A 42,321-nucleotide genomic window follows, 5' to 3' on the forward strand; every position below is an offset into this window, starting at 1 on the left:
CTAGTTCTCGTCGATCTGCCGGGGGCGGGTCGGGTCTTCGAGCGCGATCTCGACGCCGGTCTTGAGCCCCTCGAGGATCTGGGCCTTCTCCAGGCTCACGAGGCCGACCTTCACCTCGCGCTCCTCGAAGAAGCGCTGCCATCCCTCGGAGACGTCGAGTTTCCCGGACTTGGTCTTCCGGAGCTTCTTCTCGCCTTCCTTCGGCTCGTCGAAGGTCCCCTTGACCACGTAGACGAGCTCGCGATCGTTCTTCTTGAAGATCGCCTCGACCGGCACCGCCAGCGCGTCGGCGGCCTTCTCGCCCCGGACCTCGATGTTGGCGGTCATGCCGGCGCGGAAGTCGGGGACCTGGTCCTTGAGCGTGATCTCGATGTCGAAGACCTTGATCTTGTCCTTCTGCCGGGCCGCCGGCGAGATGTGGGTGACCGTTCCGTCGAAGTGCTTGTAGGGGAACGCGTCGACGGAGATGGCGACGGGCTGGCTCAATCGCACGCGGCCGATGTCGACCTCGTTGATGGACGCCTTGATGAGCATCGACTGCAAGTCCGCGACGGTGTAGATGATCGTCCCCTCGTTGAACGACGACACTCCCGAGGTCACCGTCTGGCCGACTTCGACGTTCCTCTTGATGACGAAGCCGTCCATGGGGGAGATGAGATTCACTCGTTGCGACGTGGAGATCTCGCCCGACAGCGGCACGCCGCTCTCCTCGACGATCCGGTTCTTGGTCTTCGCCGACTCGAGGTCTTCCATCGCGGTGTCGAACTTGAGCTTGAAGTCCTTGAGGGCCTCGTCCGAGAGGTACCCCTCCTCGTGGAGGCGCGTGTTGGTCTCGAGGACGCGCTTCGCGTCGTTCGCGCGAATCTCGGCCATGTTGAACTCCGAGCGGACGGCCGAGAGGGTCTGGGCCTGGTTCACGTCGGGCTCGACGCGGGCGAGGACCTGTCCCTTCTTCACCCGGTCCCCCTCGCGGACGATGAGATCCGTGACCTTGCCGGAGAGCGTCGACTTCACATCGACCTTCACGAGCGGCTCGATCGTCCCGACCTCGTTGACCGCCACCTGGATGTCCGAGATCGATGCCTTCCCCACCCGGAGATCGAGATCGTCCACCCCGATGCCGCTCTTGCCTCGCGCGGTGCTTCCGTTCGCGTAGTATCCGACCGCGAGGCCGATGACGACGACGCACGTCAGCGTCGCCCACAGCCAGCGGCGGCGACGTCGACGGGGGGGGGGAATCATGGGTGCCATGGGGTACGCCTCCGTGCGGTTCGGTTGAGATCCGGTTCCGGTGGGTTCGATCCGAGTCAGTCCGGGCCCCGATCTTGCTTCGTGACGGACCCTCATACGATGACGACCGTGCCGGGGTTCCGATCTCCAAGAATTCCTTGACACCTCCTCCGGCGGGCGTAGAGTTAGCGGCTCTCTCGAAGGGGAGGAGGGGACCGAGGCGATGGCGACAGGGGCCCGCGGGCCGCGGGACGACTTCTACTGCTGGAAGTTCGAGGTCTGGTACCCGTCCGAGGACTGCAACTACCGGCACGCCAACCAGACGCACCCCGACTGCGCCAACTGTTTCCAGGGGCGCATGAACCTGAGGTACGCCACGCGAGGGCTTCCCCCTCCGATCGTCCTGACCGAGGAGGCCGAGGCCGAGTCGGCCTGAGCCCGCCGCCGGGGCGTCTCAGGGATGGCGGGCGAGAAAATCGGCCAGCGCCTTCGCAGGGGCGGCGTGCCCCGGGACAGCCGCCACTCCGGCCCGGAAGGCCTCACCGGCTTCGGCGATCCGACCCCCCCCTTCGAGCGCCTCGCCGAGCCGCATCCACCCGAGAGCGTTCTCGGGCTCGATTCTCAGATACGCGCGGAACCAGCGAACCGGGTCGTCCCACCCCCCGCCCCCCGAGTGAGCCGTCCCGAGGGCCAGCCAGCCGAGGTTGTACAGCGCGTTGGCATCGTAGGGGTCGAGGGTGAGCGCCGCGTCGAAGGACGCGCGCGCCGACGCGTGGTCGCCCAGGTCGAGGAGGACCGCCCCTCGCCCGTCGGCCCCGACGGGGCTCCCGGGGTAGAGCGACCGGATGCGATCGAAGAGCGACAGGGCCTCCGCGCTCCGTCCGGCCCCGCGGGCGAGCTGCGCGTCGATGAAGAGCACGCGTTGATCCTCGGGGCTCTCGGCGCGAATCGTCTCCATCAGCCGACCGCTCTCGTCGCCGAGGCCGGCCGCGGCCAGCGCGGAGGCGACGGCCAGGCGCGACTCGATCGACCGCGACGGCAGGGCGGCCGCGGCGCGCGCCGCCTCCTTCGCCCGATCCGCGCGGCCGAGCCGCGCCTCGGCCTGGGCCAGATCGGCCCGGGCGTCGACGTAGGCCGGGGCGATCGCCACCGCGCGCGCGTACGACTCGGCGGCCTCCCGCGGAAGCCCCCGATCCATCAGCGCGGCGCCGTACAGGAAGTGGCCGCGCGCGCTCTCGCCGCAGACCTCGGTGTTGTTGCGGAAGAGCGCGGCCGCGTCGAGGAAGACGCGCGCGCGCGCGATCGTCGACGCGCCCCCCGCCGCCACGATCAGCACGCCCATCGAGAGGAGCGGCGTCCGGCCGCGAGGGAGCCGCGCCGAAGCCTCCTCGAAGAGGAGGGCGGCGAGGAGGCACACCGCGAGAGATGGCAGATACAGGTTGCGCTCGGCGAGGATCGAGACCGAGGGGATGAGGAGGTTCGACACGGGGATCCACGCGGCGGCGAAGATCACGAGCGCGAGGGCCACGACGCGCGCGCCGGCGCCGGAGTCGGCGCGACGGGCCGCCAGGACGACCCACACGGCGGCGGCCGCCACCGCCGCGATCGCCAGCGCGACGTCGAGGTGCGCGAGGCCCGTCGCGAGAGGGATCTGGCGGTACCCGTAGTCGATGCAGCCGCCCGCGGGGTGGACGAGAAGCTCGAGGGCGAACGCGAGCGCGCGGAGCGACGTGAACGGCGCCGCGGGCCACCACGGCTCCCCCTCGAGCGGGTTCAGGAAGTGCGCCCCCTCCTCGGGGCGGCGGCCGAGCTGGCCGAGTACCAGGTAGCGCGCAGCGATCCAGGCAAGGACCAGGAGGGCGTACCCCGCGTGGAGCCGCAGCGTACGCCCCCGGGGGAAGGCCGGGCCGCCCGCCTCGGGCCCCCCTTCCGCCCGCGGCGGGGGGAAGAAGTAATCGGCCGCGAAGAAGATCGGGAGCCAGGCGACCGCGGTCTCCTTCGATCCGAGCGACAGCGCGAGGAAGACCAGCGCGAGGATCGCCCCGCCCCGGCTCCCCTCCCGGGCGCGCAGGTGCCACAGCCACGCGGCGGCGCCGGCGCTCGCGAAGAGGAGCTCGGAGCGCCCGGAGATCCAGGCCACCGCCTCGGTGTGGATCGGATGGAGCGCGAAGAGAAGGCCCGTCGCCATCGCCGTCACGCGCCGGCCCGTCAGCCGGAAGATCGCGGCGGCGAGGAAGCACGTCGTCAGAGCGTGGAGGAGGAGGTTGGCGGCGTGGAAGGGCCAGGGGCTTCCGTCGCCGGCGGAGAAGAGGACGGGGATCGTCGCCGCGGTCACCGGCCTGTAAAGGATCCCCTTCCCCCGCTCCCCGTACCAGAACTCGGTCGTCAGGAGCGACGGGATCTCGTCGAGCCGGTGGGCCCTCGAGTTGGTCTGGATCTCGGTGACGTCGTCATAGACGTACGGCCCGCCGAGCGACGGGATGTAGCACACCGCCGCGAGGAGGGCGAGAAGGACGAAGTGCCGGAGCTTCAGGAATCGGACTCGCGGCCGCCGTTCTCCTCATCCGCTTTGTACATGTAGCGCACGTAGCGCTTCATCACGAGAAGGTTCGGCTCCCCTTCGCGGTTGACCTTCAGGCAGTCGCGGTCGTACCACTCGATCCACCCGCGCACCTCCTCGCCGTCGACGAGGCGCAGGACCATGCGCGTGCGGTTCTGCATCTGCTTGCGGTAGTAGAACTCCTCCGCGAACGTCTTCTCGACGGGCGCCGACTTCCGCGCGCCCGCCGCCGGCGCCGGGTGGTGCAGGCGCATCTTCCTCTGCTCGGGCTCGTGCCGGGTCAGTGTGAACGGCCTGTCCATCGCTCCTCCTACCAGTCGAGATCACCCCGAGGATCTTCCACGCCGAGATCGGCGAGCTCCTGGAGCAGACGCTTCGCGCGCGCGTCGCTCTTCGGCGGCACGATCGCCGCCACCGCAATGAGATCGCCCCGCGGATGGGCGTCCCGCGCGGGCGCCCCCTTGCCGCGCAGCCGGAATCTCTGGCCGCTCCGGGTTCCCGCGGGAATCGTCAGCGAAGCGCGGCCATCGAGCGTCGGGACCTCGACCTTCGCGCCGAGCGCCGCCTCGCTGAACGACAGCGGGAGATCGAGGAGGACGTCGGCCCCCTCCCGCCGGAAATACCGGTGAGGCTTGACGCGGAGGATGATGTAGAGATCGCCGGCGGGCCCGCCGCGCCGGCCTCCCTCACCGCTCCCCGCGACGCGCACGCGCGACCCGTCGTCGGCCCCGGCCGGGATGCCGACGGTGATCGTCTCGCTCGACCTCACGAGGCCTTTGCCGCCGCACCTGCGGCACGACGCCCCGCGATCGCGGGCGGATGCACCCGGAGCCCGCCCCGTCCCCCGGCACACGGGGCACGTGACGTTGCGGGCGAGCGGCACGGTGAGCTTCGTCCCGCGGATGGCCTCCTCGAAATCGATCGACGCCTCGTACTCGAGATCTTCTCCGCGCCGGGGGGCCTGGCCGGCGCTGCCGGCGCGCCCGAACAGATCCGAGAAGAGCCCGCCGAGATCTCCCCCGAACTCTGCGCCGGCGAAGTCGAAGCCGCGGAAATCCCCGCGCATCGGGCCGTTGGGCGAGGAGAAGTGGCCGCCCGAGCGCAGCGCGTCGTAGCGCTCGCGCTTCTCCGGATCGATGAGCACCTGGTACGCCTCGGAGAGCTCCTTGAACGTCTCCTCGGCCTTCTTGCTCCCCGCGTTCGCGTCGGGATGCCATTTCTTCGCGAGCTTCCGGTAGGCGTTGCGGATCTCGCCCTCCGAGGCCCCCGCCTTCACTCCGAGCACTTCGTAAAAGTCTCGCGTCATCCGGCGGTCCATCCCGCCCGAAGGGTCGGCGGCGACGTGGTTCGCGAATCGATCCGGCAGGGGCGCGGGGGGTTGACCCCGCCTGGGGTGATCCAGAATTGGGCGCATCATACGACCGGCGCCCCCGCGCGATCAAGACGCGCGGAAGTGCAATGATAGAATGCACGGACGTCAGCCACTCCGGGAGATCGCGGGACGATGAAAGATCGCCGGGCAGCCCTCACCTTCGCCGTTCTGCTCGTCTGCGTGGGGGCGCCCTCTCCTTCCCCGGCCGCCTCCCCGGGCGACCCCTCGATCGCGCCGGACGCGTCGCCCGAAGCCCAGAACGCCGACCTCGCGGCCCTTCTCGAGAAGCTCGCGGCGAGGGCGGATCAATACAGGAAGAGGGCGCTGGGCTTCACCTGCGAGGAGTCGCTCGTGAAGAGCTCGTACGACGCCGAGCGGGGGACGTTCAAGAACCGCCGGCGCGAGCTGTACGACTACCTGTTCGAGCGCAGCGAGGTCTCGGGGCGCCTCGGGGAGGTGCGCGACATCATCGAGGAGAACGGGAAGCCGGTGCGGCGGTCCACGCGCGATCTCGAGCTGGAGATACCGCCGTCGTACGCCTGGTCCCAGATCTTCGCCGCCGAGAACCACGGGAAGTTCCATTTCAGGATCGCCGGGAAAATCCTGAAGGGGTACCGGCTGCTGCTGCAGCTCGAGTTCACGGGATGGGCGGCTCTGCCCGGAACGTCGGACATCGGCGGGTGGAGCGGGCTGGCGAGCGTGGACAGCAGCACGCTCAACCTCGTGTCGATCTCGGCCGAGCCGTCCGGGCAGGCGGGGCGCGTTGCGGCCGAGAAGCTGAAGTACCAGCGCTCGTTCCAGATCATGGGCGTCCCTCTCGCCGGGCGCCCGAAGAGCCGCACCCTCGAGGTCGCGTTCGGGTTCGAGAGCGAGGATCTCTCCTACCCCACCGAGACGGTGATCGAGAAGAGCGTCTACACGCGCTCGGGAGAGATGGGGCTCGAGGAGAGCCTCATGCTGCGGTACCGCTCGTACCGCTTCTTCAACGTCGGCACCGAGGCCGAGAGCGCCCGCTCCCACTCGGCGCGCCCGGCCGCCGATCCCAACGCGCCGGCGACGGGGACGGCACCCCCGCCCGCCGGGCCCGCAGCGGTCGACCCGAACCACCCCCGGCGCTGAGCCGGGCGGCGGCGCGGGTCAGTCCAGGAGATCCTTCCGGAGGAGCTTTCCGGTCGGCGAGCGCGGGAGCCGATCGACGAACTGGAAGAGGCGCGGGACCTTGTACGGCGCGAGGCGCTCCCGGCAGAAGTCCCGGAGCGCCCGCTCGTCGACGGGAGCGCGCCTCACAATCACCGCCTTCACGAGCTCGACGGCGTGCGGGCCGGAGACGCCGACGACCGCGGCCTCGGAGACGGCAGGGTGCTCCCCCAGCACCCTCTCGACCTCGAGCGGGTCGACCTTGTTCCCAGCCGCGTTGATCATGAGCTTGAGGCGGCCCGTGATCCGGAGATTCCCGTCCGCGTCGAGGCTTCCGAGATCTCCCGAGTGGAACCAGCCGCCGCGAAACGTCTCCGACGAGAGCGCGGGGAGATCCTCGTAGCGCGCCGCCACGGCGGGGCCGAACACCGCGACCTCACCGGATTCGCCTTCGGGGGCTCCGCTCCCGTCCTCGCGCACGATCCGGACCGAGACACCGGGGAGCGCCCGCCCCGAGGATTCGATCAGCGCCTCGTGATCCCCCTCGAGGTTCATCGTGGCGGACGAGCACTCCGTCGCGCCGTACATCTGGTGGACCGGGACGCCGAAGCGCGCGCGGAACCTCCGCTCGACCGCCTCGGGAAGGCCCAGCCCGCAGGAGAAGCAGAGCCGCAGCGAGGAGAGGTCGGTGCCGGGGCGCGGCGTCATCTCGGCGAGGAGGCTGAAGTGAAAGGCGGAGCCGGGATAGATCGTGCACCGCCGGTCGGTGATCTCGCGGAGGAGATCCCCGCCGTCGAACTCCGGGAAGAGAACGGCCGACGCGCCGCTCGCCAGCACCGACGAGAAGACGCACGAGAGGCCGTACGAGTGGAAGAGCGGCGCCACCCCGGCGATGACGTCTCCGGGGCCGAGGTCCGCCACCGCCTGGTACGCGCCGGCGTCGGCCGCGAGCATGGCGTGGGTTCGGCTGACGCGCTTCGGATACCCCGTCGACCCCGTCGAGAAGAGGTCGAACGCCGGCCGTCCCGGAACGAGCGGCGGGTCGGCGGCCCCCGGCATCGAGCCGATGGCCGCGCCGGGAGGGGGCAGGAGCCGGCGAACGCCGATTCCGACCGACTCCAGGGCGGCCGTGGCCGCGGGCGCCAGATCGCTCTCCGCGATCGCCGCTTTCGGCGACGAGGCCACGAGGCACCGCGCGATCTCCGGCCCCATGAGGATCGGGCTCAGGGGGACGGCGACCGCGCCGCGCGCGAGGATGCCGGCGAGGGCGCGCGCCAGGCTCACGCCGTTTCTCAGCACGACGGCGACGCGATCTCCCGGCTCCACGCCGCGGGCGCCGAGACTCCGCGCGACCGACGCCGCGTCCTCGACGAGCCGCGAGAAGGTCACCTCCTCGCGCGCGTCGCGGAAGGCCACGAGGCTCGCGTGAGCGGCTGCGGTCGCCTTCAGCATTCTCCAGAGCACGTTGTCGACTCCTCGGGGGGGCCCCGACGCGCTCCCGGCGCGACGCCTACCGGTGGGGAGCGCGCAGGAATGCCGCCAGGAGCTCCACCGACGCGGACCGTGCGTAGCCGGCGGGTCTCGTGAACATCACCATGATGACAGCGAGGGCGCTGGTCGTCACCGCGGCGGCGACCAGGGTTCGCGCGAAGGACATGCGGCGCGGCAGCGCGGGCGCGAGACCCGCGGCGCGACGCCTCCGCGCGCTCCACGCCTCCTTGAGCATCCAGGCCGTGACGACGATGCCGTACGCGATCGACGCCGACATGTCGCCGAGGGTACCCCGGAGGGACGCACGCTGCGGCCGCCACACCAGCTCGCGAAAGACGTGCGCGAAGCCCATCAGGAGGAACGTCGCCTGCCCGCCGATCGCGATCGCGAGGAACGGCCTCGCCTTCAGGGACATCACGATCGGGTAGTAGGCCAGCGTCGTCAGGAACTCGCGGTAGTACGTGTTCCACCGCCTCCAGAACTCGAGGATGTTCTTCGCGAGGTACGGCCGGTCGCTCCCGGGGGCCAGGTCGAACCCCAGGACGCGCAGCATCCCGATCACGAGGTGCACGTTTCCCGTCACGTCGAGGAACAGCCGCAGGAGCACGAGATGGCAGGCCGCGAGGGCCGTGACGGCATTGAGATCCCGGCGCGCCGCGTAGATGTCGGCCTCGTCGGGGAACCAGCCGTGCTCGACCGCGATGTTTCTCACGAGCAGGTACGCGAAGCCGAGCGCGATCTGACGGGTCCCCTTCCTGATCAGCACGGGATCGAGCTCGAGCCGGAACCCCCGGCGGAGCGCCGTCCAGCCGATCGGGATCATCGAGAGAGCCGAAAGCGGCCCGACCGCGACGTAGAGCAGGCTCTCGAGAAAACCCATCCCTTCGAGCTGGCGGCTCTTGCGGGTGGATTCGTACGCGATGAGGACGCCGCGCAGGACGAGCCCCGGGATGGCGTGGCTCAGAAGGACGATCTGGATGAGGTCGCCGGAATAGCCGAACGGCACGACGCACGCCGGGGCGGAGGCGACGGCGAGGATCGCCGGTAGCCGGAGCCAGTTCGACGCGCGCCACCTCACCACCGCCACGAAGAGAACCCAGATCGCGACGGCCCCCGCCGCGGTGAGGGCGCCGTGGAGCGCGACGATCTGCCCCAGCGTCATCGCGAGGAGGATTGCGAGCCGTCGCTCGGGGAAGGCCGTGGCGGCGCACGCCCCCGCGAAGAAGAAGCCGAAGATGATGGCGAAGTCGGACCCCTCGACGCGGGAGAGCGCGAGCCACCCCAGGGTGTGGAGCGCCAGCCCGGCGGCGAGGACGGGCAGGAGCGCGACGAAGAGCAGCGTGAAGGCGCGGCGCTTCATCCCCTGCTCGTCTTCGCGGCGACGAAGCGGGAGATTGCCCCCAGCGTCCCGAAGTTGTCGGGGTCGATCTCGTGGCCGTCGATGGTGATGCCGTAGGCCGACTCGAGGCGGGCGGCCAGAGTGAGAAGCGCGATCGAGTCGAGGAGGCCGCCGAGAAGCGTCTCGTCGTCACGGACACCTGCCGGGGCGAGGCCGACGCTGTCGGCGACGTGGGCGCGGATCTCCTCGAACATCGGGGGCGAGGCCATGTCAGCGGGGCGGTCTCAAGTTCCGGATCTCGCCCACTCGAGAATCGACTGGCGCGCGAACGCGAGGGGGATCGCTCCGGCGCCGAGCACCTTCTCGTGGAACGCCCGGAGGTTCCACCTGTCCCCCTGGATGCGGCGGACCTCCTCGCGCAGGTCGACGATCTCCTGCTTCCCGATACGGTAGGTGATCGCCTGCGTGGGCCACTTCGAGTAGCGGAACATCGCGCGCGTCGCCGTCTCGCAGGAAGCCCGGCTCTCCGGATCGCCCTTCCCGCACGCCCCCGCGAAGAAGTCGACGTTCGTCGTGTAGTAGTCGACCGCCTCGTCGAAGGTCATGCGCCCGGTGTGGATGCCGATGTCCACCCGCACGCGCGCGTCGCGCAGGAGCAGACCCTGGAGCTGGTAAATCCGCTCCTCCGGCGAGTAGACGCCCTCGGGTGCTCCCTCCTGCGGCTCCGCCATCAGCGCCTCGCCGTACAGCGCCCACCCTTCGGTCCGCATGCTGTCGAACCACATCGACGAGGAGTCCTCGACGGCCCCCGGCGTGAGCCAGCGGACGTTGCCGATGGCGCCCATCCTCGTGCGGAGGAACTGCGCGTCCCAGTCGTGGCCGGGGAACCCCTCGTGCGCGCACAGATCGGCGAGAGACGACCTGTTGTTCTCCCGGAGGTGCGCGGCGTCGTTGCCGGTGGGCGACACGTAGAATCTGCCGACGCCGCTCTTCTTGAACGGGGGGGCCGGGTAGTACGCCGCGCCGTCGATCGTCGCGAGCAGCACCTCGGGGGTCTCGAAGACGTCGAGCTTGTAGTCGGCCGGGATGTCGAAGAGCCTGTGCTTGCGCCCGTACTCCACGAGATCGAACGACTTCGCCCGGTACCACGCGATCATCTCGGCGTCGTCCTTCGGCGCGTCGTCGCCGAGCTTCGACATCACCGCGCGCGTCGACGCGGCGTCCGAGGCGGCGTCCCCCCACGTGAGGGGCCACCCCTTCGCCGTCGCCACGCTCTTCGCCACGGCGATGAGCTCGTCGCGCGTCGCCCGCACGCGCCCGTCCGCCTCGTCGTAGAGCGCGGCGATCGGCTTCGCGACGCGCAGGTTGTCCTTCACCGCGCGCGCGTAAGCCGCCTCGCCGAAGGCGAAGTGATCCTTCCGGAACTCGGGCTTGAGGAGATCGTGCGTGCGGAAGACCCCCGTCCCCGGGATCTCGGCCGCACCGCCGAGCGCCTTCGCCCCTTCCTTCGTATAGTAGATGTCGAGGAGGAATCGCCGGAACTCGCGGTAGCCTTCCGCGGCGGCGAGCCCAGCCTTCCGGAGCGACGGGAGCATCGACGCCGCGAAAGCCTGCCCCCTGGTCCGCTGGCCGAACAGATCGGCGAGCGTCTTCTCGAAGTAGGCGGCGTTGGCCTCCGCCCCCGCCACGCCGTCCTTCTCGATCATCCGCCAGTCGGGGACATTCCCCGCCGCGACGCCGGCCTTCAGGTTGGCGCGGGCTGTCGCGAGGTAGTCGGGAATCCGCTGCACGCGGCGCACGACGCGCTCCCACTCGTCGCGCGTGCCGTAGGCCCCGTCCCCTGCGGGGGTCATCCCCTGGAGCTGCCAGTCCACGCCGCGGAAGGGCTCGACCATGTACGTGTCGATGCAGCGGAGCTGGTGGCGCCGCTCCTGCGACAGCGCGTGCATGAAGCGGATCTGGGACTCCATCACGGCCGCGTCGATCGCCTCGTCGGGGGTCAGCGAGCCGCGGGCGAGCTGGGAGAGCGCCCCGTCGATCTGGGTGTACACCGCGTCCTCGTCGCGCAGCCCCACGGTCGAGAAGTCGCGGAGGCTCGCGCCGAGCTCGGCGAGGTCGGCGCGGTAGGCGTCGCCGCCGATGTACGTGGCGGTGACGGGATTCCGCTTCAGGAACTCGATGAAGTAGCGCTCCTCGAGGGCGCGGAACGGCGACGCGGCCGCTGCCTTCGGCTCGGCTGCCATGGTCACCTCCGTCTGCGCCAGAGGCGCCAGCACGAACAGGATCACGAGAACGCGCGCGCGCGACGACGTCATCATGAGAATCCCCCCGGCGATGTGCAGGAAGAGTTCACTCTACCGGCGCCCGCCTCCGCATTCAAGCGAGTGACGGGACGAGAGGCTGGACTTCGATCGTGAGGCGGAGGCGACGGCCCGATCTGCTGGTCGGGGACGGCTGCGCTCAGGCTCCGCCTGTGCTCGCCTCCCCTCGGCGGCACATTGCGCCGCCTCATCTCGCAGACTGGCGCTCGCCGGCTCGCGCCGCTCGTGGTTCGCTCGCCACCCGCTCGCGGCAAGGCGTTGATTGATATCAGGTGTCGCCGAACGCTCGCGGGTACCCGGTTCGCTCACAGGGCCCCCGCCCAGCAGATCGGGCCATCGCCTCCGCGTCCAGTTCGCTTTGCCGCGGGTCAGGTGGTCGGAACGCGGCGTTCGCGGAGGTAGGCGATGAGGCCGGGGAGGAGGGAGAGGGCGATGACGACGGCGACCACGATGTGGATGTGGCGATCGATGTTCGGGACGGCGCGCGCGAGGAGATAGCCGGTCATCGTCATGCTCACGACCCAGAGGATGGCGCCGACGACGTTGAAGGTGGCGAAGCGTCGGTAGGTCATGCCGCCGACCCCCGCGACGACCGGCGCGAAGGTGCGGACGATGGGCATGAAGCGCGCGATGATGATCGTCTTGCCGCCGTGCTTCTCGTAGAAAGCGCGCGTCCTCACCAGGTGCTCGCGGCGGAAGAAGAACGACTCCTTCCGGTTGTACAGCGCCTGGCCGGATCGCCATCCGATCGCGTAGCCGACGGCGTCGCCGACGATCGCCGCGACGCAGAGCGAGAGGACGAGGAGCGTGATGTCGAGCTCACCCGTCGCGGCGAAGAGCCCCGCGGTCACGAGGAGCGAATCACCCGGGAGGAAGAAGCCCACGAGGAGCCCCGTCTCCGCGAAGACGATCCCGAATAGGCCGACATACCCGCCCCAGCGGATGAGCTCGGGGACGTTGTAGACCGTCGCGAAGATCTGCTGAATCCACTCCAATCGGAACCCCTACCTTATTAATACGCCACGGGGCCGGCCGCCCCGGCCGGGACGAAGGTCACCGAAGCGGGAGATTGTACGTGCGGGCACGAGGGGGCGCCACCCGGGGCGCGATCTACAACGTGCGGAGAAACGCGACGAGGGCCTTTCGATCGTCCACCGAGAGGGCGAGCCCGAACTCGTGCCCCGGGACTCCGGCCCCCTTCTTCCGCCGAGCGGCGGGGATGCCGGGAGCCTGGTAGTCGGGGCGGAGCCGTGCGGGATCGAAGAGCTGCTCGAGCGACGTGAGGGAGCCGTCGTGGAGGAGGAGCTTCAGGAGATCGACGCGCAGGAGGCTCGGGACCTTGTACCCCTTCGGAAAACCGTTCCGGATGCGATCGGGATCGGTGCGGATCGCCTCCCAGTCGATCAGCCGACCGTCGGAGTAAGCCGGGCCTGCGTGGCAGCGATCGCAGCCGGACTTCCGGAAGACCCCCTCCCCTCGCGATTCCAGCTCCCCCCGGACCCTCGGGTTGGGGGGCGCCTTGAGCGAGAGGAGGTACGCCATGAGCGCCTCCATGATCTCCGAGTCGACCGCGTAGTCGCCGTTCAGGTTCCGGTAGCACTGGAGCCAGAGCCCCGACGTGTCGGCGTTCGACCTCAGCCCTCGCTCGTAGGCGTGCAGCGCGAAGAGGTGCGGCACCTTCACCGGAGCCCAGAACGAGTCCATCGAGGGATCGGTGCGCCCCGGCCCCTGGAGCCTCAGCACGTCGAGCCCCGCGTCCCCGAGGAAGATGAGATCGCCGTCCTTCACCTTCTGGCGGAGCGCGTCGTAGTACATCCCGATGTCGAAGTCGTGGTTCGGGAGGCCGTCGACGAGATCCCCCTTCTCGTCCTCCGAGGCGTGGCACAGGACGCACGCGTGGCCGTACGAAAGGTGATCCGTCTCGTCGCGCACGCCCACGAGGCCGACGAAGCGCCCCTCGCGATCGCGCTTCACCCCGAACCGCCGCGAGTACTCCGCCGGGTCGGTGACGCCGGTCGCGTAATCGATCGCGCGGCGGAAATCCCAGAAGCGGTTCGTGCCGAAATGGTACGTGTGGAAGACCTCGCGCCCGGCCGCGACGAGCGCCGGCGACGTCCGATAGGTGAAGCGCCCGACGACGACGTTCGTCGACGGCTGTGCGAGCGCCTTCCGCGCGAGATCGAGGTGGTAGCCGTCGCGGACGATGGTCACCGTCCCGTCGAAGTAGCGCGGCTCCCATCCCGCGCGCTTGAGCGCTTCGACGAGATCCCCCGACCACCAGGTGTGATCGTCCCCCGGGAGGCGATCGCTCGGCGCGAGCGGAGGGGCGCCCCCCTCGGCGCGGGCCGTGGCGACGGGCGCCAGGACGAGCGACGCGACGAGGGCGAGCGCCCCGACGAGCGCGGCTTCAGATAGAGAGGAGGAACGCGACAAGATCCTTCTTCTCCTCTTCCGTCAGGTCGATGCCGTACGCGTGCCCCTTCGCCTTCGAGAGGCGCGACCGCGCGAAAAGATCGCCGAGCGACGCGACGGTTCCGTCGTGAAGGTAGAGCCGCTGCAGGTCGAGCCGCCGCAGCGTCGGCACCCGGTACGCCTTCGGAAACTCCTGCTTCACGCGCGCCGGATCGGTCCCGATGACGTCGATGGCGACGATCTCGCCGTTGGTGTAGTACGGGCCGGAGTGGCACGACGCGCACTCGGCCTTCCTGAAGGCTTCCTCGCCGCGCGTCTCCGCCGCCCCCTTCGGCCGCGGGTTCGGCGGCGGCTCGAGCGTCAGCAGGTACGCGATCAGCGCCTCCATGTACTCCGATGCGGGGTGAACGCCTCCGTTGTGGCGCGCGAGGGCGAACCAGAAGTTCGCGCCGGTCCCGTTCGCGTACAGGCCGCTCCGGATCGCCTTGAGCCCCCAGAGGGGGGGGATCTTCACCGGGTTCTCGACGCGGTCTGCGTTCCGGTCCATCCGCCCGGGACCCTGGGTCATGAGATGCTCGACGGGGACGTCGCGATCGACGTACCCGGCGGTCACGAACGCGGGGTGGGGGATGTGCTCGACGAGCCCCCGGTGCCGGAAGCGGCCGTTGTCGTACGCGTGGTTCGGCGCGCCGGCGACGACGGCGCCGTCGGGGCCGATCGCGGCGTGGCACAGCGCGCACGACCAGCCGTAGTCGACGCGGCCGTCGGGGCTCGGCATGCCGACCAGGCCTATCAGGTGCCCCTGCGGCTCGATCAGGACACCGAACTTCGAGCGGAGGTCCTCGGCCGTCGTCGCGCCGGCGGCGTAGAACATGTAACGCTCGCTCGCGCGCCAGTTGTCGGCGGTGCCGAAGTCGTAGAGGTAGAAGAGCCGGCGTCCCTCCTCGGCGCGCTTCGGCGAAACCTTGTACGAGTACATCCCGACCTCGAGCGTGGTCGCGGGCTCGGCGGCCATCGCGCGGAGGCGGCGGTCCTCCTCGACGGGGTCGAAGACGGTGACGCGGCCCGGGAAATACGGCGGCACCCAGTTCTTCGAGTCGAGATCGCGGACGAGCGCGCCGAAGGACTTCCCCGCCGCGCGCGGATCCACGGCCGGCTCGGAGCTCTCCTGGGCGCTGGGCATGGTGACCGAGACGAGCAGTACACCGGTGACGACGAACGCGGCGAGGCGCGAGAAGCGGTCGGATCGGACGCGGAGTTCGCGAGCGAGAGTCAAGGTTCCCCCCTGACCGGGCATTCTAGGGGGCGCGCCGGGTCTCAGTCGAGGCCGAGATCCGTCAGGAGATGGTCGTAGCAGTCGGACTTGAGAAGCGTCGTCGTGTCGTCATCCTTCCTGAGTTGCTTCAGCTTCGCGCGACGATGCTCCTGGTCCATCGGCGAGAGGAGCTCGCGCGCACTGGAGCAAGCGGCCTCCGGGTTTCCTGCCAGCGAATGAGCGCACACGAGGTTGTAGAGTGCTTCGTCGAGCAGATTCTGACGGGGCGTTGCGTCCGAATCCCCGTCGGTTCCGGAATCAGAGCGGATGGCGGAGATCGCGCGCTCGAGATGTGGAATGGCCTCGATTCCTTTGTGCTCCTCCAGCCACGTGATCGCGATCCCGGCCTCGATGTCGTAGAGTTCGAGAGGAGGGATCGAGGCGCTGCCCAGACGGAGCGCGGCCTCGTAGAATCTTCGCGCGTCCCCGGGCCTGGATGGCTTCGCTCCGTGCAGCCGGATGCCTCCCAGGAGCTCGTGGGATTTCCAACCGACCGGGTCCGGGCCGCCCCCGAGGGCAAGGGCGACGGTCTCAAGCGTTGCGCCGGTGTCGGGACCGATCTTCACGGAGGCGACGATCGGGAGCGCCTCGGCGGTGAACGTCCCCGAGTCACACCCGAGTGACGAGATGTGCACTTCGAAGCACAGATTGTCCCGGGTCCAGTAGCCATAGAGTTGATTCATCGTCAGGCGGGACTCACCGGGGGCCACCTGCTGATCGAATCGCGAGTAGGTCAGCGGCCCGGAAGGTGCGTCAATCAGCGTCACGTCCTTGCGCGCTCGGAGCTTCTCCGGATTCCCGGCGTAGCCTCGGCGGCACTCCTCGGGGGTCACGCCGTCCTTGTCGTTCTCGACGAACATCGAGAGGTTCAACGCGCAGGTTCGCTGGCTCTGCGCGGCAAGGACGTAGTTCGGCCGCCCCTGCATCGGATTCTCCTTCCAGAGCGTGAACTTCGGAATCGTCAACTCGACACCCCAGGTGGGCTGCCGGATGACGTCACCCTCTCTCTGCACGATGGGCACGTAGCGCGCGTGCTCCGGTGACGGCGTGGCCGCCGACGCGTGAGTCGAAACCAAAAAGACAAGCGCCGCGGTAAGGACTTCGATTAATACGGACGCCTGGCGCCTCACTCGAACTCCGCCCGGAGCGTTTCCCACTTCGGCCTCAGCTCCGACATGAAGGCAGTGTACGCGGCATCGCTCCGGATTCGATCGAGGAGCTTGTCGCGCGCGAAGAGTGGGTAGTCCGGCATGCCGGTCTCCGCCGTCCGGCGGAGCCAGGCGGCGGCCTCGGTCCCCTTGCCCTGGAGGGCGTAGATCTGCGCGCAGGCGTACGCGACGTGGTGGAAGGCTCTCCCCGATCCCGCCTTCGCGACGATCGCCGGGAGTCGCGACTCGGCCTCGGCGAACTTTCCGCGCAGGGCCAGGAGGATCGCCCCCTGGCTCTGCACGTACGGGTTCGCGGGATCTCCGGCGAGCTCCTCCTGGAGCGACGCCTCCGCCTCGTCGAGCTTGCCCTGAAAGATGAGGGCCAGCGTCCTCGTCCCGGCGGCGTTGCTCGGGCCTCTCATCGCGACCGCCTCGTCGAGATGGCCGAGGAGTATGAGTCCCTCCCGCAGCCTCACGAACGTGTCCGACCCGCGCGGATCGATCTCCATCGCGCGGCGCAGCTCACGGAGCGCCGGCTCCTCGAGCCCCAGATGGTAGAAAATCGTTCCCGCCTCGGCATGACCGACGCTCGGGTTGAGGCTCTCCGCGGTCCGGAACTCCCGCACCGCGCCGGCGATCTCCCACCCCTTGTAGGCGCTCCAGAGGACATCCCCGCGCACGACGTGGATCTCCGCGAGCGTCGGATCCAGCCGCGCCGCCTCGTCCAGCTCCTTCTCGGCTTTCTCGATCCACCCGACCTGCCTCTCGACGTAAAGCCCCATCCACGCGTACGCGTGCGCCAGCTCCGCGCGGGCGAGGGCGTAGTTCGGATCGACGTCGATGGCGCGCTGGAACGAGGCAATCGCGGAGTCGATGACCGGTTTCTGGCCGACCCAGATGTCGCGCTGCTCGAACGCCTGCTGTCCTCGCAGGTAATGCTCGTAGCCTTCCGTGCTCTCCGTGTACTTCTTGGCGAGGCGCTCCCGCTCCCTGGGACTCAAGCTGACCTCGAGACGAGAGGCCACCTCGCGCGCGACGCGGTCCTGGATCGCGAAGATTTCCGTGAACCCCATCTCGAGGCTCTCGGCCATCAGCGACGCGCCGTCCCCCACGCGGAGGAGATTCACGTTCACCCTCAGCCGATCGCCGGAGCGCTGGACCGATCCGTCGAGGATGGTGTCGACCTGCAGCTCGCGCGCCGCGACGAGAGGGTCCACCTCCCCCGCGGCATACCTGCGGATCGCGCTCGTCGGGCGCACGGTCAGGCTCCCGATCTGGCTGACCTTCGTGATGATCGTGTCGGCGATGCCGAGGCCGAGGAGGTCGTCGGGAGCGCCGCCGCCGATCGACTTGAACGGAAGGACCGCGAGCGTGTGGAGCGCGGTCGCGGACGTCGCGGCGCCGGGACGACGCCAGCCGAGAGGATCGAAAATGCGCACGGCGAGCGCCGCCGCCATCAGAAGGGCGAAGACCGCCACCAGCCTCCGGGCGAGCGCGCCGCCGCGCGGCGCGACGGGGGCGGACGGATGCAGGAGCTTCCCGAGATCCTCGCGAATCTCCGCCGCCGAGGCGTAGCGATCGTCGCGCTCCTTGGCGAGGCACTTCGAGACGATCGCGTCGACGCCGGCGGGAAGCGAAGGAGCGAGCTTCGACGGCGCGGCCGGAGCGTCCCTGAGGATCGAGCTGAGCATGTCCACGGAGGTGTCGCCGTGGAACGGGCGGGCTCCCGTGAGCATCTCGTACAGCACGACACCGAACGAGAACAGATCCGACCGCGCGTCGACCCTCTGCCCCCGCGCCTGCTCGGGGGACATGTACGCGGGGGTGCCGGCGGCTCCGCCCTCGACGAGCGTGACGAGGGGCGTCGTCGCCATCCCGCTCGCGAGCGGGCCGGCGGTCGTCGCGCGCTCGGCCCGGAAGTGCGCGAGGCCGAAGTCGAGGATCTTCGCGGCGCCGTCGGGCCCCACCATCACGTTCTCGGGCTTGAGGTCCCGATGGATCACGTTCGCGCGGTGCGCGCGATCGAGGGCCGCGGCGATCTGGGAGGCGATCGGCAGGGCCTCCGCGAGCGGAAGCGGCTTCCCGGCGAGGAGAGCCCGGAGCGTCGTCCCCTCGACGTACTCCATCGCGATGAAGACGACTCCATCCGCCTCGTCGATCTCGTGGATGGCGGCGATGTTCGGGTGGGCGACCGCGGCCGCGGCCCGCGCCTCCCGGAGAAATCGCGCGCGCCGCTCGGCGTCGCCCGCGAACTCGGGAGGGAGGACCTTGAGGGCGACGGGGCGGTGGAGGTTCTCGTCGATCGCCTTGTAGACGATCCCCATCCCCCCCTCGCCGATCTTCTCGACGACGCGGAAGTGGGAGAGGGTCCTCCCGATCATCAGGCGCCCTTGCGGGCGCGCCGGGAGATGGCTGAGCCCCCCCGCTCCTCGCGGACGAACTGGACGCCCGGGGACTGCAGCAGCGTCTTCGTCGCGGCCTCGTCGGCCGCGTCGCGGACGACCATCGTCATCGGCTCGCCGCGGTAAAGCTTCGTGTTCGACAGCGCGAGGAGGGCGTTGAGCTTCACGTACGTCTTCGCGGTAGGGTTGGTCGCGACGACGGTGAACTCGCCGCGGTGGAAGGTGACGAGCTGCACCTCCTTGAGCATCGACGCCTTCTTCACGAAGCGGCGCACCTCGATCTGCCCCCGGTTCCTCACCTTCCGGAAGAGGACGAGCGCGATGGCGACGGGGAAGATGATCCCCGTCCAGCTCCGAGGTCCGCCTCCGTTCAGGAGCCACATGACGAGCAGCCCGCCGACGACCGCCCCCCCGATGGCGAAGTAAATCGTGCCGCGCGTGGAAAGCCCGCCGAACCACCCGCGCGCCCGCTCGAGGACCGGCATCCCACCGGAGACGCCCGTCTCGATCTCGCGCTTCACCTTCTTCAGATCGACGACCGCCTCGCGGAGATCCTGGTAGCGCTCCTCCGGCTTCTTCTGGAGGCAGCGGTCGATGACCTTCTGGAGCGAGAAGGGGAGATCGGCGCGCAGCGTCGTCACCGGCGCGGGCTGCTCGTAGGCGATGGCGTGCATCGTGTCGAGGGCGCTCGCTCCGTCGAAGGGCAGCTTCCCGGTCGCCATCTCGTAGAGCACGATGCCGTAAGAGAAGATGTCCGATCGCTTGTCGACCTGGAGGCCGCGCGCCTGCTCGGGGCTCATGTAGGCGAGCGTGCCGACGATCATCCCCGCCTGCGTGCGCGCCTTCGTCTCGATCATGCTGGCGGCCCCGGCCCCCGCCTCGGGGGTCGTGTCGAGGAGCTTCGCCAGGCCGAAGTCGAGGATCTTCGGGTGGCCGTCCTTCGTGACCATGATGTTCTCGGGCTTGATGTCGCGGTGGACGATGCCGGCCTCGTGCGCGCGCGCCAGCGCGTCCCCCACCTGGATGCCGACCTCGACGGCCGACGGGAGATCCAGCTCTTTCCTCGAAACGAGAGCGTGGACGGTCGACCCCTCCACCAGCTCCATCACGATGAAGGTGTTGTCGCCGTCCTCTTCAATCTCGTATATCTGGGCGATGGCGGGGTGGGTGACGGCCGAGGCGGCCCTGGCCTCCTGGATGAACCGCCGGCGGCGGTCCTCGTCCTTGACCAGCTCGGGGGGGAGGACCTTGATGGCGACGCGGCGGTTGAGCTTCGTGTCGAGGGCGCGGTAGACGACGCCCATGCCGCCCTTCCCGAGCTGCTCCTCGACCAGGTAGTTCTTGAGGTGCGTCCCGACCATGGGGCAGGATAGAGATACCGCCTCCCGGCGGTCAATCCGCAGGGGCTACGGGAACGACACGGTCGCCTTCTGGCCGGGGCTCACCACGACGGACTTCTGCGCGGGCTGTCCGGTCGGCAGGGCGAGCTTCACGGTGTAGGTGCCGGGCTTCAGGCCCCCCAGGGTGATGGTCGGCACGCCGGGACGCACGGTGAAAACGGGATCGGCGAAGAAGAGGCTTGGCACCACGGGCTTGTCCATTCCGTCGAGCAAGAGGCCCTTCGCCGCGTCATGGAGCGCGAGGCCTGAGACGTTGATCTCGAGCGACTCCCCCTTGACCAGCGTCGCGGTGAGCGGCTCGTGCTTCGTCCACGGAATGGTCACATCGCGGATCGTCTCCGTCCCGACGCCGCCGCCGCCGAGGACGACGTCGTACGTCCCCTCGCGCAGGCTGTCGATGTGGAAGTAGTTGGAGGCGTCCGCCGAAAGAGGATTGTGGAAGAGAGGCGCGGGTGTCACCGCTCCTGGAGCGAGCGGATCGCCCTTCACCGGTGACATCACGATCGCGGAGATGTTCGTCATCAGCTGCCCGGACGCGGAGTCGTTGGCCTGGAAAACCAGTTCCTCGCCGGGCTTGAGCTGAAAGACGATCTCGCCCGGCTCCGCGCCGTCCACGATGACGGCGTTGCGCTGCTGGCTCGCGTAGTGGTCCTTCTCCGCCGTCAGGACGTACGATCGCTCCTCGAGCCCTTCGACCTTGAAGGCGCCCCCCGCGCCGCTGCGCGCGCTCTTGCCCCCCAGGCTCATGTACATGCCACTCCCGGCCCGCGGGCCCGTCTCTCCTGGCTTCCCAGCGGAGATCTCCGCCCCTTCGATCGGCTGGCCCGACACCGCGTCGAGGACGCGGCCCGTGAGGGTGCGAACCGGCATCGGGATGTCGAAGTCCTCGTCGCCGTCGACCTTCAGCTTCGTGTTGTGGCTGAGACCCGTCGAGAACTGCATGACGTTCACCGTGTAGTCCCCGGACTCGAGATCCTCGGCGGAGTAGTGGCCCGCCGAGTCGGTGGTCGCGGTGGTGGAGGCGCTCGTCGCGTCATTCCTGAAGATCACCGAGGCGCCGGCGATCGGATCCGCCCCGTGCGTGACCGTCCCGTTCACGAGGTTGCCGCGCGGGAACTCGATCGTCGCCTCGACGGCGGCCGATCCCTTCGGGATGTCGATCGCCTTCGTCATCGATTTGCCGCCGAAGATCCCGGAGCTGGCGAGAAGGGTCGCCGATCCGGGAGAAAGCCCTTTCATCTCGAACTTCCCCTCGGAGTCCACCGCCGCCGATTTCCCGAAGCCTCCGCTCACGAGGCGCACGGTGAACTGCGGAAGATCCGCTTCCTTCAGCCCGGTGATCGATCCGGTCAGCGTGACCCCGCCGGCGAGCTTCAGCTCGACCGGAGCCGGCGCCCCGCCGGCGTCGACGATGACCTCCTGATCCGCGGGGGTCAGACCCGCCGCCTCCGCGTGCAGCGTGTACCGGCCCGCCGAGACCCCCTCGATCGCGAAGGCACCGTCGGGGCCCGCGGTCACGGATCGCGCGCCGGAAAATCGATCGCTCCCCGCCGCGGTGGCGGTGACGGTGGCGCGATCCACGGGGGATCCGTCGTCCTGGTGCAGCACCGTCCCCGCGATCGAGCCGCCGCGCGAGAGGGACACCTTGAGGTTCTCGACGTCGCGCGACGTGTCCACGTCGACCGTCGACGACTCGTAGTCGTCGTGCGTGACGGAGAGGGTCATCCTCTCGCGGCTCAGACCGTCGAGGACGAAGTTCCCGTCGCCGTCGCTCGTCGCGCCACGCCCCGCCCCTCCCCGGATCATCATCCCGAAGCCGCCGCCGGAGGTCTCCTTCTTGTCGACCGTCGCTCCCGAGACCGGCCGTCCGCGGCCGTCGACGATCGTCCCCGAGACGTGGGCCGCGTGGTCGAGCGTGAGCGTGACGCCGGTCAGATCCTTCCCCTCGCCGACTTCGAGCTCCGCCACCTGGGAGTCGCGGTATCCGGAGGCCTTCGCGGAGACCATGATCTTTCCCGGATCGACGCCGTCGATCGTGAAGGCGCCGCCGTCGTCGTGGAACGCCGCCTCGGGCCCCTGCATCACCTGCGCCATGCGCGCCATGCCACCGCCCATGTTCCGGTTGCGCGAGACAGAGACCGAGAAATCGGGGATCGGCTGGTTCGTCTCCTTGTCGACGACCGTCCCCGAGATCCGCGAGGCCGCGGGGAGCGCGATCGTCAGCGCCTCGGCCGGCGGCGTGAGCCCCGCCTTCTCGACGGAGCCGAAGCCGTCCGCGTCGACGGTCAGCGTCACCGCCTCGCCGGCCTTCAGCGACCGGGTCTGGAACGAGCCGTCGATCTCCGCCGTGAACTGCCCGAGGAGGGAGAACTCCTTCGTCACGCGCCCGCGGGCGAAGGGGATCGGCTCGCCGCTCGTCGTCGTGACGATGCCGGAGAGGACGGCTCCGGGCTCGAGCGTCACGTCCCCGACGTCGGCGCCGCTTCCCTCGACGAGCTTCAGCCCCGCGACGTTCTTCGGCGCGAACCCGTCCGACTCGACGTCGAGGGACCAAACCCCCGCGGTCACGCCGTGGACGCGGAAGGTGCCGTCGTCGGACGTGACGACGGCGGGGAGCGCCTCGCCCGCCATCGGGTTCGCCCGCCGGCGGCCGCCGCCACCGCCGGTATCGATGCGGATCACCATCCCGCCGGGGCCGTCCTCGCGCCGGCGCGACGCGGTGATGGCGGCCCCCGGCACGGGCGTGCCGTCGCCGTGGACGACGCGCCCCGAGATCACCTCGCCGGGATCGAGGATGACCTCCATCCCCTTGCGCCGCTCGCCGGGGCGGAGGTGAATCCCCGCGGTGTCCCACGGCGCGAAGGCGCTCGAGGTGACGCTGAGCTTCAGCTCGGATCGCGCCGGCAGCGGCTCGATGCGGAACCGCCCCTGCGCGTCGGTCGTCACCGGATCGATCCCGATCGGGAAGAAGATCGGGATCGGGAGCTTGAGGCCGCCCGGGGGTGGACCCGAGATGTCCACCGTCGCCCCCGCGATCGGCCTCCCCGACTTGTCGCGGACCGTCCCCTCGATCGACGCGGCGGGTCTGAGCGCGACGCTGATCTCGCGCGTCTGCCCGGCGGCGAGCGCGAAGGGAGAGACGTCCTCGTCGAGATAGCCGTCGGCGTCGGCGCTCATCTCCACGCGTCCGACGGGAACACCCGGGAAGATCACATCCCCCTTTCCCCGCGTCGTCGCGGGGCGCGGAAGCGCCTCTCCCGGCGCGTCGAGCGAGAGGAGCACGCCGGCGATCGGCTCGCGCGTCTCCGCGTCGAGGGCCCGCGTGCGGACGACGCCCCCCTGGCGAAGCTTGAGCACGAGAGGAGGGGTCGCCGCGGGGGAGGGAAGGGTCGCGCGGAAGGGCGAGGAGGGGGCGAAGAAGGACGACGGCGGGAGCGGGGAGCCCGTCGACTCGCCCGCGATCACCGCGGAGGGAAGGGAGGCCGTGATGGAGAGAGGGCCGGCTCTGAGCCGATCGAGCTTGAAGGCGCCGTCGGCGCCGGTCCTCGTCGCGCCGTCCCAGCCGTCGTCGCCCGCGAGGACCCACGCCCCCGCCATCGGCGACTTGCCGTCGGGGGAGATGACGCGCCCTGCGAGCGGCGTTCCCGCCTCCATCCGGATGACGACGCCCGCGGCCGACCGCGTCTCCTCGACGAGCGCGGGGGCCATCCCCGGCGCGAAGGCGCGGATCGAGAGGTTTCGCTCGGGAGCCGCGGGGAAGACGAACGAGCCGTCGATTCCCGTGCGCGTGAACGAGGGGAAGGGTGGGGCGGACGCCGAGGCGAAGGCGCGCGCGAAGCCGCGGAGGCCCCCGGCTCGCCGCGTGCCGGGGTCGACGAAGCCCACGACGGCCGCTCCTGCGATCGGCTTGCCCGCCGCGTCGACGACCTTGCCGCCGACGGCGCGCCCCATGGGAAGATCGAACCGGCCGAGGTCGCGATCCTCGGAGACCGTGACGGGCCGCCCGAGGCGAGACCGCGCGTGACCCTTCGCCTCCGCGACGATCGCCACGGTCGTCCCCGGAGGGACGGCGACGCTGAAGACGCCGGCCCCGTCGGTCGAACCGCCGGCGAGGGGCCGCTCCTCGACGTCCTGCGCGGCGCGGCGCTCGCGGGCCGCCTCGGGATCGCGAAGGGGGAAGACCTCGACGCGCGCCGCGGCGATGGGACGGCCGGTGACCGACGAGCGGATCGTCCCTGAGAGGATGGGCTGGGCCGCGGGCCTGGGCGCCGCGACGTTGGCGGCGGTGGGAGCCTTCGAGGCCGGGGCCTTCGATCCCGTCTTCGCCGAGCCTCCGGCCGCCGCGCCCGCCACGACCACGATCAGGGCCAGACCCATCACGGACGCAGCTTTCCGTCCCCGCATCGCAAGACCCTCCATCGAAGAGCGGACCGCCACCTCGGATGAATACAATCGTGAACTCTACCTCAAGATGCGCACGTGGCGCCGACCGTCGCGCCGCGTGCGCCTCGGGACCCGAATAAACGAAGGGCGCTTCCCCACCGGACCGAACGGCCGGGGGAAAGCGCCCTCGTCGGGTCAGCGGACTTCGTCTCCGGTCAGGCGCCCCGGACCATCTTCGCGTCGAGCGCGCCGTCGATCCGCGACTGCGAGTCGACGAGGTGCGCCTTCGTCGAGGCCCCGAGGCCCCGAGCCTTGAGCGCCGTCGCGAGGCGCCCCTTCAATTCGGTGAGGTCGGTCCTCGAGAGGGCCACCGCCTCGTTCGGGGCGTTCGCGACCGCTCCTGTTGCGAGCCGGATCAGGTGATCGAGGTGCGCCCGCTGGAGACCCCGCCGGAACGAGTCGATCTCGATCTTCGGCGGCGCGGCGCCCGCCGCCGCGCTCGATGCGGGAAGCTCCTTCCAGATGCTGTCCCTGAGGCTCCCGAAGATCTCGGCCATCTCGACGTGATCGTCCCCCTTCGCGACCTTCGTGTCCGCGTCGAGGACGCGGCCGAGGAGGATCGGATGGTAGATCCTGTTCATCGCGACCTCCTGGAGGAGGAGGATGCTGTCGTGCACCGGATAGTCGAGGCGCCCGTTCGGCGGGGGAGGCGCGAACCACGTCAGCGGCCCGAACCGATCGCTCGCGAGCGCGTTCACGAGAGCCGGCGAGAACTGGAAGGCGTCGGGGGCGAAGAGGTACGTGTTGAGGAACGCGAGGGCCCGCCGCTGCTCGGCGGCGGCGACGGGGACGTAGGGAGCGCGGCCGCTCGGGTCGCCGGCGTGATCGCGGTTGTGCATGACGCCGCCGACGTACTTCGTGATCGAGTTCACCGCCGGGAAGTACTCACCGATCCCCTGGTTGAAGGCGCGGCGGACCACCTGGTATCCCTCCCCCTGGGCCGTCACCTTTCCGGGGAGCGAGGCCCACAGCTCGCGGGCGAGGCGCACGCGATCGGTGTAGAACCCGATCGGGTCGCTCCCGATATCCCATTGATGATTGCGCGGGTCCATCCCGACCGGGAGCGCGACGAACCCGGCCGCGTCCTCGTCGGTCGCGTACGCGAGCGCCGGCTCCGCCGAGCGCGACGCGATCTTCCGGAGCTCAGGAAGCTCACTCTCGGGGCTCGACGCCTGGATGGGCTTGTAGGCGTACTCGATCGCCCAGTAGTCGTAGGGGCCGAGGCTCGTCTGCCAGTACTGCCCCTGGCGGCCGCCCGGCGGCGCGAGGTTGACCGGCGTGTACTCCATGACCGATCCGGTGAGCCCGGTGCTGTCCGTCCTTCCGGAATCCTGGAGCTCGTCGAGCGAGTGGAGCAGGCTCGCGCGGAAATTGTGCCTCAGGCCCAGGGTGTGGCCGAACTCGTGAGCCGCGATCGCCATGAGGAACTCGTTGACGTACCGGTCCTCCTCCGGCCCGCCCGGGACCATCATCCCGCGCGCTTCGAGGAGCCCGAGCCCGAATCCCGCCTGCCGGTAGGCCTCCGTGCCGAGGCCGCACGCGAGGAGCGGATTGCGGAACAGCGTCCCCGAAGCCGGCGCGAGCGATGCGGCCTCCGGCGCGCCCGACTCGGACGCGCGGAGCTCGGCGATCATCCCCTGCATCGCCGTGACGGGGTTCACGAGCTCGCGGAACTCCCGGCGGCCGAAGCGGGTCATCGACTCGGAGAAGCCGATGTCGGCGTCGTAGATCTGCCCCGTGTAGGGGTTCGCCTGCGACGGCCCGATGGCGAAGGCGGCGTCGGTCGCGACGAACCAGCGGACGCTCGCGTAGCGCGCGTCGGCGCTGTCCCAGTTGGGGTCCTCGGGGGCCTGCTTCACGACGATGGCGTCCTTGAAGCCGATCTTCTCGAAGGCCCTGTTCCAGAGGAGGATGCCGTCGCCGATCGCCTTGCGGTACTTCTGCGGGATCGTGTTGTCGAGGTAGTACGTGATGGGCTCTTTCGGCGCCGACATCGCGGCCGAGGGGTCCGCCTTCTCGAGCATCCACCGCTGGACGTAGTGGACGGCGGGGTTGGCCCCCGCGTCGCTCGAGTAGTCGAGCGCGGTCGTGGAGAAGTGGCCTATCCGATCGTCGGCGATCCTCGGGCGGTAGTCACCGTCCGGGAGCGCCGTCACCGAGTAGTTGTAGTGGAGGATCATGCTCCGCGAGTCGGCGAGGATCCCGAAGACGGTCGACCGCGGGTTCGCGAAGTTCAGCGCCGCCTCGATCTCGACGTTCTTCGGGAAGGCCTTCACCCTCGCGAAGTAAGAGTTCTCCTTGTCGAGCCCGTACGCGCTCTTGAGCACCAGGTCGGTGAACTGGCCGACGCGCTCGACGTCGCGGATGAAGTACGGCGACATCTCCACGAGGTCGCTCTTGCGGTCGGGGTGAGGCTGGCTCTCGAGCTTCGCCGTCCCGAGGAGCGAGTCGGTGAAGGATCGCGCCACCGCCTCCTTCATCGCGGGATCGGAGTCCGCCCGGAACATCACGTTCCTCGCGATGAGCTGCACCCCCTTCCCGACCTTGTGGAACTGGACGAGGTAGTTGTCGAGCATCTGGTTGCCGAGGAACTCCCCCTCGCCGACCCCGTTGAGCCGCGTGACCGAGACCATGAAGTCCCTGTCGTATTGATCGGGCTTGATCTCGAGGTAGGTCTTGTCGTCCTTGCGGTAGACGTTGAAGAGCCCCTCCTGAACGGCGTAGTCCTTGATCACGTCCGCGAAGGGCTTCTCCTTCGCCTCGTCCTTCTTGTCGGGGGGCTTGGCGGCGTCCGCCCCCCCCTTCGTCTCGTCCTGCTTGTCCCTGTCCTTCTTCCGCTCGATCCCGCCCGTCTCCGCCGCGAGCGCCGGATAGGCGTGCGCACCCGCCAGCGAGAGCACCAGTCCTGCCGCGACCGCGGCCCACGTCGTGCGTTTCATCTTCATCCTCCCGAAGACAGACCTGTGTCTATGGCGACCGACAGGGTCCCTAGACGCACGGGAAGGGAGATTGTTGCAACCGGGGATCCGGGGGCCGGACTCTTACCGGGGCTTCTTCTTCGGGACGGTGACGGTGGCGGTGCAGGAAGCGGCGTTGCCGGCCTGATCGGTCCCCTCCCCGGAGAGAGTGTCCGTCACGCCTACCGTCGCCTGGATCGGGATCATCTTGTGCTTCGGCGGCCAGAGAACCGACGGCGTCACGCTGCACGTCACCGACGGCGGCGTCCGGTCGATGTTGATGCCGTTCACCGATACCTGGGCCGCGTTGCCGGCCACGTCCGTGGCGGCGCCCGTCGCCGACTGGCTCTGACCCTCGTTCGTGATCACCGCCGGCGTGTCGCACGAGGCGAGGCCTGACAGCGCGTCGGCGCAGGTGTAAGTCACCGTGACGTCGGTGTTGTTCCAGCCGCTCGCGTTCGGCGGCGGATCCTGCGATGCGGTGATGGCCGGCGGCGTCCTGTCGATGCGCACCGTGACCGTGTTCGGCATCTCGGGGTTCCCGAAGTTGTCCACGGCGAAGAACTTCACCGCCGTCTCCCCCTCCGTCGAGACGATCGGCGAGACGGCGTCCGCTACGACGGCCTGGGCCGGCTCGCTCTGCGCGCCGCTCAGGACGTAGTCGATTTCGCGGATCCCCGATCCGTTCGGATCGTCGGCGGCGGTGAGATTCACGGCCACGTCGCCGCTGTTCCATCCGGCGCCGTTCGGAGCCGGCGAGACGACGCCCACCGACACCGGGTCGTCGTCGTCGGGCGCCTGCGTCGGCTCGCAGTCGTCGCCGAAGCCGTCGCCGTCGAGATCGTCCTGGCCCGGGTTGTAGACGGCGGGGCAGTTGTCGAAGGCGTTCGCGACGCCGTCACCGTCGAAGTCGAGGCCGGAGGCGGAGGCGACGGCATCCTGCGCGGTCATCTCGGGGCCATCCTGCGGCTGGCGCGGCGTCCCGTCGTCGAAGGTGACGGAGCCCCGCATGTCGTATTGGAGCGTCGCCCAGTCGTCGCGGGCGATCAGAGTCTTGAGCTCGCCGGTGATGTTCGGAATCGATCGATCGCTGAAGCTGTTGAATGGGAAACCGTGGTCGTCCTGGAGCGGGTTCGTGGCGGGCTTCGTGTAGTCCAGCTTGAAGGTGTCGCCGGCCGCCGCAGGCGACGGGAGCGACAGGTAGAGCCTGTCCTTGGTTACGGCAACGGAGGTGGGCGTGATGGTGCTCGTCCCGTTCACATGGATGGTGAAGGCGCCGGGGGCGGGGACGGAGTTCGGATTGAGTGAGCCCGAGGCCTGAACCGTGACGTTCTGCGCGTCCACCGAATCGCCTCTGGAGCAGCCCGCATTCGCGTCCCGCCGTGCGACGTCGCCGATGACTCCCGTCTCGTCCGTCCTCCCGTTCGGATCGGCGTTCCAGTCGATGGGATGGTTCAGCAGGAGGTAGGCGTCCCTCCCGTTCAATCCGAAGACGCTGTTTCTGGCGAGAGGTCCGGTGATCCCCGCCGGCTCGCTCAGGTTCGTCTCGTCCAGGGGGGCGAACGGGTCGTTGGCGAAGCCGGCCGCCACCCCTCCCGAGTAGTCGAGAGGGCGCGTCGAGACGACGTCGCGGAACTGAAATGAGTAGTTCATGAGGCTCAGGTAGTTCGGCTTGCAGTTCGTGTCGTCGCTGCCGCCGTGGTGGAGCCCCAGCGTGTGGCCGAACTCGTGCATGAAGGTCGCCGCGTCCACATGACGCTCGGCGCACTTCTCGGCCCTCTCCCCCGAGAAGCAGGCCCCGGCCCCGCCGCCCGAGTAGGCCGCCGCGCCCGATCCGTACGGTCTCCAGTCCGGCCCACCCACCGTCACGATCAGATCGTTGCCCGGCAGCTCCGCGACGCCGCTGCTCCCGTTGTCGGCGCAGCTGCCGCTTGAATCGACCGTATCCGCCTGCTGGTGCGCGAAGATCGCGTACCGGAAGACGCGCGCCTTCGCTTCCAGGATGTTCTTCGTGTTCGCGTCAGCCCGCTCCGCCGCCGTGCCGAAGTCCGACTTCTTGAGGTCGTTGAAGCTCGTCGCGGGACACGTCGCCGCGATGTCCTCGGGGAAGGCGATCCGGTTCGAGTGCGGGAGAGCCTCGTCGACGAGCTTCCTCGGATCGGGGTTTGCCGCGTCGCTCCCGACGAAGTGGAGCCTCACGCCGCGCAGGCCGTCGGGATTCGTGACGGGCGCGAAGGCGAAGGCGTTCTTCACCATGTTGAGCGCGGCGTTCGTCGGCTTTTCGCGGTGGTTGGGGTCCTGCATGTAGTCGACCTCGACGAAGAGGTCCTTGTGCTCCGGGTCGGCGTTGTAAGGCGGCTTGTTCAGCGGCAGATCGATCGTCCCGTCGCCGTCCACGTCGAGGCCTTCGGTCTCCCAGTTGTCGCAGAGGCCGTCCCCGTCGTCGTCGCTGTTTCCGTTCCCGTTCGTGTCGCGGCAGTCGTGCTCCCTCAGCGTCCACTCGAAGTGCTCGTGCCCGAAGTAGGGAGTCTGCTGGTTGTCGGGCGGAAGGCAGTGAGGAGAATTGCCGACGACGCACGCGTCCCCCTGAAAGGTCCAGTCGGAGGCGCCGTGGACGACGAAGGCCCCGTGCTCGATCCGGATCTGGCTGTCCCCGTCCTCGCAGCAGCCGCTCGCCGGCGGCCACCATCCGGTGTCGAGGAAGCCGACGTTGTCCCCCTCGAAGTGCTGCGTCTGCCCGCAGCTCGAGTACTCCTGCGTCTGGTGATAGGGAGTGCTGTCGAAGTAGACGTTTCCGTAGGCGATTGGCGGGTTCTCGCTGTAGTCGATCTGGACGTCCCCGATCGCGAGCTTGCCGGGGGTTCCGTCGGCGACATACGAGCCTGCCTGCCCCTCGATGGAGACGTCGGTGTATCCCATGAGCGGATCCATGAGCATGAAACCGCACCCGAACGTGCTGTCGGTCGTGTCGTGGACGTGCTCCTTGTACTCCGTCACCTCGACCTTCGTGTCGGGGAGGTACTTCACGACGCACGGGTTCGAGCTCGATCCGAGGCGGCAGTCCGACGGCCCGAGCTTCCCGGCGATCCGCGCCTTGACGTGGTAGCTCTTGCGCGTCTCGTGCAGATGCGACCACTCGGTGGTGAAGGGCGGGGTCCCGAACATGCCGCTTCCCGACGCCGTCCTCTCCTGGTACCCGGTGAACTCGAGATCCCACTCCTTCACGTGCTTGAGCTTCTCGATGTCGTCGGGGGTGAGCGCCGGTGCGGGGATGATCTGGATGTGCTGGACGTCCATCCGGGTCGTCCGTGCGGCCGCGAGCGACGTGGCGAGCGACGCTGCGAGGACGGAGAGCGTCGTGAATCGGACGAATCGCATGGTCACCCCTACCCCCGTCGAATCCGGGTCACCCGGGCGGGCGCTCGCCGGCTTCCAGAGACAGGTCGCGCGAAGGGTGGAATGTCAGCGGCGGGGACGGCTCAGGTCAGGTGCTCCCGCTCGAACTTCAGGACGAGATACATGCCGACCCCAGTTCCGATGCCGCTGAGAACGACGGCGGTCATGAGGCCGATGAAGTCGCCGAGCCACCAGCCAACGGCGCCGCCTACCATCCCTCCGACCATGACCAGGATCTTCGGCATGGGAGCGGCTCCTCAGAGCTTCGGCTTCTTCTTCGGGACGGTGACGGTCGCGTGGCACCAAGTGGCGTTGCCGGCAGCGTCCTCCCCCGTCCAGGTCAGACTGTACACGCGCCCCGGTCCATTCGCGATCCTCTCCGCGCGGATCTGGCCGGTCGTCGATGGCGAACCTACCGCGAACCCCGCGATGTCGCCTGGCTTGTCCTTCCTGTTGACGCTGTCCGGCTCGCTGCTCGTCACCGACGTCAGGACGAACCCGCCCGTACCTGAGAGAGCGTCCGTCACGATTACCGTCGCCGTGATCGGGATCATCCTGTGCTTCGGCGGCCACAGGACGGCCGGACTCACGGTGCACGTCACTGAGGGAGGCGTCCTGTCGATGTTGATACCGCTCACCGAAACCTGGGCGACGTTGCCGGCGACGTCGGTGGCGTTTCCCGTCGCCGATTGGCCCTGGCCCTCGGCGCCGACAATGACTGGAGCATCACACGACGCGAGCCCTGAGAGCGCGTCCGCGCAGGTGTAGCTGATCGTCACGTCCGAGTTGTTCCACCCGTTCGCATTCGGAGCTGGGGCTTGCGCGGCCACGATCATCGGAACGCTCTTGTCGAGGCGCACGGTCGCCGTGCGCGGCGGCTCGGGATTCCCGGAGTTGTCCACGGCGAAAAACGTCACCGCCGTCTCCCCTTCCGTCGATATGACCGTTGACGCGGCGTCGCCCGCGATCGACTGCTGCGGCTCGCTCTGCGCGCCGGTCATGACGTGATCGATCTCCCGAACACCCGAGCCGTTGGGATCGTCGGCCGCCTCGAGCGTCACCGTCACGTCGGCGCTGCTCCACCCCGAGGCGTTCGCAGAGGGAGTCGCGGTCACACGGGTGGTCGGCGCGTCGATGTCGGCGATTCCGGTGCCGGCGCAATCATCCCCGAGGCCGTCGCCGTCGCTGTCGAGCTGACCCGGGTTCGGAGTCGAGGGGCAGTTGTCGAAGGCGTTCGGAATCCCGTCGCCGTCGAAGTCGACCAAGGAAGCCGCTGAGACCAGCTCGTCCCTTGTGGGCTCCGCATCGGGGAGGGCCTCTCGCGTCGCGCCGTCGGAAAAGGCCGGCGCCATCGCCATGTCGTATTGCAGCGTCGCCCAGTCGTCGCGCGCGAAGAGCGTCGTGAGCTCCTTGGTGATGTTCGGCGTGGAGAAACCGTGCTCGGCGGTGACCGGGCTGCCCCCGAGCTCCGTCACGGGATGGACCGCCGGAGGGTTGTAGTCGAGCTTCACCGTGTCGGCGATGCCGAGGGGCGACGGCAGCGTCAGATAGACGCGCGTTCCCTGGACCGCGACGGACGTCGGCGCGACCGGCGCCGCGCCGTTTACCGAGATCGCGTACGCCGAGGGGGCGGGGACAAACGTCGAATCGAGCGTCACCTTGTACCCTATCGTGACCAACTGCACGTCCGCCGTGCTCCCGCGATCGCACCCACTCACGACGTCCAGCCGGGCGATGTGCGCCGCCACCCCGGTCTCGTCGGTGCGCCCGTTCGGGTCGCCGTTCCAGTCAATCGGGTAGTTGAGGAGGATGTAGGCCGGCAGGCCGTTCAGGCCGTAGACGCTTTCCCTCGCAGTCGGCCCGACGATGCCGTCGGATTCGTCGAGGCTTCTCTCGTCCAGGGGCGCGAAGGGATCGTTCGCGGAGGTGCCGGCCACGCCACCGGAGTAGTCGAGGAGGCGTGTGGAGAGCATGTTCCGGAACTGGAAGGCGTAGCTCATCACGCTCACGTAGTTCGGCTTGCAGTTGATGTCGTCGCCCCCTCCATGGTGCAGCCCCAGCGTGTGCCCGAACTCGTGCATGAAAGTCGCCGCGTCGGCCTGCCTCCTGGCACAGGCCGCTCCCTGTTCCCCGGCGTAGCAGTCGGAAGGGACGCCGCCGGCGAAAAATGACAGGTCGGAGAAGTCCCAGCCTCCCATCGTCACGATCAGATCGTTGCCCGGCAGCTCCGCGACACCGCTGCTGAGGTTGTCGACGCAAGAGCCGTGCGGATCGACCTCGTCCGCCTGCTGGTGCGCGAAGATCGCGTAGCGGAAAGCCAGCTTCTTCGCCTCGAGGATGTTCGCCGCGTTGTTCGGGTCCCCTCTCTCGGCCGCCGTGCCGAAGTTTGCGCTCTTAAGGCCGTCGAAGCTCGCCGCCGGGCAGGAGGTCGCGATGTCCTCGTCGAACCCGATCCGGATGCTGTGCGGCAGCGCTTCGTCCACCAGCTTCTTCTCATCCGGGTTCGCGGCGTCGCTCCCGACGAAATGCAGCCGGACCCCGCGAAAGCCGTCCGGATTGTCCACCTTCGCCGCCGCGAAGGCGTTCCTCACCATGATCAGCGACGCGTCCGACGGCTTCTCGACGTCGTTGGGGTCGGCGGGGTTCTTCTGCATGTAGTCGATCTCGACGAAGAGGTCCTTGTGCTTGGGGTTCGCGTTGTACGGCGGATTGTTCAGCGGCAGATCGATCGTGCCGTCGCCGTCCACGTCGATGCCGTCCGTCTCCCAGTTGTCGCACAGGCCGTCCCCATCGTCGTCGTCGTTGCCGTTGCCATCGGTGTCCTGGCAGAGATGCTCCCTCAGGACCCACTCGCCATGGTCATGGACCGTGACGGGCACCATCGGCGCGGTGTTGGGATCGAAGCAGGCGCTGCCATTCCCATTGCAGAACTGGCCGCTGTAGTCCCAATCAGCGACGCCGTGGACGACGAAGGCGCCCCGTTCGACGCGGACCTGCGAGTCGCCTCCCTCGCAGCAGCCTTGCGATTCGGGATACCAGCCCCCCCCAACAATCGGCCTGCCGAAGAAGGCGTCGTACTCCCGATGATCGGGGGGAAAGCAGGTGTGGTCCTGATACAGGTAGTGCAGCGTCACGTTGTCGAAGGCCACGCTGCCGTAGGCGATCGGCGGGTTCTGGGTGTAGTCGATCTCGACGTCTCCCACGGCCGAGTGCTCCGGTGTGCCGTCGGGGACGTAGGAGCCCGACCCCATGAAATCGATCGTCGACCCCTCCGAGCGCGATCCCGGATTCCCCGAGCAGTCCAGGGAAAAAGAGAGTTCGCTCGTTTGCTTGTCGTCGTAGCCCCGGACTTCCACTTTCGAGTCGGGCGAGTACTGGACGATGCAGGGATTGAGGGAGCCGATGTGGCAGTCGGACGGACCGAACTGGCCCGCGATCCTCGCCTTCGTATGGGAGGTCCGGGTCAGATCATGTTGGTAGGTCCACGAGGTGGCGAACGGCAGGGGATAGGAGGAGCCGCCGCCGGCGGTCGAGCTCGAGTAGATCTCCGTGTATTCGAGATCCCATGTCTTCACCTGATGCAGCCTGGTGATCTGGGCCTGAGTCAGCGGCGGCGCAGGCTTGGTCTGGACGTTCGACGTGGCCGTCCCCGCTGCGACGGGTGAGAAGGCCGCCGTCAGAATCACGCAGGCGGCAACGAGCGACGAGCCGTTCTTTTCGCTGACCATCGAGATCATCCCCCTGAGGGTCAGGTCGCGCGAGCGCGGGGCTTGTCAGAGGGAATCGCGATTGTGCTCGGTTTTTCGGCTAGGATTCGGCGGATGCGGCTTTTCGCCCGAGCCCCCCGAGCCCTTCTTCTCACCGCGCTGCTCCTGTCCATCGCGGCCGCCGATTCCGAGTCGCAGAAGACCCTCGACCTGATCGACGCCGGCCGCTACGAAGAGGCGCTCGGCGCCGCCCGGGAGCGGCTGGCGGGTGTCGAGGCCGCCTCCGGACCCGACGCCCCCGAGGTGGCCCGCGCGATCGCCCTCGTGCTGAAGGCCGGATACTGGTCCTCTCGACCGAAAGACCCGGAGCTTCTCGCGCTCGCGCGGCGTGCCGTCGCCATCGACGAGAGGGCGTCGGGCCCGGACGGCTCCGCCGCAGCCGACAGCCTCCTGGGCCTTGCCACCATCCTCATCGCGCGCGGCGACATCGACGAGGCGAAGGGGATCTGCGAACGGGCCCTCGTGATCCGGGAGAGGGAGTTCGGCCCGCAGAGTCTCGAGGCCGCGGCGTCTCGCCGCTGGCTCGGCATTGTCTTCGAGGAGATGGGAGATCTGCATCGGGCCGCCGCGGAGCAGGGGCGCGTGCTGACCGTCCAGGAGACGCTCCTCGCCCCCGATGATCGCGAGATTGCGAGCACGCTCAACTCCCTCGCCAGCGTTCAGCGACAGCTCGGCGACTACCCGCACGCCGTCGAAAGCCGTCAGAGGTGTCTGGCGATCCGTGAGAAGGCGTTCGGGCCGGACCACCCCCAGGTCGCGTGGGCCGCCCATAATCTGGCGAACCTCTACGCCGACCTCGGGGAGTTCGCCAAGGCCAGGGAGCTCTACGCGCGCGCGCTGGCGATCCGCGAGAGAACCGAGCCGCCGGATCATCCCGATCTCGGGTACAGCCACAACAGCCTCGGGGTGATGGCGTACAACCTCGGCGACTACGGGGCGGCCCGTGCCGAGTACGAGCGGGCCCTCGGCATCCGCGAGAAATCGCTCGGCGCGGACCACGCCCTCGTCGCTGCGACCCTCAACAACCTGGGGAACCTCCTCGACGAGATGGGAGAGGTCGAGAAGGCCCGGGACGTTCTCTCGCGCGCGCTCCAGATCAAGACGCGGAAGCTTGGACCCGATCACGTCAGCACCGCGATCACCGCCAACAACCTCGGCAACGTTCTCGCGAAACTGGGGGAGTTCGATCGGGCCGAGGCGCTCACGCGCCGGGCGCTCGCGATCCGTGAGAAGACACTCGGCGCGGACCACGCCGACGTCGGGAGATCCCTCGACGATCTCGGATGGATTCGCCACCTCCGCGACGACGACGCCGGCGGGATCCCCTCGCTCACGCGCGCGCTGGATGTCCGGGAGAAGGCGCTCTCAGCCGATCACCCCGACGTCGCCGAGACGCTCGAGCGCCTCGCCATCGTGACGTCGGGGGCGGGGGAACCCGCCGCGGCGCTGCCTCTGGCGGCTCGCGCCCTCGACATCCAGAGAAGGACTCTCGGCGCCGACCATCCCACCGTGGCGGGCACCCTTGCCCTCATCGGAGAGATTGACCTGAAGCTGGGACGGGCCGGCGACGCGCTGGCTTCGGCCCTCGAGTCGGAGTCGATCGGCCGCGAGCACTTCCGCCTCACCGCCCGGCACCTCGCGCAGCGGGAGGCGCTGCGCTACGAGGAGGTGCGCGCCTCGGGGCTCGACGTCGCACTTCAGGCGCTGACCCGAATGGCGGGAGATCCCGCCGTCGCCGCGCGCGCCGGCGCGGTGCTGGACGACGTCATCCGCTCGCGCGCGCTCGTCCTCGACGCGATCGGATCTAGGAGGCGGCTCGCCGCCGAGGCGCGCACCGACGAAGCGTCGCGACGGATCTCGGCGCTTCGGGACGCTGCGACGGCCTTTGCGCGTCTCGCGCGCCGCGAGCCGGATCCGGATCACCCCGATCGCTACCTGACGCAGCTCCGCGAGGCGAGAGAGAGGAAAGAGCGGACCGAACGGGATCTGATCGAGATCAGCGCCGCGGAGCGCGAGTGGTCCGATGCCGGCCGCGTCGGCCTCGCCGACGTCCGCGCCGCACTCCCAGAGGGCGCCGTCCTCCTCTCGTACGTCAGGTACACGTCGCGCGCGCCCTCCGAGGAGCGTTACGTTGCCTTCGTGACGGCCGGCGTGAAGAATTCGACGACCGCCGCGGTCTCCCTCGGTCCCGCGTCGAGAATCGACGGGCTCGTCGCCCGCTGGAAGACGGAGGCCGGCCGCGGCGCGCAGGCGCCGAGCGTGGCGCTTCGCCGGCTGGAGGGCGACTACCGCGACTCGGCGCGCGCGCTGAGGAAGGCGATCTGGGATCCGGTCGCGGCGAACGTGAGAGACGCGACGCTCCTCTTCGTCGTCCTGGACGGCGCCCTCGACGTCGTGAACCTCGCGGCGTTCCCCGCCGAAGATGACCGGTACCTTGTCGAGACGGGGCCGCTCATCGCCTACCTTTCCGCGGAGCGTGATCTCGTCTCCGCCACGCGCCCGCGCGACGCCGGCTCGGGGATCCTCGTCGTCGGGGCCGTGGACTACGGAGTGGCTCCGGCCAGCACGGCCGGCGGGCCATGCTCGCCCTTCCACGCGCTCCGGTTCGGGCCACTCCCGGGCGCGCGCGACGAGGCGGACTCGATTGCACGGATATTCACGAGCCGGGGCGGGATCGTCACACGGCTCTCGGGCGCGGACGCGACGGCGCGGCGTTTCCTCGCCGCCGCCCCGAGCCACGAGATCCTCCACGTCGCGACGCACGGTTTCTTCCTCGACGACACCTGCGATCGGCGCGGTGCGACGGGATCCCGTAACGATCCGATGCTCCTCTCGGGCCTCGCCTTCGCGGGGGCGAACCAGCGGCGCGACGACAAACCGCAGACCGACGACGGCCTCCTGACCGCGGAGGAGATCGCGTCGCTCGACCTCTCGCGCGTCGCGTGGGCCGTGCTCTCGGCGTGCAACACGGGCCTCGGCGAGATCAGGAACGGCGAAGGAGTGCTCGGCCTCCGGCGCGCGTTTCAGATTGCCGGGGCCGGAACCCTCATCATGAGCCTCTGGACCGTCCGCGACGAGGACGCGTCGGAGTGGATGCGCGGGCTCTACGACGCCCGCCTCGCGAAGCTCGACACGGCTCACGCGATCCGGAACGTGTCGATGCGGATGCTCGAAGCGCGCCGGAAGGAGGGACGCAGCACGCACCCTGCCGCGTGGGGCGCCTTCGTCGCGTTCGGCGCGTGGCGCTGACAGTTCAGCGAGCCGGTGCGATGATCTCGAACGGCGATTCGATCAGCCTCTCGCCGCTCCCCTGCCCGATCCGGCCGAGCGAGAGGGTGTAGGTCCCGGGCGGAAGCGTCGAGACGGGCACAAGGAGCGTGAGGAGCCGATCCTGCGACCCGTGACCGTCGCGGATCGCCCCGGCCGTCGTCTCGCTCGACCAGACGACGTGCCCTCCCCGATCGCGGATCTCGAAGAGAAGCGGCTCGGCGTCCGCGGCCGCGCGCGGCGCGACGGGTTCGAGGAGAAGCGTGACGAAGTGCGCCCTCGGGTTCAGCTGAATCGTCGGCGCCGATCCCTGCCCTCCACGAGTGGCGCCGAGATAGAGCGCGAGGACCACCTCGCCGCGATCGGGAACCACTGTCGCCGGAGCCTCGGTTCGCGCTTCAGTGCGCGGCGCCTGTGGCGTTGGCGCCTGCTGACGCGCGCGCGGAAGCTCGACGACGCCGAGATATGCGGGGTAGCCGAGGACGGCGACGGTCAGCGTGGCGGCGATCGCGGCGGGGATGAACGGGTGAAGACGCTTGGTTTGCGCGCGCGCCGCGGCGATCGACGCGCGGCAGGCCGTCACCTCGCCGGCGCACGCGGTGCACGTCGCGAGATGCGCGTGGCTCCCCTCCTTCGTTGCCAGCTCGACGATTGTGTCGACCGACAGATGTTCGGGGGCGCCGCGAAGCACCTCGATGGTCTCGAGCACCTCCCGGCACTCCTCGCACTCTTCGAGGTGCCCTCTCACGCGCGCTCGCACCGCGGGGGTGAGACGCCCGGGGAGGGCGTCGACGAGGATCGCGGCGGCTTCATCGTGCGTCATGGGTCGTCATCCTCTTCAGGATCTCGCGGGCTTCCTTCAGGCACTGCCACATCTTCGTCCGGAGCGCGTGCTCGCTTCTCCCCTGCTCGTTCGCGATCTCGGTGTAGGCCCTGCCTTCGTCCATCACCTTGCGAATCAATTCGGCGCACGGAGCGCCCATCCTCTGAAGGACGCGCCGCCCCAGCCCTTCGCGCTCCTTTCGGAGCAGCGCTTCGTCGGGGCGCGCGCGCCCGTCGGGGTGACCCGCGTCCAGCGGCTCCGTGCTGCGGTGCCTCCTCATCCAGTCCACGCAGCGCCGGCACGCGATCGTCTCGGTCAGCGAGAAGAGCGACTCTCTGAGCTTCAGATCCTTGCCGGCGACGGCCTGCCAGAGCTGGGTCATCACCTCCTGGACGACTTCGATCCGATCGGTCTCGGGAACGTAGTACCCCTTGAACCGGACGATGCGCGCGGCGTGGCTCTGGACCTCGGCGATCAGGTCAGGGTCGGCCCGAAGGAACCGTGCGGTCTGATCCTCAGGCGTTGCCGCGTCCCGGGTTCGATCCCGCCGCGCCATGACGAAAAGGCTACCACAGGGTCGGCGGCAGTCCCGAACGACGCGACGCACTCAAGCCACAGGTCGCGGGAGCGAGGGACTTGTCACTCGCCTCAAAGGACGGCGAATCGCCCAAGCTCAGGAGATCCAGTTGAGTTGATCCCACCGGACGACCCAGACCCCGGCCGACCGGGCGAGATAATACGTGTGGCCCGAGGCGCCGGTCAGACCGGCGTAGTGGCGGCCTCCTGCCTCCACCGTGTCGTCGCCCGCTCGAGCGATGTAGAAGATTGAAAAGCTGATGCGTCCCCTCCCCGACTCGAAGCGCGAGCCGCGCTGGACGCGAACCGCGCCGTCATCGAACCGATGGAGAAAACCCGGAGTCGGATCCGTCCCGAGAAGATCGAGGTGATACACCGTTCGCCGGTCGGTGAACATCTTCGCGAACTGGATCGCCTCGTACCGCACGATTGCCTCACAGATCTCCTCCTCGTCCGGCGTCGGCCGCCGCACCGCAAGAGGGATGTCGTATCGAAGATCTTGGAGTCGGACCTCCTGAGGTGAATCCGACTCCCGTCGGGGCCTGTCCTCGACTTCGACGAACCCCCAGGGGTCGGCGTGCACGACGGCCTTGTACTCGAACCGCACGGGCAGGTCACGGAAGACGGCCCGGCCGTCGTCGTCGGTTGTCGCCTCCCTGACGATCGCGCGCCGCTTCGACTTCGAAGCGAGCGTCACCCTCAGACCGGGGAACGGATGCTGGTCTCGGTCGACGGCTCGGATGGCGAAGACGCCGCGCGGCGGGACCTCCGGATCCGCGCCGAATCCCTTGAGTCCGGCGCAGGCGGTGACCAGCGAGAGCGCTACCACGACTCCCGCGAGGCACGATTGAACGCGCGTCCACGAGGCGCGGGGTTCTGTCGCGGGGCTCATCTTTGCTCCCTGGCCACAGCGGTTCGGCGAGGATGGCGTGTCGCCCACTTGGACGCCCACGACCGACTCGTGGTTGGCGGACGATGGCAGCGGATGACGGGTGTGCGTTTCCTCGTCGACGCAGACGGTCAGAGAACCGTCTCGAGGCCCTCGGAGCGAAGAGTCAGCGACTTCGGATACTCGGACGGTTCGTCGTCCCTCAGCTCTCCTCGGTCCGGATGAACCGGTACGCCATCGCGCCCAGGAGCGCCCCGACGATGGGCGCGACCCAGAACATCCAGAGCTGGGCCATCGCCCAGCCGCCCACGAAGACAGCGACACCGGTGCTCCGCGCGGGATTCACGGAGGTGTTGGTGACGGGGATGCTGACGAGATGGATCAGCGTGAGCGCGAGGCCGATCGGCAGCGGCGCGAATCCCGCGGGAACGCGCTTCTCGGTGGAACCGAGGATGATGAAGAGGAAGAACATCGTCATGACGATCTCGGTGACGAGCCCGGCCGTCAGCGAGTAGCCGCCGGGGGAATGAGCTCCGTACCCGTTCGCCGCGAACCCGTGGGCGACGTCGAAACCGGGAGCCCCACCCGCGATGACGAGGAGGACCCCCCCGGCCGCCACCGCCCCGAGCACCTGGGCGCCGATGTACGACCCCAGCTTCGCCGACGGAAAGCGCCCCGCGGCCCAGAGGCCAATCGACACGGCCGGGTTGAGATGGCACCCCGAGACGTGGCCGATCGCGTACGCCATCGTCAGCACCGTCAGCCCGAAGGCGCACGAGACGCCGAGAAGCCCGATGCCGACACCCGGAAACGCCGCCGCGAGCATCGCGCTGCCGCAGCCGCCGAGAACCAGCCAGAAGGTCCCGAGGAACTCCGCGCTTGATTGTTTCATCCAATCCTCCCGAGTGCGTCAGCGGACCTGAATTCCGCCCGCAAACTACACCCAACGAAGGAGAGACTCCATCGATCCGCCCGCCTCTGGTATCCTCACCCGCATGATCCTCGCAGGCGACATCGGCGGAACGAAGACCAGCCTCGCGCTCTTCGCGGTGGAGTCGGGGCGCCTGCTTCGCAGCGCCTCGACGACCGTTGCGAGCGCCGACTACCCCGGCCTCGCGGAGGCCGTCGGCGCCTTCCTGATGTCGCCGCGGCCGCCGATCGAGGCTGCGGCCTTCGGCGTCGCCGGACCGGTCGTGAATGGAAGGGTCAAGACCACCAACCTCCCGTGGATCGTCGACCAGCAGGAGATGACGAAGTACCTCGGCGCTCGGGTCGTCCGGCTCCTCAACGATCTCGAGGCGATGGCGTGGGGGATCGAGCAGCTCGACGCCGACGACCTCCTGACCCTCCAGCCCGGCGAGCCGAGCCCGGACGGGAACGCCGCGCTCATCGCGGCGGGGACGGGGCTGGGCGAGGCGATCCTGTTCCGGCACGACGGGAAGCTCATCCCGAGCGCGTCGGAGGGAGGGCACGCCGACTTCGCGCCGATCGACGCCGAGATGGACGCGTTCCTGAAGTGGCTTCGCGATCAGCGAGGCCACGTGTCGGTCGAGCGGGTCGCGTCGGGTCTCGGCCTCGAGACGATCTACCCCTTCTTCCACGACCCGGCCGCCGGCGGGAGCCCGCCGCACGCGCGATCGAGCGGCGAGATCGGAGCCGCCGTGGCCCGCGCCGCGGCGAGCGGCGAGTGCGGAGGGTGCAGCCGGACGTTCGGCCTCTTCCTCAGGGCGCTCGGCGCCGAGGCGGGAAACCTCGCGCTCAAGGCGAAGGCGACGGCCGGCGTCTACATCAGCGGCGGCGTCGCGTACAAGAACCTCGAGGCGATGAAGGACGGACGGTTCCTGCGCGCCTTCCTCGAGAAAGGCCGCTTCGCGGGGTTCATGGAGCGGATCCCGGTCCACGTCATCCTCGACCAGACGACGCCGCTTCTCGGGGCCGCCCTCGCCGCCGCGCGCGCGGCCGGGAAGATGCTCTAGGACGCCTCTGCCGCCTCGACCCCCAGCCTGAAGGCCTGCCGGTTCAGCTCCTCGGTCCCCTTCGGCACGCGCGCGAGGACCGCGGCCAGACGTCACTACA

General features: G+C 69.2%; 27 protein-coding genes. 4 read left to right on the plus strand and 23 right to left on the minus strand.

From position 1 onward, the window contains the following. A complete protein-coding gene (locus HY049_08600; GenBank protein MBI3448957.1) occupies positions 1-1,251 on the minus strand; it encodes an efflux RND transporter periplasmic adaptor subunit in 1,251 nt (416 codons plus the stop codon). Between the two features lie 202 nt (positions 1,252-1,453). Between HY049_08600 and HY049_08605 the strand changes: the two genes are divergently transcribed. Beyond that, positions 1,454-1,666, plus strand: coding sequence for a hypothetical protein (locus HY049_08605; GenBank protein MBI3448958.1), 213 nt, complete (start codon positions 1,454-1,456; stop codon positions 1,664-1,666). Between the two features lie 18 nt (positions 1,667-1,684). Here HY049_08605 and HY049_08610 read toward each other — a convergent pair whose 3' ends face one another. From HY049_08610 to HY049_08620, 3 genes are read right to left on the minus strand one after another with little or no spacing between them, the layout of a single operon-like run. Continuing rightward, positions 1,685-3,721 carry a tetratricopeptide repeat protein gene (locus HY049_08610; GenBank protein ID MBI3448959.1) on the minus strand — a complete coding sequence of 679 codons (2,037 nt, stop codon included), beginning with the start codon at positions 3,719-3,721 and terminating at the stop codon, positions 1,685-1,687. Positions 3,722-3,759: 38 nt separating this feature from the next. After that, on the minus strand, positions 3,760-4,092 hold the full coding sequence (locus HY049_08615) for a hypothetical protein (GenBank protein MBI3448960.1): 333 nt from the start codon (positions 4,090-4,092) through the stop codon (positions 3,760-3,762). An 8-nt stretch (positions 4,093-4,100) separates the two neighbouring features. Further along, positions 4,101-5,096 (minus strand): DnaJ domain-containing protein, encoded by a 996-nt coding sequence (locus tag HY049_08620; protein MBI3448961.1) that lies wholly within the window; start codon positions 5,094-5,096, stop codon positions 4,101-4,103. Between the two features lie 198 nt (positions 5,097-5,294). On the opposite strand from HY049_08620, the gene HY049_08625 reads away from it, so the two are divergent. Then, positions 5,295-6,281, plus strand: coding sequence for a hypothetical protein (locus HY049_08625; protein ID MBI3448962.1), 987 nt, complete (start codon positions 5,295-5,297; stop codon positions 6,279-6,281). A gap of 18 nt (positions 6,282-6,299) precedes the next feature. Here HY049_08625 and HY049_08630 read toward each other — a convergent pair whose 3' ends face one another. From HY049_08630 to HY049_08700, 15 genes are all read right to left on the minus strand, one after another. Then, positions 6,300-7,763: an acyl--CoA ligase gene (locus HY049_08630; GenBank protein ID MBI3448963.1), complete on the minus strand. Its 1,464-nt coding sequence runs from the start codon at positions 7,761-7,763 to the stop codon at positions 6,300-6,302. 46 nt (positions 7,764-7,809) lie between these two features. Further along, on the minus strand, positions 7,810-9,150 hold the full coding sequence (locus tag HY049_08635; protein ID MBI3448964.1) for a hypothetical protein: 1,341 nt from the start codon (positions 9,148-9,150) through the stop codon (positions 7,810-7,812). Further along, positions 9,147-9,398 (minus strand): acyl carrier protein, encoded by a 252-nt coding sequence (locus tag HY049_08640; GenBank protein MBI3448965.1) that lies wholly within the window; start codon positions 9,396-9,398, stop codon positions 9,147-9,149. The genes HY049_08635 and HY049_08640 overlap by 4 nt, the downstream gene beginning before the upstream one ends. A 15-nt stretch (positions 9,399-9,413) precedes the next feature. Further along, positions 9,414-11,444 carry a DUF885 domain-containing protein gene (locus tag HY049_08645; protein ID MBI3448966.1) on the minus strand — a complete coding sequence of 677 codons (2,031 nt, stop codon included), beginning with the start codon at positions 11,442-11,444 and terminating at the stop codon, positions 9,414-9,416. A 374-nt stretch (positions 11,445-11,818) separates the two neighbouring features. Further along, positions 11,819-12,445 (minus strand): VTT domain-containing protein, encoded by a 627-nt coding sequence (locus tag HY049_08650; GenBank protein MBI3448967.1) that lies wholly within the window; start codon positions 12,443-12,445, stop codon positions 11,819-11,821. A 115-nt stretch (positions 12,446-12,560) separates the two neighbouring features. Continuing rightward, positions 12,561-13,883: a hypothetical protein gene (locus HY049_08655; protein MBI3448968.1), complete on the minus strand. Its 1,323-nt coding sequence runs from the start codon at positions 13,881-13,883 to the stop codon at positions 12,561-12,563. Beyond that, on the minus strand, positions 13,858-15,138 hold the full coding sequence (locus HY049_08660) for a c-type cytochrome (protein MBI3448969.1): 1,281 nt from the start codon (positions 15,136-15,138) through the stop codon (positions 13,858-13,860). Before HY049_08660 ends, HY049_08655 begins: the two co-directional genes overlap by 26 nt. 41 nt (positions 15,139-15,179) lie before the next feature. After that, positions 15,180-16,199, minus strand: coding sequence for a hypothetical protein (locus HY049_08665; protein MBI3448970.1), 1,020 nt, complete (start codon positions 16,197-16,199; stop codon positions 15,180-15,182). Between the two features lie 104 nt (positions 16,200-16,303). Continuing rightward, positions 16,304-18,706 (minus strand): protein kinase, encoded by a 2,403-nt coding sequence (locus HY049_08670; GenBank protein ID MBI3448971.1) that lies wholly within the window; start codon positions 18,704-18,706, stop codon positions 16,304-16,306. Then, complete coding sequence (locus HY049_08675; protein ID MBI3448972.1) at positions 18,706-20,088, minus strand: serine/threonine protein kinase; 1,383 nt, start codon at positions 20,086-20,088, stop codon at positions 18,706-18,708. The genes HY049_08670 and HY049_08675 overlap by 1 nt, the downstream gene beginning before the upstream one ends. Before the next feature lie 45 nt (positions 20,089-20,133). Next, entirely contained in the window at positions 20,134-24,531 is a 4,398-nt protein-coding gene (locus HY049_08680; protein MBI3448973.1) for a carboxypeptidase regulatory-like domain-containing protein, read from the minus strand. Between the two features lie 194 nt (positions 24,532-24,725). After that, positions 24,726-27,509 carry a zinc-dependent metalloprotease gene (locus tag HY049_08685; protein MBI3448974.1) on the minus strand — a complete coding sequence of 928 codons (2,784 nt, stop codon included), beginning with the start codon at positions 27,507-27,509 and terminating at the stop codon, positions 24,726-24,728. A 102-nt stretch (positions 27,510-27,611) separates the two neighbouring features. Then, a complete protein-coding gene (locus HY049_08690) occupies positions 27,612-30,905 on the minus strand; it encodes a hypothetical protein (protein MBI3448975.1) in 3,294 nt (1,097 codons plus the stop codon). A gap of 101 nt (positions 30,906-31,006) precedes the next feature. Continuing rightward, positions 31,007-31,168, minus strand: a complete 162-nt coding sequence (locus HY049_08695; protein MBI3448976.1) for a hypothetical protein — start codon at positions 31,166-31,168, stop codon at positions 31,007-31,009. Positions 31,169-31,180: 12 nt separating this feature from the next. After that, the gene (locus HY049_08700; GenBank protein ID MBI3448977.1) at positions 31,181-34,651 is read right to left on the minus strand and encodes a thrombospondin type 3 repeat-containing protein; all 3,471 of its coding nucleotides are present in this window, start codon (positions 34,649-34,651) and stop codon (positions 31,181-31,183) included. Positions 34,652-34,744: 93 nt separating this feature from the next. Between HY049_08700 and HY049_08705 the strand changes: the two genes are divergently transcribed. After that, a complete protein-coding gene (locus HY049_08705) occupies positions 34,745-37,939 on the plus strand; it encodes a CHAT domain-containing protein (protein MBI3448978.1) in 3,195 nt (1,064 codons plus the stop codon). A 4-nt stretch (positions 37,940-37,943) separates the two neighbouring features. On the opposite strand, the gene HY049_08710 is transcribed toward HY049_08705, so the two are convergent. From HY049_08710 to aqpZ, 4 genes are all read right to left on the minus strand, one after another. Continuing rightward, the gene (locus tag HY049_08710) at positions 37,944-38,780 is read right to left on the minus strand and encodes a zf-HC2 domain-containing protein (protein ID MBI3448979.1); all 837 of its coding nucleotides are present in this window, start codon (positions 38,778-38,780) and stop codon (positions 37,944-37,946) included. Continuing rightward, positions 38,767-39,336 (minus strand): sigma-70 family RNA polymerase sigma factor, encoded by a 570-nt coding sequence (locus HY049_08715; GenBank protein MBI3448980.1) that lies wholly within the window; start codon positions 39,334-39,336, stop codon positions 38,767-38,769. The genes HY049_08710 and HY049_08715 overlap by 14 nt, the downstream gene beginning before the upstream one ends. Before the next feature lie 117 nt (positions 39,337-39,453). Continuing rightward, positions 39,454-40,248, minus strand: a complete 795-nt coding sequence (locus HY049_08720) for a hypothetical protein (protein MBI3448981.1) — start codon at positions 40,246-40,248, stop codon at positions 39,454-39,456. A gap of 199 nt (positions 40,249-40,447) precedes the next feature. Beyond that, positions 40,448-41,137 carry an aquaporin Z gene (gene aqpZ / locus HY049_08725; protein MBI3448982.1) on the minus strand — a complete coding sequence of 230 codons (690 nt, stop codon included), beginning with the start codon at positions 41,135-41,137 and terminating at the stop codon, positions 40,448-40,450. A 103-nt stretch (positions 41,138-41,240) separates the two neighbouring features. Between aqpZ and glk the strand changes: the two genes are divergently transcribed. Beyond that, on the plus strand, positions 41,241-42,221 hold the full coding sequence (gene glk, locus HY049_08730; GenBank protein ID MBI3448983.1) for a glucokinase: 981 nt from the start codon (positions 41,241-41,243) through the stop codon (positions 42,219-42,221). The last annotated feature ends 100 nt before the right edge of the window (positions 42,222-42,321 follow it).

It is taken from the genome of Acidobacteriota bacterium (genome assembly GCA_016195325.1).
Classification (GTDB): Bacteria; Acidobacteriota; Polarisedimenticolia; order JACPZX01; family JACPZX01; genus JACPZX01.

Excerpts from the sequence above, each read along its gene's own strand:
- HY049_08600 (MBI3448957.1), bottom strand. The coding sequence starts at position 1,251 with ATGGCACCCATGATTCCCCCCCCCCGTCGACGTCGCCGCCGCTGGCTG.
- HY049_08605 (MBI3448958.1), top strand. The coding sequence starts at position 1,454 with ATGGCGACAGGGGCCCGCGGGCCGCGGGACGACTTCTACTGCTGGAAG.
- HY049_08615 (MBI3448960.1), bottom strand. The coding sequence starts at position 4,092 with ATGGACAGGCCGTTCACACTGACCCGGCACGAGCCCGAGCAGAGGAAG.
- HY049_08620 (MBI3448961.1), bottom strand. The coding sequence starts at position 5,096 with ATGACGCGAGACTTTTACGAAGTGCTCGGAGTGAAGGCGGGGGCCTCG.
- HY049_08625 (MBI3448962.1), top strand. The coding sequence starts at position 5,295 with ATGAAAGATCGCCGGGCAGCCCTCACCTTCGCCGTTCTGCTCGTCTGC.
- HY049_08635 (MBI3448964.1), bottom strand. The coding sequence starts at position 9,150 with ATGAAGCGCCGCGCCTTCACGCTGCTCTTCGTCGCGCTCCTGCCCGTC.
- HY049_08640 (MBI3448965.1), bottom strand. The coding sequence starts at position 9,398 with ATGGCCTCGCCCCCGATGTTCGAGGAGATCCGCGCCCACGTCGCCGAC.
- HY049_08645 (MBI3448966.1), bottom strand. The coding sequence starts at position 11,444 with ATGACGTCGTCGCGCGCGCGCGTTCTCGTGATCCTGTTCGTGCTGGCG.
- HY049_08670 (MBI3448971.1), bottom strand. The coding sequence starts at position 18,706 with ATGATCGGGAGGACCCTCTCCCACTTCCGCGTCGTCGAGAAGATCGGC.
- HY049_08675 (MBI3448972.1), bottom strand. The coding sequence starts at position 20,088 with ATGGTCGGGACGCACCTCAAGAACTACCTGGTCGAGGAGCAGCTCGGG.
- HY049_08680 (MBI3448973.1), bottom strand. The coding sequence starts at position 24,531 with ATGCGGGGACGGAAAGCTGCGTCCGTGATGGGTCTGGCCCTGATCGTG.
- HY049_08685 (MBI3448974.1), bottom strand. The coding sequence starts at position 27,509 with ATGAAACGCACGACGTGGGCCGCGGTCGCGGCAGGACTGGTGCTCTCG.
- HY049_08690 (MBI3448975.1), bottom strand. The coding sequence starts at position 30,905 with ATGCGATTCGTCCGATTCACGACGCTCTCCGTCCTCGCAGCGTCGCTC.
- HY049_08695 (MBI3448976.1), bottom strand. The coding sequence starts at position 31,168 with ATGCCGAAGATCCTGGTCATGGTCGGAGGGATGGTAGGCGGCGCCGTT.
- HY049_08700 (MBI3448977.1), bottom strand. The coding sequence starts at position 34,651 with ATGGTCAGCGAAAAGAACGGCTCGTCGCTCGTTGCCGCCTGCGTGATT.
- HY049_08705 (MBI3448978.1), top strand. The coding sequence starts at position 34,745 with ATGCGGCTTTTCGCCCGAGCCCCCCGAGCCCTTCTTCTCACCGCGCTG.
- HY049_08710 (MBI3448979.1), bottom strand. The coding sequence starts at position 38,780 with ATGACGCACGATGAAGCCGCCGCGATCCTCGTCGACGCCCTCCCCGGG.
- HY049_08715 (MBI3448980.1), bottom strand. The coding sequence starts at position 39,336 with ATGGCGCGGCGGGATCGAACCCGGGACGCGGCAACGCCTGAGGATCAG.
- HY049_08720 (MBI3448981.1), bottom strand. The coding sequence starts at position 40,248 with ATGAGCCCCGCGACAGAACCCCGCGCCTCGTGGACGCGCGTTCAATCG.
- aqpZ (MBI3448982.1), bottom strand. The coding sequence starts at position 41,137 with ATGAAACAATCAAGCGCGGAGTTCCTCGGGACCTTCTGGCTGGTTCTC.
- glk (MBI3448983.1), top strand. The coding sequence starts at position 41,241 with ATGATCCTCGCAGGCGACATCGGCGGAACGAAGACCAGCCTCGCGCTC.